Genomic DNA, 56,261 nt, shown 5'->3' on the forward strand with positions numbered 1-56,261 from the left:
GGGGTATTACTAGGTGATTCATTGCCAAATGTCTAGAGTGGTTGAGCATATGGGTATAATCGAGGAAACTGCACGCCGGACCATTCATGACGTGCATTCCGAACATAATTGACAACGCTATTGGTCTAGGACGGATCCCACCGTCACCCCTCAGGCCAGCCGGGCAGAAGAACTGGATGGGATGAACACTTACTCGGACACTGATCTCGACGCCGCCGAGGCGATCATCGGCGCACTGGATTCGCGCCTCCGCGTCCAGATCATCTGGCGATTGTCCATCCGGGATCACTTCGTCCACGAACTGGTGGACGGTCTGGGCAAGTCCCAGCCCCTCATCTCCCAGCACCTGCGCGTGCTCAAGCGCTCCGGCATCGTCGACTCCGAACGACGCGGGCGCGAGGTCATCTACCGCCTCGTCCTGCCCCAGGCTGCGGACATCATCACCTCCGCCGTGAAGCTGGGAATGCACGCGCGCGACCTGCAGCAGGCGGCCGTGGACACTGCGAACGGCAACGGGAACGTCGTCCAGATCGGCCACCACGGCACCCCGCGCGGCAGCGGCACGGCCGAGGATCCGGTGGGCCAGCTCGCCCACGCCCCGGCGGCCGCCGCCGGCACCACCCACGGTGCCGACACCATCCCGGACCCCTCCCCCACCCCGCCGGTGCCCACCACCTTCTCCTGAGAAACACCACAGGGAGACGTCCCCCCTGCTCGCGCTGCCTGAATCCTCGTCAGCGTACATAATGGGATGTGTACTCGATCCCGTTTCTCAGGAAGAGCCCGTCCATGACTCCCTCGTCCTCCGGCGTGCCGAAGCTCGGCGCCCGTAACACCCGACAGCGCACCGCGGTCATCAACGTCCTCTCCGAGATCGACACCTTCGCCTCCGCCAAGGAGATCCACCGGGAGCTGGAGGACCGCGCCCAGCAGGTCGGCCTGACCACGGTCTACCGCACACTGCAGTCCCTCGCCGAGATCCAGGCGGTCGACGTCCTCCACATGGCCACCGGAGAGACCCTCTACCGGCAGTGCGTGTCCCCCCACCATCACCATCACCTCGTGTGCACCGGCTGCGGACGCACCGAGGAGATCGACGGCGGGAGCGTTGAGACGTGGGCGCAGCAGGTCGCGCAGAAGCACGGCTTCCGGCTCACCGGCCATGACGCGGAGATCTACGGCCTGTGCCCCGAATGCGCCGCCCGGGCCGGGAGCGACTAGGAGATCACCGTGCCGAAGGCCACGCCCAGCAGATAGGTGATGCCGGCGGCGCCGAGGCCGATCGCCAGCTGACGCATCGCCCGCGACAGCGGCGGCTTCCCCGAGAGGACGCCGACGACGCCGCCGGTGAACATGAGCGCACACGAGACGAGCACCATAGCGATGACCGCGCCCATCACCGGGGAGGCCCCGAAGAGGTAGGGAAGGATCGGGATGAACGCGCCCCCGGCGAAGAAGAGGAAACTCGAGCCGGCGGCCGTCCACGGCGAACCGACGACCTCCCCCGGATCGGTCCACGTCTCCTGCTCCCCGGGGCTGTCCTCGCGGTCGAGGCCGATGGCCTGCTCCAGCGCCATGCGGGAGAACTCGGCGCGGGCCTTGGCCTGCGCCTCCTTGTCACTGAGGCCGCGCGCCCGGTAGACCAGCGCCAGCTCGTTCGCGTTGACGTCGAGCGAGGGCAGCAGGGTGTGCGCCTTGGGGTGCGGGGTGGAGGCCTCGAGCAGTTCCCGCTGGGAGGTCACCGACACGTACTCGCCGGCGGCCATGGACAGCGCCCCGGCGAGCAGGCCGGAGATGCCGGTGAGCAGGATCATGTTGGAGGAGACGCCGGAGCCCATGACGCCGACGACGAGCGCCAGGTTGGACACCAGGCCGTCGTTCGCCCCGAAGACGGCGGCACGGAATCCGCCCGACATCTTCTCTCGGCCGCGCGCGGCCAGACCCCGGACGACCTCGGCGTGGATGCGCTCGTCCGCGGCGATCTGCTCCGGCGCGTCCTCGTCCTTGATGTAGGGGCTGCGCGCCTCCGCCGACTGCATGAGCGCCAGGGTGAACACGGAGCCGAAACGCTTGGCCAAAAACCCCATGAAGCGGGTCCCCAGGTCGGGCTGCCGCGGGAAGCCGACGTACTCGCCGAGCTTGCCGCGCCAGAACTCCTCGTGGCGGGTCTCCGATTCCGCCAGCGCCAGGAGGATCTCGCGTTCCTCGCCGGACTTGCGGCGGGCGAGTTCCCGGTAGAGGGCGGCCTCGGCGCGCTCATTCGCCAGGTAGCGGCGCCACCTGGCGATCTGCGCCCGGGTCGGTTCCTCGTTGCTGACCACCACTGTTGTTCCCACTCCTTTGAAGCCTTACTTCGTCCCGCCGAAGCGACGATCACGAGAAGCGTACTCCACGACGGCGTCGAAGAGATCCTGCTGCGTGAAATCCGGGAAGAGCTTGTCCTGGTAGACCATCTCCGCATACGCCGAGTGCCACGGCAGGAAATTGGAGGTCCGCTTCTCGCCCGAGGGGCGGAGGAAGAGATCGACGTCGGGCATGTCCGGCTCGTCGAGGAAGCGCGGGAAGGTCTGCTCGGTGATCTCCTCCGGGCGCAGCTGCCCGGCGGCGGCGCGGCGGGCGATCTCCCGTGCGGCGTCGACAAGCTCGGCGCGGCCGCCGTAGTTGACGCACATCGCCAGCGTCATGCGGGTGTTGTCCTTGGTCAGCTCCTCGGCGGCCTCCAGCTCGCGGATGACCGCCCGCCACAGGCGCGGACGCCGCCCCACCCAGCGCACGCGCACGCCCTTCTCATTCAGCACGTCGCGCTGGCGGCGCAGGACGTCCCGGTTGAAGCCCATGAGGAAGCGGACCTCATCCGCCGAGCGGCGCCAGTTCTCCGTGGAGAAGGCGTAGGCGGAGAGATACGGCACGCCGAGGGCGAGGCAGGCGTCGACGACATCCATGAGGACGGCCTCGCCGCGCTTGTGGCCCTCCGTGCGCTTGAGCCCGCGCTGCTGCGCCCAACGCCCGTTACCGTCCATCACCAGGGCGATGTGGGCGGGCAGGAACTCGGCGGGAATATCAGGTGGCGTGATCACGCAGACCATCCTACGTCTGGTCCATGACACCCAGACTGGTGACCTTCTGTTCCAGATGCCACTGCAGGTGCGCCCGGGTCAGCCGGTGCGCGACGGCGCTCAGGTGGTGGCCGTCGTGCTTATCGACGACCTCCAGCGCCGCCGGCCAGTGCGCATGATGGAGCAACCACATGAGACGCAGCGACTCCTCCGGCACCTCCGCCGCCCCCGGAGGACGGCACTGCACGCACGCCGCGCCACCGACCGCCGGATGGAAGGCGTGGTGTGGGCCGGGCGTGCCGCACTGGGCGCAGTCGAAGAGGCTGGGGGCCCAGCCGGCGTGCGCCATCGCCTGCAGCAGGAAGGCGTCGAGCACCACGGTGGGATGCGCGGTGGTCTGCATCCGCGCGAGCGTCTCGGTGAGGTGGTCGAAGAGCCAGGGATCCTCGTCCTGGGCGAGGCGTTCCGCCGTCTCCAGGGCCACGCAGGCGGCGGTGTAGCGCTCGTAGTTGTCGATGATCCCCGCCCCGTAGAACGCCACCGTGTCGGCGCCCGTGATCGACTCCAGGTTGCGGCCCGGATAGAGCTGGACGTCGATATCGACGAAATGCTGCAGCCGCGACCCGAAACGCGACTTCGCCCGGCGCACCCCCTTGGCCACCCCGCGCCGGATCCCGTGGTGCCGCGTCAGCAGCACGATGACGCGGTCCGCCTCGCCGAAATCATGGGTCCGCACCACGAGCGCCCGATCGCGGTACGGCTGCGCGCGCATCCTAGAAGCCCAGGCGACCCAGGGACTTCGGGTCGGACTGCCAGTTCTTCAGCACCTTGAGGCGCAGATCGAGGAAGACGTTCCGGCCGAGCAGCTTGATGATCTCCTGGCGGGAATTGTGGATGATCCGCCCGAATCGACGCCCGTCCCGGCCCTGGATGATTGCCTTCTGCCCCTCACGCTCCAGGTAGAGGATCGCGTGGATGGTCAGCTTGCCGTTGTCGTTGAGGATCTCATCCACCTCGACGGCCACCGAGTGCGGCAGCTCGTCCTTGAGGCCCGACAGCGCTGCCTCGCGGATGAGCTCGGAGATGCGCTTCTCCGTGTCATCGTCGGTGATGTGATCGTCGGGGTAGAACTTGGGGCCCTCGGGGAGCAGGGACGCGAGGACGTCGATAAGCAACTCGACCTGCGTGCCGTCCTTGGCGGAGACGGGGATGACCTCGGCGTCGCCCCCGAGCATCTCGTGCAGGGCCAGCAGCTGCGCGCCGACCTGATCCTTGGAGGCCTTGTCCAGCTTGGTCACGATGCCCACGATCGGCGTGTCCGGCACCACCTTGCGCAGGTTCTCCAGGATCCACCGGTCGCCCGGGCCGATCTTCTCGTCCGCCGGGACCGTGAGACCGATGAGGTCGACATCCGCGTAGGTGTCCTTGACGATCTCATTGAGCCGCTCACCCAGCAGCGTCCGCGGCTTGTGCAGACCCGGCGTATCGACGACCACGATCTGCGCATTCTCCCGGTGCACCAGACCCCGGATCGGGTGGCGCGTCGTCTCCGGCTGGTTGGCGGTGATGGCGATCTTCTCCCCCACCAACGCATTGGTGAGGGTCGACTTGCCCGTGTTCGGACGGCCGACGAAGCTGACGAAACCGGAACGGAAACCGTCCGGGGTGTCGGTGAATGAGCTGATGGGGACTCCTAGTGTTGTGTGACTTTCCAGGTTACCGGACCTGCGTGACCTCGAACTGCATCCGCGGATTCGCGTAGGCGTCCTGGGACTCGATGAGCAGCAGCTCGCGGGAATCGGCGCGGTAGGTGTTCTCCACGAGGTCGAAGACGGAGGAGGCGGTCTTCGCGAGGGATCCGGCGGCGTCCTTCGTGGAGACATAGTGGCCGGTGAAGAGAGCGGCGGTGACATCGCCGGAGCCGTTGCGCTTGAACGGCAGGTACGGGGTCTGCACGATCCAGGCACCGGCGTCAGTGACCGCCAGCATCTCGATGGTGCCCTCCGGGCGATCCGGGCGCTCCACCGAGGTGACCAGCACGGTCGACGGACCCATCTCGCGGGCGGCGTCGGCGGCGGCGAGAGTGGACTCCAGGTCGGAGGCCTCACGCCCGGTGAGGAAACCCAGCTCGAACTGGTTCGGGGTGATGATGTCCGCGACCGGCACCACGCGGTCCCGCAGCAGCGGCGGGATGAGATCGGAGACGTGGCAGCCGGACTTGGCGTTGCCCATCACCGGGTCGCAGGCGTAGATCGCATCCGGGTTGGCGGCCTTGACCTTGGCCACCGCCTCGATGATGACGTCCGCGATGTCCGCCCCACCCTGGTAACCCGAAAGAACCGCGTCGACCTGGCCGAGCACGCCGCGCTCCTCGATGCCGGTGATGATGTCCGCGACATCAGCCGCCGGAATGAGCGGGCCCCGCCAAGCCCCGTAACCCGTGTGGTTGGAGAAGTTGACGGTGTAGACCGGCCACACCTCGTGCCCCAGGCGCTGGAGCGGGAAGACGGCGGCGGAGTTGCCCACGTGACCGTAGGAAACCGAGGATTGGATGGAGAGGATGTTCACGGTGGTTATTCTGCTCCTTCGCCAGGTGAAAACACAATCGCCGGCGGGGCGCTGGACCGAGGTGTTGGCACGTGAACTTCTGGGGGTTCGGGCGTTTCCCCAGGTCGATGTGTGGGGCTGGTGGTGTTCACGTGCCAACGCAAGGAGGGGGCCTCCGGGGTGTTGGACCGAGGTGTTGGCACGTGAACTTCTGGGGGTTCGGGCGTTTCCCCAGGTCGATGTGTGAGGCTGGTGGGGTTCACGTGCCAACGCAAGGGGGGAAAGGGAGGAAAATTATTCCTCCTCATCCCTCTCGAGGACCTCCACCACCACCGAGCGCACGCGCATGCGGCCCCGCCGGTCGCGCCCGCCCTCGGCGGTGAGGCGCAGCCCGCAAGTCTCCACCGTGGAGTTGGGGAGGGGGACGCGTCCGATCTCGTAGCCGATGAGGCCGCCGACGGATTCGACCTGGTCCTGGATCTCCTCGGAGAACTCGATGTCGATGTCGTAGTCGTCGTCGATCTGGTCGCGCAGGTCCTCGAGAGAGAGGCGGGAGACGGCGCGGTAGGTGCGGTCCCCGATGAGTTCGATGGGGGTGACCTCGGCGGTGTCGTATTCGTCGGCGATCTCACCGACGATCTCCTCGAGGATGTCCTCCATGGTGATGAGCCCGGCGATGCCGCCGTACTCGTCGACGAGCATGGCCATGTGGATCTTGTCGCGCTGCATCTCGTGGAGCAGCTCGTCGAGGTTCTTGGAGTCGGGGACGAAGGTGGGCGGGCGCATGACCTCGGTGACGGCGACGGAGGCCCCGCCGTCGGTGAGGTGGTAGGTGTGCCGGACCAGGTCCTTGATGTAGGCGACGCCGAGGATGTCGTCGATGTTCTCGCCGACGACCGGCACCCGGGAGTGTCCGGAGCGCACGCAGAGGGTGGTGGCCTGGCCGGCGTGCTTGGATTCCTCGATCCAGATCATCTCGGTGCGGGGCACCATGACCTGGCGCGCCGTGGTGGAGGCGAGGTCGAAGACCGACTGGATCATGCGGCGTTCCTCGACCTCGACGATGCCGTGTTCCTGGGCGATGTCGACCATTTCGCGCAGCTCGACTTCGGTGGCGTAGGGGCCGTGGCGGAATCCGCTGCCGGGGGCGATGAGGTTGCCTACCCAGATGAGCACCTTCGCCACCGGTCCGAGGACGAAGGCGATGCCCTGAAGCACCACCGCCGAGCGCAGGGAGATGGAGTAGGGGTTCTTGCGTCCCATGGTGCGGGCGAAGACCCCGACCACCGCGTAGGTGATGAGGGAGACCGCGACGATGGCCAGCAGGATCGCCCACACCTCGGAGGCGAAGACGTCGCGGGCCAGGGCGGCGGCGAAGACGGCCGCGGTGGCGTCGAGCACGGTCTTGAGCAGGATGAGCAGGTTGATGTTGTCCGCGCGGTGGTCGATGACCTTGAGCAGGGCACGCGCTCCGGCGACCTCGTCCTTGACCATGCCCTCCACGCGGGCGCGGGAGATCGAGCTGACGGCGGATTCGACGGTGCCCACCAGGCCGGAAAGCGCCAGGGCCAGGACCGTGACGGCACTCAGCCAGACGGTGTCAACTTCCATCACTTGTCACCGGCGGGTTCGCCGATGGCCGGGATGCCGCCCCCGGGGACGATCTCGTCGAGGGCCAGGCGGTCGGCGGCGGAGGGGAAGGCCTGGGCACCGGTGGGCTTGGGCTGGTATTCGATGCCGCGGCGGGCGACGTCGTCGTACCAGTCGGCGAGAAGTTCGTTCTGCAGGGCGAACATCTCGCGCTCGTCGGCGGGCGTGGCGTGGTCGTAGCCGAGCAGGTGCAGGCAGCCGTGGACGGTGAGCAGCGCCAGTTCGTGGTCGAGGCCGTGGCCGGCGGCGGCCGCCTGCTTGGCGGCGAATTCGGGGCACAGCACGATGTCGCCGAGCAGGGCCGGGCCGGGGCCCTTCGAATCCGGGCGGGCGCCGAGGGCGGTGCCGGAACCCGGGGTGAGTTCGTCCATGGGGAAGGTCATGACGTCGGTGGGGCCGTCGAGGTCGAGCCAGCGCACGTGGAGCTCGGTGATCGTCTTGAGGTCGACGATGTGGATGGACGCCTCGGCGTCGGGGTGGATGTCCATTTCGCCGAGGGCGAAGGAGGCGACGTCGATGAGCATCTCCTCGTTGACGCCGGCGTGTCCGGATTCGTTGAAGACCTCGATGCTCACTGTTTCTCCTCGAAGGCGTCGTAGGCGTCGACGATGCGGCCGACGAGCGAGTGGCGGACCACGTCCTGGCTGGTCAGTTCCGCGAAGTGGATGCCCTCCACACCGCGGAGGATCTGGCGGACCAGCCGCAGGCCCGACTTCTGCCCGGTGGGCAGGTCGACCTGGGTGATGTCGCCGGTGACGATCATCTTGGATCCGAAGCCCAGGCGGGTGAGGAACATCTTCATCTGCGCCGGGGTGGTGTTCTGGGCTTCGTCGAGAATGACGAAGGCGTCGTTGAGGGTGCGGCCGCGCATGTAGGCCAGCGGGGCGACCTCGATGACCCCGGCGTCCATGAGCTTGGGGATCATCTCCGGGTCGAGCATGTCCCGCAGCGCGTCGTAGAGGGGGCGCAGGTAGGGGTCGATCTTGTCGCTGAGCGTGCCGGGCAGAAAGCCCAGCTTCTCCCCGGCCTCGACGGCGGGGCGGGTGAGGATGATGCGGGTGACCTGCTTGGACTGCAGGGCCTGCACCGCCTTCGCCACCGCCAGGTAGGTTTTGCCGGAACCGGCGGGGCCGACGCCGAAGACGATGGTGTGCTCGTCGATCGCGTCGACGTACTCCTTCTGCCCCAGCGTCTTCGCGCGGATCGTCCGTCCGCGGCGGGAGACGATGTCGCTGGCCAGGACCTCGGCGACGGACTGCGGGGCCTCGACCGTGACGATCGAGACCGCGTGCTTGACCGCGTCCGGGGAGATGACGTGCCCGCGGCGCGCGATGGACTCGAGCTCCTCGAGCACCTTCACCGCGCGGGCGACCTCGTGGTCGGGGCCGGTGAGGGTGACCAGGTGTCCGCGGGCGTGGAAGTCCGCGTCGATCTGGTTGTCCAGGACCCGCAGGTTCTCGTCATTGATGCCGAGCACCGACTGCGCGTACGCCGAATCGAGCTCGACCTTCCTCGTGATCACTTGTGCTGCCAAGGGCCTGCTTTCCTCTCGAAATCTAGGGGAAACTCTACCAGCGCCCGGTGAGCACGCCGATGGCCGACAGCGCCACCATCGCCGCGCTCGCCGTCCGCAGCACCTCGGGGCCGAGCCTGACGGTCTGCGCGCCGAGCTGTGCGAGTTCCTCCCGGCCGATTCCGCCTTCGGGGCCGACCAGGACGACGATCTCGTCGACGTCGAGGTCGATCTCGCGCAGCGGGGTGGCCGCTTCCTCGTGCAGCACCAGGGCGGTTCTCCCGGCGATGAACTCCGCCACCTGGGCGGTGGTCATGGGCTGGTGGATCTCCGGGATGCGCGTGCGCCGGGACTGCTTCGCGGCCGCGGTGGCCGCCGCCTCCCACTTCGCCACGCCCTTGGCCGCCTTCGGACCGACCCACTTGGCCACGCAGCGCTCCGCCTGCCAGGGCACGATGGCGTCCGCCCCGGCCTGCGTCGCCAGGTCGACGGCCAGCTCCGAGCGCTCGGCCTTCGGCAGCGCCTGCACCACGGTCACCCGGGGGCGGGCGGGCTTATCGACGCCCCACTCCACCACCTCGCCCATCAGCGCGTCCTTCCCGCGCGTGGCGGTGACGGTGACGGTGGCGTGGGTGCCGCGGCCGTCGATAAGCATGATCTGCTCGCCGACGGCGATGCGCTTGACGGACACCGCGTGGCGGCCCTCCGGGCCGTCGAGCGTGACTGTGCCCGCGCCCGTGAACGGCCCCGGGTGGACGAAGACCGGCAGACTCATCGGTTGCGGAACCTGCCCTTGAGGCGGGAGAAGAAGCCGGAGCCTTCCTCGCCCTCCCGGGTGACGGTGGCGGTTTCGGCGCGGTGCTCGCGGAGCTGCTCGAGGAGTTCGCGGGTGCGCTCGTCGAGGGCGGTGGGCACGACGACCTCGACATGGGCGATGAGGTCGCCGCGGCCCTCGGTGCGCAGCCGCGGCATGCCCTGCCCGGGCAGGTGCAGCTGCTCCAGCGGCTGGGTGCCGGCGGGGATGGTGATGGTGAGGTCCTGCCCCGCGAGGTCCTCGACGGTGGCGGAGGTGCCCAGGGCGGCGTCGACCGCCGGGACCCGGACGGTGAGGTGCAGGTTGTCGCCCTCCCGCTCGAAGACGGCGTGGGGGCGGGTGGCGATCTCCACGTAGAGGTCACCCGCCGGGCCACCTCCGTGGCCGACCTCGCCCTGGCCCGCCATGCGGATGCGCATACCGCTGGAGATGCCGGCGGGCACGTTGACCACCAGGTCACGGCGCTTCTTCATGCGGCCCTGACCGGAGCAGCGGGTGCAGGGGTCCTCGATGATCTCGCCGAAACCGTCACACGCCGGGCACGGGCGCGAGGTCATGATGTTGCCCAGGAAGGAGCGCTGCACCTCCTGCACCTCGCCCTGGCCGTGGCACTGGCCGCAGGTGACCGGGCGGGACTGCGATTCCGAGCCGGAACCCGCGCAGTGGTCGCACACGACGGCGGTGTCCACGGTGATGTCCTTCTTCACCCCCGCGAAGGCCTCCTCCAGGGTGATGGAGGCGCGCAGGAGGGCGTCGTTGCCCGGCTGCACGCGCGAACGCGGGCCGCGGGCTCCGCCCCCGCCGCCGAAGAAGGCCTCGAAGATGTCGCCGAAGCCACCGCCGCCGCCGAAGCCGCCCGGCATGCCGCCGCCCTGCTCCATCGGGTCCCCACCCATGTCCACGATGCGCCGCTTCTCCGGGTCCGTGAGCACCTCATGCGCCACCGACACCTCGCGGAACTTCTCGGCCGCCTCCTCCGTGTCGTTGACGTCCGGGTGGTACTTGCGGGCCAAACGGCGGTAGGCCTTCTTGATCTCCGCATCGGACGCGGACTTGTCGACGCCCAGAATTCCGTAATAATCACGAGCCACGATGAATTGCTTTCCTTAATACTTCTTTGACGTACGTGGGGATAACCGAATGAATGCTACTCGCCGGCCAGGACCCGGCTGACATACCGTGCAACGGCGGAGACCTTCTGGATTGTTCCCGGATAGTCCATGAACGTGGGCCCGACCACACCCAGCCCGCCGAGCGCGTGCCCGTCCGAGCCGTAGGCGGTGGCCACCACCGCGGCCTCGCGGAGGTCCTCGTCCTCGTTCTCCTCGCCGATGAGCACGTGCACGTTGCCCAGGTCAGGCACATTCGCCAGCAGCTTGAGCACGGTGACCTGCTCCTCCAGGGCCTCGATGACCCCGGGCAGCCCCGCCGCGCGCGTGAGGTTCGAGGTGCCGGCGAGGATGAGGCGGTCCGTCGGCTGCTCCACGAGCGTCTCGACGAGCCGGGTCGCCGCCCGCGTGAGCGCGTGCGCGATCTGCGGCGGCGGACGCTGTGTGAGCTCCGCCAGCGAGACGGTGCCCTCCGCGAGCGTGCGGTCCACCAACGCCCCGTTGAGCAGGTCGCGCAGCAGGAGCACGCCTGCGGGGTCGAGGGGCTCCTCCAGTTCCACGTTGCGCTGGTCCACCCGGCCCGTGTCCGTGATGAGCACCAGCAGCAGCCGGTTCGGGGCCAGCGAGACGACCTCGATGTGCTTGACCCGGGCCAGCTTGAGGTTGGGCAGCTGGATCACCGCCGCCTGCCGGGTGAGCTGGGCGAGCAGCGTCACCGACCGCCGCAGCACGTCCTCCAGGTCGACGCCGTCCTCGAGGAAGCTGAGGATCGCGCGCCGCTCCGGCCCCGACAGCGGCTTGAGATCGTGGATGTGGTCGACGAACTGCCGGTAGCCCTTCTCCGTGGGGATACGCCCCGAGCTCGCGTGCTGCTGGGCGATGTAGCCCTCGGATTCGAGCACCGCCATGTCGTTGCGGATCGTCGCGCTGGAGACCTGCAGCTGGTGCCGCTCCAGCAGCGCCTTCGACCCGACGGGCTCCTGGGAGGCGATGTAGTCGGCCACGATCGCCCGCAGCACCTCCTGCCGACGCCTCTCCGTCGCACTCACCATCTGGCACTCACCTCCCTTGATTGCCAACAGTGTATCGCGTCAGCCCTCCTCGGCCACCAGGATGTCCGTGATGATGCCGTCCGCCAGTAGACGCCCCGCGTCCGTCAACGCGACGTTCTCCCCGACGCGGCGCAGCAGGCCGCCGGCGACATGCTTATCGACGACCGCGTGTCCCCCCTCCGCAATCCAGGCCAGGGGGATGCCCTCCCGCAGGCGCAGGCCGAGCATGACGCGCTCGGTGTGCCGGTCCGCCGCGCTGAGGATCTCCTCTCCGCCGATGGGCAGCTGTCCCTCGGCCAGCATGCGCGCGTAGCGGGCCGGGTGCTTGACGTTGTGGAAGCGCCGGTCGCCGATGTGCGAGTGTGCTCCGGGGCCCGCCCCCCACCAGTCGCCGTCGCGCCAGTAGATCTCGTTGTGGCGGCACTCGCCCCCGGGCAGGGCCCAGTTGGACACCTCGTACCAGTGGAAACCGGCGTCCTCGAGGCGCGCGGCGATCATCTCGTAGCGGCGCGCGTACACGTCCTCGTCCGGGGCCGGGAGGTCGCCGCGGCGGACCTTGCGGGCCATCGCGGTGCCCTCCTCGACGATGAGCGAGTAGGCGGAGACGTGGTCCACCCCGGCGGAGAGGACGGCGTCGAGGGTGTCGCGGACGTCCTGGTCCGTCTCGGTCGGGGTGCCGTAGATCATGTCGAGGTTGACGTGCTCGAAGCCCGCGGCCTTCGCCTCCCGCGCGGCCTCCACGGCGCGCCCCGGCGTGTGCGTGCGGTCGAGGACCCGGAGCACCGCCGGGCTGGCGGACTGCATGCCGAGGGAGATGCGGGTGAACCCGGCGTCGAGAAGCTCGCTGAAGAAGGCCGGGGAGGTCGACTCCGGATTGGATTCGGTGGTGATCTCCGCGCCGGGCGCCAGCCCGAAATTCTCCTCGACCAGCGTGAGGATGCGGCGCAGTCCCTCCGCCCCGAGCAGCGAGGGGGTGCCCCCGCCGATGAAGACGGTGTCCGCCGGCGGACCCTCGGCCAGGGAGAGCTCGCGGGCGAGGGAATCGAGGTAGGCGACGGGCGCCATATCGAGCTCGCCCGGGGTGTAGGTGTTGAAGTCGCAGTAGCCGCAGCGCGTGCTGCAGAAGGGGACGTGGAGGTAGACGCCGAACATTCCAGCCAGATTAGCTGGCGGCACCCCGGCGGGCACGTTTGGCGGCGACGCGGGCGACGATGGCGTCGATACGCGCGCGCTCCGCAAGGAAGGCCGGCGGGTGGTTGCCCCGCATGGAGCGGGCGTGCGCGGGGTAGGCCTGGGCGACGGTGCGCAGCCAGCCCTCCACGGCAGCCGTGACATGCGTGCCCACGCGGGCGTAGAGGTGCGGCAGACTCACCGCGTCGAGGTTGCCGGCCACGAGGTCGGTCTGGGCGAGCACCCACTCGACGATCTCCTCGAGGTGCTCGACGACGAGCGCCGTGCGGGAATCGATCTCGGCGAAGGTGAAGAGTTCCTCGAGCGAGGCGGCGTCGAGAAGCTCGGGTTCCACCAGCTGGGAGGCCCCGGACGCGGAAGCGGAGAGCACCCCCGAGCGCAGGCCCGAGGTGAGCGCCTGGCGCAGGCCGAGGAGCTCGCCGATGAGGTGGCGGGAATCGCGCCGCGCATCGGCGAGGATCTCCTCGAACTCCGCGAGGCAGTCGACGGTGAGTTCCCCGTCCCAGTCGCGGATGGCCTGGAGGAGATGCTCGATGTACTCGGCGACCTCGTCGCCGATGTTGTAGATCTCCTGGGTGAGCTCGCGATGGCGCAGCTCGGCGGCGATCTTCTGCATCGTGGGCCACCCCCTGTCCGTTTCCTGAATCGAGCCTGACTCTAGGCGACGTTCCCACACGGGACGGGAGGACTCGCCGCAGGCTATTCTTGTCATTCATGAGCACCCCTGTTCGGCGGGTGGCCGACGCCCTCCGCTCCGATCTGTTGACCAGGTCGAACCTGCAGATTCTCGCCGGTGTGGCGGTGGTCGGCGTGCTCGGCGCCTTCGGCGGATTCCAGCCGGCCGCCAGCGAGGTGCCCCGGGTGGCGCTCGCCGACACCCCCTCCCCCGTCTCGGCGGGCCCCGTGGACATCGTCGTCCACGGCACCGGGCCCATCCACGACTTCTTCGGCGGGGAGATCCTCACCCTCAACCTGACGGTGACCAACACCGGCTCCCGCCCCGTCGACGCCTTCGCCCTCTCCGACATTCTCCGCTGGGAGGGACAGGAGCAGTCCACCTACACCACGACCCTGCGCACCGACTCCAACTCGGTGGGCATCCTCAACCCCGGGGTGCCGGTGGACATCAGCGTGCAGCTGCCGGAGGATGACCCGGATCCGGTGCTCGTCCTCAATTCGATGACGTGGCGGGTGAGCCGACTTGACGGTTCCGAGGGCTTCTTCGACCCGGCCCCCGTCATGGAGGTGGTCCTGTGAGGCGCCCCGCCCCGCCGAGCCCGCCGACTCCGCAGCAGGCGGCGTTGTTCGTGTTCATCCTCGTGGCCATCTCCCTGGGCACGTGGATCAGCGGCCTGTTCCCCGCCCCGGCCTCCGTCCTCGACCGCCCCTACCTGCGCACCGGCGCGGCCGAGCGGATCGGCACGGTGCACGTGACGGACCTGGCCGTGCACGAGGTCTACCGCGATCAGCCCACCCACGGCATCTTCCTCGTGGTGGAACTGGAGGCCCCGGAGGTGCCCGAGCCCATGACCCTCGACGCCACGCTCATCGACGGCGCGGATCGTTCCGTGCAGCGGCACTTCCAGAGCCGGTGCGGCCTCCAGCAGCCGGGCCTGCCCCTGCCCTGCCACCTGGCCTTCGAGATGGACCCCGCGGAGCTGGCGGGCGCGACCCTGCACATCGCCCGCGACAATGTCCTCGCCGAGCGCGAGTTCCTCGTCGTTGATCTGGGCATCGACGACACCCGCGCCGCGCAGCTGCTCGCTGATCCGCAGCAATCCGACTACTACGGGGAGGCCCTGTGAGCCATCGCGCCCGCACCCGGCACTGGTACATCGCCGTCGTTCCCGCCGTACTCTTCGCGCTGGCGGCCTCCTCCTTCCGCTACGTCGACGTCTACCGGCCCAACGCCCCCACCGAGCGCATCGCCGGAGCCGTGGGCGAGAGCCTCCACATCGAACAGACCGCCACGGTGGAGGGCGCGGACAATCTCATCGCCGCGGACGTCACCCTCACCAGCGCACAGCTCGTCCGCCGGGAGGACGTGCCGGAGATGTCCACCGGCGCCGACATCGACATCATCGCGGTCAACTTCGACTGGGCCGCCTCCCCGGACATCCCGCTGCGCACCTGCGACCTGCGGTTGATCAGCGAGGCGGGGAAGCGCTACCTGCCCTCGCCGCGCCTCAGCTCCGCGCTGGTCAACCCGCCCGCCGTGCTGCACAGCGTCAGCCACTGCGTCCCGGAGGACGCCCCGGGCCCACTCATGGCCATGGGCATCGAACTGGGCACCAGCGAATACGACGGTCCCCCGCGCCCGGAGACCTGGTCGACGACCGTCTACTTCGTCGTGCCCGGCGGCACCCAGCCGTCCGCGGTGGAGATGATCTGGCAGACGCCGGTCTACCTCGAGTTCACCGGCGTCTCGCTCGACTCCGCGCCGGTGTCGCTGCCCGCGGACGCCCGCAGCAGCCTGTCCAGCGCCGGGGCGATGAACACCACCGCCGCCACGAAGTAGACCATCCGCGCGGTGACCAGGATGTACGGGTCCACCGCCGCCGCCTCCCACATGCCCAGCGGCCCGATGAGCGCCCGCGCGAGATAGAGCACCCCCAGCTCCGTGCTCTTGGCCAGGGTGAACAGCAGACAGAACATCACCATGGGGCCCAGGCCCGCGGCGGCGATCCGGCCGAGCGAGGACAGCGTCGACTTCACCGGGCCGAGCAGCGGCTGCGCCGCCTCGTCCAGGGCCTTGCGGGCCTCCACCCGGAGTCGGCTGCTTGTCTCTGTATTGGTGGCCGTGCTGGCGGCCGCCTGCGAGGCCAGCTGCGCGCCGTAGATCGTGGCACCCAGGGTCAGCCAGGCGACGGGGATGATGATGACGTCATCGGCCCGCGACACGAGGGTCACCAGCCAGGTGAAGAACGCCCCCACCGGCCCCGCGATGTCGAGCGACCAGGCCCGCAGCGATTCCCAGGCGTCGACGAAGGGCGCCGCCACCGCGCGGGTGGCCACCCAGTCGCGCAGCCAGGTGATGCCCCCGGTGAGCACCACCGAGAACGTCACCATCCACAGGACCTCCAGGTAGGCGGACACCCCGGCCCAACCCACCGAGCGCTCCCCCAACGCGAAGACGCCGATGATCTTGCGCAGCACCAGCGCCAGGATGATGAGCGCGACGAGCACCCAGGTGATCTCGTAGTTCGAGCGCCCGAAATCCGCGGTGAAGATGTTGCGGGAGGTCTCCGAGATCGTGGCGTCGTGGATATAGGCGCGGGTGTCCTCCTTCAACAATCCGTTGGAGGAGTACACCGTGAGGAAGGGGATGAGCAGGCCACCGATGGTGAGCAGGCGTACCCGGGTGGATTCCTGGGCAGGGGAGGTCACCGCGCGGGAAATGTAGGGCAACGAGGGGCGCAGCACCCACAGGGCGGTGATGAGCGAGGTCATCACGGCGATGGGGGCCAGCGGGATGAGGAACACCGCCGCCAGTGAGGACCACCCGGAGACGATGACCGCCGCCCAGATGACCAGGGCGCGCACGCCCAACCCGAGCGCGATGACGGTGAGCAGGGCCGCCCAGTGGCGGGCCAGCAGCCGCAGCGCGTCGAGGGGGATGGCGGCGGTCCGGCGGACCGCCGAGGTCACGTAGTCCACGGCGGGAGTATAGCGCGGCGTCAGCGCTTGTACAGGTGGCTGATGGCGTCGGCGTAGCGCTGCGCGACGACGTTGCGCTTGACCTTCATCGTCGGGGTGAGCTCGTTCTCCTCCTCGGTGAGATCGCGGTCGAGGATGTAGAACTTCCGGATCCCCTCCGCCTGGGAGACCGAGGAATTGACGGAGTTGACGGCGTCCTGGATCTCCGCGCGCAGAGAGGGCTCCATGGCGAGGTCCTTGAGCGGGGTGTCCTCGTCGATGTTGTGGTTGAGCTTCCAGCGCTTGAGGGCGTCCTCGTCGAGGGTGACCAGCAGGCCGATGAAGGGCTTGCCGTCGCCGACGACCATCGCCTGGGAGATGAGCGGGTGGGCGCGCAGGGAATCCTCCATCGGGCCCGGGGAGACGTTCTTGCCGCCGGCGGTGACGATGAGGTCCTTCTTCCGGCCGGTGATGACCAGGTGGCCGGTCTCCAGCAGTTCTCCGAGGTCACCGGTGTTGTACCACTCGCCCTCCATGGATTCGGCGGTGGCCTCCTCGTTGTTCCAGTAGCCCTGGAAGAGGATCGGGCCCTTGACCAGGACTTCACCCTCGTCGTTGATCCGGATGGTCACGCCGCCGAGGGGGCGGCCGACGGTGCCGATCTTCTGGTCCTCGTAGTCGACGGTCGCGGCGGCGGCGGTCTCCGTGAGGCCGTAACCCTCGTAGACCGGCACGCCGATGCCGCGGAAGAAGTGCAGCAGGTCATGGCTCATCGCGGAACCGCCCGTGATGCAGTAGCGCACCGAATCGCCGATGGCGGCGCGGATCTTGGAGTAGACGAGCTTGTCGAACACCTTGCGCTTGGCCAGCAGCGCCCGCGAGGGCCCCTCCGGCGTGTCCAGCGCGCGGGAGTACTCGATGGCCGTCTTCTCGGCGCCGGCGAAGATGCGCTCCTTGAGCGGTCCGCCGTCGGCGGCGTTGGCGGCCGCGGAGTTGCGGACCTTCTCGAAGACGCGCGGGACGCCGAGGATGAGGTTCGGGCGGGAGCGGGCGAACTCGACCGAGAGGGTGGAGAAATCCGACCAGTGATTCTGGGTGGCGCCGCCGATGACCACGGCCAGGGACACGGCGCGGGAGAGCACGTGCGCCAGGGGCAGGAAGGTGAGGACACGGGTGCCGGGCACGGCGATGCCGCCGACCGGGTGGCTGAGGATGCCGCGCACCTCGGAGAGCCAGTTGCGGTGGGTGAGGCTGCAGCCCTTCGGCTGGCCGGTGGTGCCGGAGGTGTAGACCAGCGAGGCCAGGTCCTCGGTGGAGGTGTGGGCGATGCGGGAGTCGATCTCCTCGGAGGGGATCTCGCGGCCTTCGAAGCGGAGGGTGGCGATCGCCGAGGAGTTGATCTCCAGCACGCGGCGCAGGCGGGAGGGCGAACCCTGCAGGCGCGGGGAGCCGTCCTCACCGAGGACGAGGTGCGAGATGAGCTCACTGTGGTCGCGGGTCTCGGTGACGGCCAGCACCGCCCCGGAGTCCTCGATGATCCACTGCATCTGTGAGAGCGAGGAGGAGGGGTAGACGGGCACGCTCACTGCTCCGGCCGCCCAGATGGCGAAGTCCATCAGCGACCACTCGTAGCGGGTGTCGGAGATGAGCGCCACGCGGTCCCCCGGCTGCACGCCGGAGGCCACGAGGCCCTTGGCCACCTCGTAGACCTCGGCGACGAACTCCGCGGACGTGACGTTGACCCACTCGAAGTTGGCGGGGCGGGTGAACATCACGCCGTGCGGATAGCGGCGGGCCGTGTCGAGCATGGCAGTCAGGCAGGTTTCGCCGGGGGCGATCTCGTACTCGGCCGGGGTGTGGTACTCCTGCACGGGGGTGTCCTCTCGCATCGGGATCATGACTTTTTCCCCACCACGCTACCCCTGCCCCGCCACGCGATGTGGGCCACACCCCGCCACTTACAGCGGAACCGGCAGCGAAGTGGCAGGATGTCGGGTGTGACTTACCAGGACGTGCTGAGAGAACTCGCGGGCGCCCACGGCGTCGCCACGCGCTACACCGCCAGCGACGGCGAGGAGATCATCGTCACCGATGACACGCTGCTGAAGACACTGCGTGCTCTCGGCGTCGCCCTGGGCGCCGCGCCCTCGGCGGAGGATCTGGCGGCGGCCCTGGAGGCCCACCGGGTGGCCGAGTCGATCCGCCCCCTGCCGGCCAGTGTCGTCGCCGTCGCCGGTGATGCCCGGACCTTCAACGTGCACGTCCACGACGGCGCCCCCGCGGACGTCCGCATCCTCCTCGAGGACGGTTCCGAGCGGGCCGTGCACCAGGAGGAGAACTGGAACCCGCCGGTGACCGTCGCCGGGCAGGCCTGGGGCGAGGCAACCTTCCGCATCCCCGGAGATCTGCCGCTCGGTTGGCACCGCATCGAGCTGGTGTCAGGGGACGTCCGGCACGAGTGTGCGCTCATCATCACCCCGGCGCGCCTGTCCACCACCGACCGCTACGTGGAGGAGCCGGTCACCGGCGTCATGGCGCAGATGTACTCGGTGCGCTCCGAGGATTCCTGGGGGCTGGGCGATTTCCATGACATGGGCCTGCTGGCGGAGGTGCTGGCCAAGGAGGCGGGGGCCGATTTCCTGCTGGTCAACCCGATGCACGCGGCGGAGCCGCTGCCGCCGGCGGAGGATTCTCCCTACCTGCCGACCACCCGTCGCTTCATCAACCCCATCTACCTGCGCATCGAGGACATCCCCGAGATGCAGCAGCTCGACGCGGAGACCCGCGCCGACATCCTGGAACTCGCCGCCGAGCTGCGGGAGATGAACCGCTCCGCCGACATCATCGAGCGCAACCCCGTCTACCAGGCCAAGCTCGACGTCCTGCACGAGATGCACCACCGCGGCCGGACCCCGGAGCGCGAGGAGGCCTTCCGCGCCTACGTCGCCCGCGAGGGGCAGGGGCTCGTCGACTTCGCCGCGTGGTGCGCCCAGCGCGAGTACGAGCAGATCCACGATCAGCGGGCCCACGGCATCGCCCCGGGCATGGACGAGGCCGTCAACTTCTACATGTGGCTCCAGTTCCTCTGCGATGAGCAGCTGGCCGCGGCCCAGGCGCGGGCGAAGGGCGCCGGCATGAAGATCGGCATCATGGCCGACCTGGCCGTCGGCGTGCACCCCGGTGGCGCGGACGCCCACAACCTGGCCCCCTGGCTGGCCCCGGACATCTCCGTCGGCGCCCCGCCGGACGGTTACAACCAGCAGGGGCAGGACTGGTCCCAGCCGCCGTGGCACCCGGTGCGGCTCGCCGAGTCCGGCTACCTGCCGTGGCGCAACCTGCTGTCGACGGTGCTGCGGCACTCCGGTGGCATCCGCGTCGACCACGTTCTCGGCCTCTTCCGCCTCTTCGTCATGCCGCGCATGCAGCCGCCGACCACCGGTACCTACGTGCACTTCGATCATGAGGCGCTCGTCGGCATCCTGGCCCTGGAGGCCGAGCGGGCCGGGGCGGTCGTCGTCGGCGAGGATCTGGGCACCTTCGAGGCCTGGGTGCAGGATGTGCTGGCCGCCAAGGGTGTCATGGGCACCTCGATCCTGTGGTTCGAGGGTTCCCCCACCGTCGAGGGGCCGCGTCTGCAGCACGAGTACCGTCAGCTGGCGCTGAGCTCCGTGACCACGCACGATCTGCCGCCGACGGCAGGTTACCTGGCCGGCGAGCACATCGAGCTGCGCGAGCGCCTGGGCCTGTTCACCCGCGACGCCGCCGACGAGGACGCCGAGGACCTGGAGTGGCAGGCCGAGGTCCTCGACCGCATCCGGGAGACCGGCTCCTTCGCGGGCACGGAGCTGGCCGAGACCGAGTTCGCGGGCCTGGAGCGCGGGCAGCGCGGCAGCATCCCGGAGCTCATGGAGGGCATCCACCGCTTCATCGCCGGCACCCCCTCGGCGCTCACGTGCATTTCGCTGGTGGACATGGTCGGTGATGTCCGCGCCCAGAACCAGCCCGGCACCACCAAGGACCAGTACCCCAACTGGTGCATCCCGCTCTGTGACGCCGCGGGCACCCCGGTCCTCATCGAGGATCTGGCCGGGGTGGGGCTCTTCCACCGCATCGCGAAGGCGAGCGAGCGCTGAGAACGGGAGGATCGCTCCGGAACACCTCCCGCTGAGCGCGGGTGCGCAGGGGTTCCGGAGTGATCCTCCCGTCGTGTCTACAGCAGGGAGATCAGCCAGGCGATGAGGACGATCGCCAGGAGCACCCACAGCGACTGCGTGACCCGCGACTGCGGGTACTTGCGCTTGGCCTTGGGCAGCTTCTGGTCCTGTTTGCGCAGTTCCTCCGGGTTGGCCATGGTTCTCCTTCGTAGATGGGTGTCAGTTGTCGCCGCGGTCGCCGACGGCGGCCCGCCAGGCGCGCTCCCCCGCCAGCGAGACGGTGTCGACGAGGCGCACCAGCGCGACCGCCCCGATCGTCGCCAGCGGAACAGCGATGGCCATCACCAGGGGGATCTGCAACCACAGAGGGGCGCTGAGCAGAAACTGGGTGATGGCGTCCATGGGGGATCAATCTACCCCAGAGACACTCCGGCCAGTCCACGACGCTGCAGGAGCGGGGTGACGTCCTTGTCGCGGCCGCGGAGGCGTCGGAAAGCATCCGCGTAATCCAGCGAGGCGCCGCGGGAGAGGATGTGCGCGCGGAACTGCTCGCCGGCGCTGCGCCGGTCCGCCGCCTGCGTGAACCAGTCGAAGCCGTCGGCGTCGAGGGCCTCGGCCCACAGGTAGGAGTAGTAGCCGGCGGAGTAGCCGCCGCCGAAGATGTGGTTGAAGTAGGTGGAACGGTAGCGCGGCGCCAGTTCCTCCACGACGAGGCCGGCCGCGGCCAGCGCCCCGTCCTCGAAGTCGCTTATCGACGCCACCCCCGCCGCCTCCTCCGGCGTCAGCGAATGCCACGCCAGGTCGATGATCGCGGCGGCGAGGTACTCGGAGGTGGCGAAACCCTGCCCGAACTGGCGGGCGGCGATGACGGCGTCGAGAAGCTCCTGGGGAATGACCTCCCCGGTCTCGACGTGGCGGGCGTAATGGCGGGCGACCTGCGGGTCGAAGGCCCAGTTCTCGTTGATCTGGGAGGGGAACTCCACCCAGTCGCGGGGGACGTTGGTGCCGGCCAGGCTGGGGTAGCGCACCTGGGAGAGCAGCCCGTGGAGGGCGTGTCCGAACTCGTGGAAGAGGGTGGTCACCTGGTCGATGGTGAGCAACGGCTCGGAGCCGTCGACGGGGTGGGTGATGGACATGACGTTGACCACCACGGGGCGGCGCTCTGCCAGCTCGGACTGGCCGACGAAGGAACTCATCCACGCGCCGCCGCGCTTGGAGGGACGCGCCCGGTAATCGGTGAGCAGCAGCCCGAGGCTCGTGCCGTCGGCGTCGTAGACCTCCCACACGTCGACGCCCTCGGCGTATCCCGGCAGGTCAGGGCGGGTCGTGACCGTGATGCCGTAGAGGAGCTCGGCGGCGTGGAAGACGCCGTCGACGAGCACCTGCCGCAGCGGGAAGTACTTCGACAGCTCCTCCTCGTCAAGGGAATAGTCACGCTCGCGGACCTGGGCCTGCCAGTAGGGCCAGTCGGCGGCGGCCAGCTCGGTGTCGGCGAGCTCGCCGGCCACCTTGCGTTCCGCGGCGGCGTTGGCGGCCGCCGCCGGGGCCAGGTCGAAGAGCAGCTGGCGGGCGGCGGCCGCCGTGCCGGCGGTCTCCTCCGCGATGACGTAATCGGCGTGCGTGTGGAAGCCGAGCAACCGGGCCCGCTCCGCCCGCAGACGGACCTGCTCGAGGAGGTTGTCCCGGTTGGACTCGAGCCCGCGGCGCTGGGAGGCCGCGTAGAGACGCGCGCGGGCCTCCGGGTGTTCGAGGACGAGCTGGTCCGCCTGGACGGTGGGCAGCTCGAGGGGGATGAGCCACCCCTCCTGGCCGCTGTCGGCGGCGGCGGCGCGGGCGGCGTCGATACGCGCCTGGCTGAGGCCGGCGAGGTGGGCGGGGTCGTCGAAGAGCACGGCCAGCTCGCGGGTGTCGGCCAGCAGCTGGCGGCCGAACGACTCCGACAGCGTGCTCAGGCGCTGGTTGATCGCGGCGAGGCGCTGCTGACCCGGCGCGTCGAGGTCGGCGCCGCGGCGGGTGAAGCGGCGCAGCAGAAGTTCGTGCAGCCGCTGCGATTCGGTGTCCTCCGGCACCGGGACCGCGCGCAGCCGCTGGTAGAGGGCCTCGTTCTGGTAGATGGCATCGGAGTGGGCGGACAGGCGCGGAACGATCTCCGAGATCGCGGCGTCCATCTCGTCGGTCGCGTCGGTGCCCTGCAGGTTGAACAGCCAGGCGGTCACCCGTTCGAGCGTCGCGCCGGACAGTTCCAGCGCCTCGACGGTGTTCTCCCAGGTCGGGGCGTCCGGGTGGGTGGCGATGGCGGCGATCTCCGCGGCGTGCTCCTCCAGCGCCGGATCGATCGCTGCCACGGCGTGCTCCAGGCGGATCCGGGTGAAGTCCGGCAGTTCATGGGGCAGGTCGGAGGGGGTGAGCAAGGGATTCGAGGTCATGTCCGACGAGCCTAGTAGCGTAAGGCGCATGAGCGATCACGTGCGTGTGACCGTCACCTGCCCGGCCGGGAAGATCACCGGTGTCAGCGATGGCGACGTCAACTGGTTCCACTCCGTCCCCTACTCCCATATACCGGGACCTTTCGCGGACGCGGAGCGCCTCACACACAGCCAGGTTGTCGACGCCACCGTCTACCGCCCCTCGACCATCGCGCTGTCGATCGCCGCCCCGGCCGACGCCCGCGCGCTCGCGGACCTGCCCGTGGTGGTTTATATTCACGGCGGCCGCTTCGAGCACGGCACCCACGGGGACCGCCGCGCCGAGGGCGGCCCCAACGCCCGCGAGGGCATCATCACCGTCCACATCGGCTACCGGACGAAGCTGGAGGGTTTCGCCCGCTTCCACGACGACGAGCCCGACCACTTCCGCGGCATCGACGACTGCCAGCTGGGCCTCGAGTGGGTACAGCGCAACATCGAGGCCTTCGGCGGCAACCCCACCAACGTCACCCTCGTGGGGCAGTCCGCCGGGGCCACCGTCGCCCTGTGGCTCATGCGCCGGGACCATTACCGGGGTGCTTTCCGACGCGCCATCGCCCTGTCCCCGTGCTTCCCCCGGGAGAGCTTCGAGCGTCGGAAAGGCTCTCTGCGCATGGTGCTCGGCCGCCCACTCACCCGCGCCGCCCTCACCCGCCTCGCCGGGGAGAAACCGGAGCTCCTGGCCCGCGCCTACTCCCGATTCCGCTCGATCCACGGCCTCGACATGGCGCTCGGCCCCACCGGTTTCGACGGGGCGGAGCTCTCCGACATGCCCCTGCTGCTCAGCAGCACCCGCGACGAGCACTACGACATGCCTGCCGGCCGCCGAATCGACGCCCGCGGGTGGGGGCCGGCCGCCGTGCGCCTGCTGGCCCGGCGGATGGGGGTCCGCGGCTCCGTCGCCGACTATCTGCGCGCCGCCCGCGCGATTGACCCGGCGCGCCCGATGGGCAGGCTCATCGGGGACGCCGCCAACCGCCGCTGGGTCTCCCAGGCCGGCGATGAGGTGCCCGGGCCCGTGTGGATGGTCGAGTTCACCGCCGCCGACGGCCCCGCCCTGCACTGCGCCGAGATATCCCCCCTCTTCGGCGTGGAAGCTGAGTCCCCCACCCCGGTGCGGGAGCTCTTGGTGGACTTCGCACACGGCCGCACCCCCGACTGGCCGGAGTATGAGCGACACACCGGGCGCCAGGCCCGGGAGATCTGTCTCACGTCCGGGCGCGTAGATTTGAGGCAGGACCCTCTGAGAATGGTGAGGGAAGCTTTTGATCCGGAAGGGCGGGCATGATGGGTGACATTCAGGGGGCGGCACGGTTCGGGGACACGATCCCCGCCCTCTCCGAACTCACCCCGCTCACCTCCGCCCCGGTGCCGGGCGGGCACCACCTCATCCTCAGCTCCGGCACCCCAGACGATGACTCCATCTACCAGCGACTCGTCGACCCGGAGGGCGCACCGCTGGAGTGCGGAGCCAAGGAGACCGGGAGGTTTCTCTTCGAGAACCTGCACAGCGGGGACCCCATCGGCGCCGGAGTGTTCCTGGGCAGCCTCCCCGCCGGCCTGTCCTACGTCCGCCACTCCCGTACCCCCTACCGGTTGGACATCCTGCTCGGCAGCGAGAAAGACCCTGACCCCGGACACCCGACCCACATCCTCACCCTCTACCGCCACGTGTGGCCCGGGGTGCCCGTCGAGGTCGAGGCCCTGAGCACCATCACCGGCCGCTTCTCCCTGGAGCTCGTCGCCCACATCGAGTACCAGCACGAGGGCCGCACGTATGTCCTCGGGACCGTCCGGCGATTGCCCCGCGGGATCAACGCCCTCGAGTACACCAAGCGGGGCATCGCGGCGCACGTCGTCGCGCACTCCCAGGGCATCGACCTGGGTCAGACGCTGCGCTACATCCACGATTCCTTCCTCATGGCCTTCCCCTACGAATGGGCTCCGGCCGAGCACTGCATGGAACACCTCGAGCAACGCCTGGACACCTTCACCGAGACCGCACCCCGCCTGGCCGAGTACGCCCCCTGGATCCGCGAGTGGTACCGCAGCATCCGCGGCGACATGCTCGTCCACCGCCTGCACGGCAACGTCAACCTCAAGCAGATGTGGCTGGACGAGGAGGAACGCTGGGTCATCGGCGGCTGGTCCGGGGATGTCCGCCTCCCCATGGAGGAACGGGCCCGCCTCGGATCCCCGCTCGAGGACCTCGCCTCCCTCCACCGGTCGGTGTTCCGCGCCTGCGAGGGCAACAGCTCCTGGTGCCACCTGGCCATGGAGTCGATCTTCGAGGGCTACGGCGAGCCACTCCCGTCCACCTTGTTCTGCGCCTTCATCCTCGACCGGGCCTGCGAGGAGTTCGCCGAGGAGAGCTCCCAGCCTGCGGGCCACCCCGGGTTGATCACCGAGTTCCTCGACGATTTCCGCGAGACCATTCTCCCGCAGCGCGACACCCTCCCGGCCTCGGCGTTCCTGCGCTCAGCCCAGTAGCGCGTCGCGGAGCCGCTGATCCCCCAACTCCTCCACCAGCCACGGGCTGAATGCGAAGGGCGCGGCGTCGACCGCCGCGATGATCTCCTCCGGCCGACCCCAAGCCAGTGAATCTATTTCCTCCGGCCGGGGATCCGGCTGCTCCCCCGGCTGCAGCCGGGCGACGAACACCGGGCAGAATTCATTCTCGACGATCCCGCTCGAATCCACCGCCCGGTAGCGGAAGTCCGGCAGTACCACGGTGATATCGGCGACTGCCCCCTCCGCGAAACCGAGCTCCTCGACGCTGCGGCGGGCGACCGCTGCCTCATTGGTCTCCCCGGGGCCGGGATGCCCGCAGAAGCTGTTGGTCCACACGCCCGGCCACGTCTTCTTCGACAACGCCCGGCGCGTCATGAGCAGCCGCCCCTCCGCGTCGAGCAGATAGCAGGAGAAGGCGAAATGCAGAGGCGTGTCCGCAGTGTGGATGGTGGCCTTCGGCGCGGTACCGGTGGCCTCACCGTGTTCGTCGGCCAGGACCACCAGTTCAACGTCGTCAATCATGCCCCCACCCTACCTAACGGGTATTTGGCCAGGTCAACCGCGTGCCCATGCCCCGATCACGCCGGGCACCACCGCGGGGCGCTCACCGAGTAGCGCGGCGACGTTCACCTCCTCCTCCACCGCCGAGGTCACCGACTTCACCTTCGCCTGCTTGCCCGGCGCCTGCCCGGCCATCGGAGCGCCCATCATCGGCATCATGCCGCGCGTACCCGAGGCACCGCCGCTTTTCGACGCCCCTCCCGCCGCCACCCCTGCCCCGGGAGCGGCGTTGGCCACCGGTCCCGGAGCGGCCGAGATGCCGGAGCCGGGCATGCCGGTGCCAGAGGTTATGCCCCCGAGGCGTCCCGCCCCGGGCCCTGTCGCGAGGCCCGCGATCGGTGCCCCAACCATGCCCGACAGGCTCGGGCTGCGCCCGTGACCTGCGGCGCCGGTCCCCGTTTGGCCGAGCCCACCCGGTACACCGGCGGCCAGCATGGGTGGCATGAGGCCCGTGCCGGGGGTCGCAGCCGTAGGCGAGGCGCCCATCGCTCCGATGCTCGGCGGCGCGGTGAGCATCCCGGTCGACGCCGCTGCCGTCCCGACATCCGCCCCCTGCATGAGAGGTTGAAGCGGGGCTCCGTTGACTGCGGCCAGCTCATTCACCCCGGCCTGGACGGTTCCGAAGTCTCCGGTACCCAGCGCACGCTGGAGCGATGCCAACGCCTCCAAAGGAGCCCCGGCGGGACGCAGCCCGGAGGCATTGTGTTTCGCACCGTTGCCCTCGACCGGCCCCATCCCCAGGGCGACTTCGCCGCCGCCATCAGCGGACGGGTCCATGACCATGAGATTGCGGATCGGCGGCACGCCTGTCGCCACCGCCGGTGTGTAGCTGACCGGGAACGACTGCAGGAACGCCTGCTCCGCGGCCGCCCGCGCGACCGGATCCGGGATCGCATTGATCGCCGGCATCGCCAGCGCCACCGTCAGCGCACCCTGCTGCTGCACGATGTTCACCGCCTCCACCGACTGCGCCATGACGCTGGAGTTCGACGCGAAGGTCTCCCCCGCCCGGGCCACCTCCGCCACCTTGCCGATAGCCGTCTCAATGACCTCACCGTGATTGCGCGACCCGAGATCAGCGGCCACCGCCTCCAAATCACCCGCGATGGAGGCGACGTCTCCCGACATCCGATGCCACATCTGCGAGGCCTGCACCAGCTCCCCGATCCGCGTCGCCGAGAAATCCATGTTCAACTGATTGAGGGAGGCCGCCGGCGCGACGACCGGCGGGGTGAAGGAGAAACTCTCGAAACGCGGCTGAGGTCGCGGCGGGAAGCTCACCCCGTCATCCCCCACCACTCCGCCTTCATCCGCGATATCCATGCCGCGCGCCACCAGGGCATTCTGCCCCGTGAGTGCCTGATAGCTGGCGGCCAAGGCTCCACTCAGCCACTCCACCTGTTCCGCGTACGACTGCATCACTGTGATCGCCGACCCCGGCCCGCCGTTGATCACCCCACCGTGGTTGCCGCCGAGCTGGTCGAGTCCCGAGACGCCGGAGAAGCTGGCGTTCAAAGAGTTCTGGAGCGCCTTGCGAGCAACCTCGCGGGCGTTCTTGCCAATTGCTTCGAGCTTGTTGACTCCATCAGAAATGGAATCATGGTCGATAGAAATCTCCATTGCTTTCCCCCATGAGATTGAGAATCGTGTCGAACTTTTCTGTCGCGATTTCACAGAGAGCCGTGCGCTCCTGCTTGGTCGAAATCTCCGTGTACTGGACGACGAACCTCCCCCGGTTCGTGTGAATGGCGGCGCTGCACTCGTCCGGGAAATCCGCTCCCATGTGGTGTAGGTAGGTGTCCGAGTAGGCAGAACCCGCGCTGTCGCTCAGCAGCAAACTTCGTTCCTTGATGCGGTCTTTGGGAACTCTGTCTCCGGTCAATGAAAAATACCCTCGGACACTGTCGTCCAGGGGCAGAAAGGAACAACTGGCCGACAGGCCTCTGTCATAGCTAGGCTCCCCCACCGCTTCCCCCAGCCCCGCCGCCTCCAGCACCTCCGCCGGGATCTCGGTGCACGGATTGAACACCTGGAACTCCCCCGCGGGATCGAAGTCGCCGAGTTCGAGGACGGGCGCCGCTGGTGGTTGGGTGGTGGACGACGGCGGGGCGTCGATAAGCGTGTCGGTGGTGGTGGAGCAGGCGGCGAGGAGTCCGGCCCCGAAGATGGCGGGCAGGAGTCGGCGGGCGGGCATGAAATCCCCCTCAGGTGGTGGTCGAGGATGCGGAAGGTTTCCGCACCCGACACACTTAGACTCCGCAAACCGCCGAAAGGTTCCCTCCGGGAGGAAAATACTTTCCGGGGGCGCTTAGAAGTTGAGGTTGCCCTGCCAGTAGACGTTGCCCACCTGCAGTTTTGCGTCCCACAGGTTGCCGGGGCTGACGGTGAAGGCGTAGCGCAGGTTGGTGGAGGCGCCGGGGCCCAGCGGGAGGTCGAGGCCAAGGGGGAGGATGGTGTCGTCGTTGGGGATGGCCTCGGCGTCGGTCATCGATCCGCTGCCGGCGTTGTAGGACAGGGTCGGCTGCGGGATGGACGCGGGGGACAGCGGCTCGTCGTTGAGGTTGGTCACGAGCATGGTGATGACGCTGCCGCCGTTCTGCCCGTAGCTGACGCCCTGGTAGGTCCACTTGACTCCCAGGCCGGGGTCCTCGGTGGCTCCGCGCAGTGTTTCCGCCTCGATGGGATCGGTGGTGGTCGCCTGCGCCTCGGGAGTGGAGGAGGTGGTCACAGCGATGCTCTCCTCGGTGGAAGACCCCTCGCCACCTCCGCAGGCGACGAGAACAGCGGAGGACGCGAGGATCACCACGGTGGTGCGGAGTCGTGCCACGATTGTCTGCCTTTCGGACCGGCCTAAGATGTCTTGGGTAGCTCTCACATTCTAGCGAGCGACGCCGCCGCCTGGTGGAGCAACCCGGGATGCCTGTCCCGGCAACACTACAGATTGGGAGCACGTTGAACTCTCTCGCCCGCATCATCCGGAGCGCGTCCGCGCTGTGGCCCTACTACCTCGGTGTGGTGCTCATTTCCACGGCCGCGGCCGCGCTGGCTCTGGTGTCCCCGTTCATCCTCCGCGAGGCCACGGACACGATCGTCTCGGCGGTGCACGGGGATGTCCGGCCGGCCGATGTCACCATGACGCTGCTGTGGCTCGCGGTGGCCTTGTTGGCGGCCGATGTCCTGGGCACGGTGATGACGAACATCGGCGGCTACATCGGTGACGTCATGGCCATGCGCATGCGTCAGATCCTGTCGACGCGCTACTACGCGAAGCTGCTGGCGCTGCCGCAGCGCTACTTCGACAATCAGGTCACCGGCACGGTCATCGCCCGGCTGGACCGTTCGATCACGTCGATCACGCAGTTCCTGCAGTCCTTCTCCAACAGCTTCTTCCCCATGCTCATCCAGGTGGTGGCGGTGCTGGCGATCACGGCGTGGTACTACTGGCCGCTCACCATTCTCCTGGCGCTGCTCTTCCCGGTGTACATGTGGCTGACCACGTTGACGTCGCGCCGCTGGCAGAAGCTCGAGGGCCAGAAGAACGAGCAGATCGACCTGGCCAACGGCCGTTTCGCGGAGGTCATCGGCCAGGTGAAGGTGGTGAAGTCCTTCGTCTCCGAGGTGCGCGAGCTCGCCGATTTCGGCTCCCGCTACGGCCGGACGGTGGAGATCACGCGCCCGCAGTCGCGCTGGTGGCATTCCATGGACACGGCGCGCGGGGCGGCGCTCAACCTCATCTTCTTCGGCATCTACCTGGTGCTCTTCTTCCGCACCCTCAACGGCCAGTTCTCGCTCGGTGACATGGTCATGCTCATCCAGCTGGTGAACATGGCGAAGCAGCCGGTGCACATGATGAGCTGGATCGTCGACGCCGCGCAGCGCGCGATCGCCGGGTCGAAGGACTACTTCAAGGTCATGGAGGAGGAGTTCGAGCCGACCGCCAACGCCGAACTCATCGCGGCGACGGAGGCCTCGGGTGTGCCCGTCCTCGATCTCACGCCGACGCAGCCGCTGGAATCCCGCGCCCCCGTCATCCGTTTCGACGACGTCACCTTCGCCTACACCGCGGGCGATCCCGTCATCCGGGACGTGTCCTTCGAGGCCCGGGAGGGCGAGAAGATCGCGCTCGTCGGCGAGTCCGGCGGCGGCAAGTCGACGCTGGTCAACCTGCTGCTCGGCCTCTACCAGGTCGAGGAGGGACGCCTGCAGGTGTGCGGGCGGGATGTCCGCGAGCTCACGGCGGCGGAGCTGCGCGCCAGTGTCGGCGTCGTGTTCCAGGAGGCCTCGCTATTCTCGGGCACGGTGCGGGAGAACATCGCCTACGGCCGTCCCGGCGCGACCGAGGAGGAGATCATCGCGGTCGCCCGCCGCGCCAACGCCCACGACTTCATCATGCGCTTCCCCGACGGCTACGACACCGTCATCGGCGAGCGCGGCCTCCGCCTCTCGGGCGGCCAGAAACAGCGCGTTGCCGTCGCCCGCGCCATGCTCAAGGACGCGCCGATCCTGCTTCTCGACGAAGCGACCTCCGCCCTCGACACCAAGGCCGAGCGCGCGGTCCAGGCGGGCCTGGATGAACTGATGAAGGACCGCACGACCCTCATCATCGCGCACCGGCTGTCGACGATCGCGAACGTGGACACCATCGTCACCCTCCGCGAGGGAGTGGTCGATGAAATAGGTTCACCGGACGAGCTGGCCTCCTCCGGCGGCATCTACGCCGAACTCCTGCAGCTCACGGCCTCGTCCTCGGCGGCGGACCGGGCCCGCCTGAAGAAGTACGGGCTCGTCGTCGACGGTGCCGAGGAGGAAGAGGACTAATCTGTCTGGCATGCAGTTTCCCACCCTCGACCAGCTCAAGGACCGTCGCACCCGGAAGTGGACGGTCTACGACGATGACGTCCTCCCCCTGTGGATCGCGGAGAGTGATTTCCTCACCTGCCCGCCCGTGAAGCAGGCCATCGCCGACGCCGTGGAGCGCGAGTCCTTCGGCTATTCCCCGGCGTCCTCCGACCTGCCGGAGGCGGTGGCGGACTTCTACGCCGCCCGCTACGGCTGGCGTCCGGACCCCGCGATGGTGGTCCCGGTGCCCGACGTGGTGCGCGGTCTGGCGCTGGCCATCGAGCATCTCACCCGCCCGGGCTCGGGCGTCATCGTGCCGGTGCCGGCCTACCCGCCCTTCCTCGAACTTCCGGAGGCCACGGGCCGGGCCATGCACCACATTGACGCTGTCGGGGGGATCGACCTCGGGGACGTCGAGAAGCAGTTTGCTGAGGGCGCGGGGTCCATCCTCCTGTGCGCCCCGAACAACCCGCTGGGTTACACCCTCGACGCCGATTTCCTGAGTGAATTGTGTGCGCTGGCGGAGCGCTACGAGGCCCGGGTGCTCGTCGACGAGATCCACGCCCCGCTCGTCCTCGACGGGTCGCATGTGTGCGCGGCCGCGCTGAACCCGCGCGTGTGCGTCACGGTGACGGCCACCTCCAAGGCGTGGAACATCGCGGGCCTCAAGTGCGCGCAGATCATCTTCTCCAACCCGGAGGACCTGCGGACGTGGCACTCGCTGACGGGCGTGGCCAAGGACGGCACCTCCACCCTGGGCATCTGGGCGGCCATCGCCTGCTACCGCGAGGGCGGGGACTTCCTCGACGAGCAGGTCGCCTACCTGCGGGAAACCCGCGACTGGCTGGTCGAGGAACTGCCCGCGCGCATTCCCGGTCTCAAGGTGAGCAACCCGGCGGCGACGTACCTCATGTGGCTGGATTTCTCCGGCACCGCCATCGGTGACCACGAGCGTCCCGCCATCTGGCTCCGGGAGCACGCCCGGGTGGCCTTCAACGACGGCCTCTACTTCGGGCCGGGCGGTCTGCATCACGCGCGTCTCAACTTCGCCACCTCACGGGAGATCCTCGAGGAGGCCGTCGAACGGCTCGCCTCTGCACTGAATCTGTGAATTCCCTAACCTGGACAGCATGACCGAAGAGCGATACGACGATCCCCCCGTTTCGACCACCGGCCCCCAGGGCCCCGGGCTGTCCATGGGCCCGCTGGGCGTCGGGCCGGAACCCGAGAAGAATCCCGAGCGTCCGAAGACCGACGCCGAGGGCTACCTCCTCGAGCCGGAGTCCGAGGAGTTCGAGACCCCCACCCCGGCCCCCGGCGACGCCCCCTGGGAACGCCCGGAACCGGAGTGGTACAAGGAGGCCGTCTTCTACGAGGTGCTCGTGCGCGCCTTCTACGACCCGGAGGGCACCGGGTCGGGCAGCCTGCGTGGCGTCACCGAGAAGCTCGACTACCTGCAGTGGCTCGGCGTGGACTGCCTGTGGCTGCCGCCCTTCTACGATTCCCCGCTGCGCGACGGCGGCTACGACATCGCCAACTTCCGTGAGGTACTGCCGGAGTTCGGCACCGTCGATGATTTCGTCGAGCTCATGGACGAGGCCCACAAGCGCGGCATCCGTGTCATCACCGACCTGGTGATGAACCACACCTCCGACCAGCACGCGTGGTTCCAGGAGTCCCGCCGCGACCCGGACGGCCCCTACGGGGATTTCTACGTGTGGCGCGACGACGACACCGAGTACGCGGACGCGCGCATCATCTTCATCGACACCGAGGAGTCCAACTGGACCTACGACCCGGTGCGCAAGCAGTACTTCTGGCACCGCTTCTTCTCCCACCAGCCGGACCTCAACTACGACCACCCGCCGGTACGCGCCGCCATGCTCGACGTCATGCGCTTCTGGCTGGACCTGGGCCTCGACGGATTCCGCCTCGACGCCGTCCCCTACCTCTACGAGCGGGAGGGCACGAACTGCGAGAACCTGGCGGAGACCCACGAATTCCTCAAGCAGGTTCGCGGGGTCATCGAGGACGAGTACCCGGGCCGCGTGCTGCTCGCCGAGGCCAACCAGCTGCCCGATGACGTGGTCGAGTACTTCGGCGAGCCGGAGGTCGGCGACGAGTGCCACATGGCCTTCCACTTCCCGGTCATGCCGCGCATCTTCATGGGCGTGCACAAGCAGTCGCGCACCCCGATCTCGGAGATCCTGGCGGACACCCCGCCGATCCCGTCGACCGCGCAGTGGGGCATCTTCCTGCGCAACCATGACGAGCTCACCCTCGAGATGGTCACCGACGAGGAACGCGCGTACATGTACAAGCACTTCGCGCGGGAGCCGCGGATGCGCGCCAACGTGGGCATCCGCCGCCGTCTCGCACCCCTGCTCGGCGGCGACCGCAACAAGCTGGAGCTCGTACACGGCCTGCTGCTCTCGCTGCCGGGGTCGCCGGTGCTCTACTACGGCGACGAGATCGGCATGGGCGACAACATCTGGCTCTACGATCGCGACGGCGTGCGCACCCCCATGCAGTGGTCGAACGACCGCAACGGTGGTTTCTCCAAGGCGGAGCCGGAGCGCCTCTACCTGCCGGCGATCCAGAACGACCAGTACGGCTACCAGACGGTCAACGTCGAGAACGCCATGAAGCGGGACAATTCCCTGCTGCACTGGGTCCGCAGCCAGATCAAGGTGCGCCAGCAGTACCGCGCCTTCGGCCTGGGCACCTACCGGGAGGTCGACTCGGAGAACGAGGCCGTGCTCACCTTCCTGCGCGAGCACAAGGACGAGGCGATCCTGTGCGTGAACAACCTCTCCGACCGCCCGCAGGCCGTGTCGCTCGACCTCTCGGAGTTCTCCGGGGTCATCCCCCGGGAGCTCTCCGGCGGCGAGTCCTTCCCGCCCATCCGGCAGTACCCGTGGGTGGTCACGCTCGCCCCGCACGCGTACTTCTGGTTCGACATCTCGAAGGAGTGACCATGGATCTGGCCCACATGCTTGCCGACGCCCGCTTCTACGGCGCCAAGTCAGAGCCCATCGACCGCGTGGACATCGTCTCCGAGACGCCGGCCGGTGAGGCCCGCCTGCTCATCCTCCGCGTCAACGGACGGCACCTCTACCAGGTGCTTGTCGACGCCGAGGGCCGCGACATCCTCTCCGAATCACCGGAGCTCTACCTGCAGGCCCACGGCCTGCCACAGGGCGAGACCCGGGCCATCGACGGGGAGCAGTCCAACACCTCGCTCATCGTCGACGGGCAGATGGTCAAGGTCTTCCGGCACCTGGAGCCGGGCCTCAACCCGGATGTCGAGCTGCTCTCGCAGATCGCGGACTGCCCCCACGTTGCGCCCGTGCGCCACTGGGTGACCGCCACCATCGACGACGCGGAACACACCTTGGCAATGGTGCAGGATTTCGTCCCCGACGCCGACGACGGCTGGCGCTACGCCCTTGGCTTCGCCTCGCTCGACGCCTCCTTCGGGGCGGAGGCCTCCCTGCTCGGGGAGGCGACGAGGGCTGTCCATGAGGCCCTGGCCGGGGCGTTCCCGGTGAGCGCGGATGCCCCGTCTTTCCGCCGCTCCCTCGACGAGCTCGTCGGGCGTGCCCAGGTGCTGGAGGAGTTCTCGGGCGCGGCGCGCGCGTTCTACGCGGATCTTGACGACGAGGTGGATGTCCAGCGCGTCCATGGTGATCTGCACCTGGGGCAGGTGCTGCGCACGGCGGACACCTACATCCTCATCGACTTCGAGGGGGAGCCGGCGCGGCCGCTCGCGGAGCGGCGGCGACCCGACTCGCCTCTGCGCGATGTCGCCGGCATCCTGCGCTCCCTCGACTACGCCGCGCACGTCGCGGGCGCCGACCCCGCGTGGGCGGACGCCGCGGGGGCGGCCTTCCTCGAGGGCTACGGCATCGAGCGGACCCCGCTTCTCGACGCCTACGTCCTCGACAAAGCCCTCTACGAGGTGGTCTACGAGTCGGACAACCGACCCGACTGGGTGGACATCCCCCTCCGGGCGGTCCGGCGCCTCCTGGAGTCGCCTCAGTAGGATGGGGCCGTGTCCCCTACTCTGTCCCTCATTGACTTCTGCCACATCTACCCGGGCGAGACGGCGCGGGACTCCATGCGCCGCTCCGTCGACATGGCGCAGCGCGCGGAGCGGCTCGGCTTCCACCGCATCTGGTACGCCGAGCACCACAACATGCCGCACATCGCGTCGTCCGCCCCGGCCGTGCTCATCGCCCACGTCGGCGCGCACACCGAGTCCATCCGGCTCGGTTCCGGCGGGGTGATGCTGCCCAACCACTCCCCCTACGTCATCGCCGAGCAGTACGGCACCCTCGCGGAGCTCTACCCCGACCGCATCGACCTCGGATTGGGACGCGCACCCGGCACGGACCAGAACACCCTGGGGCGGGCGCTGCGCCGCAGCCCCAATGCGGCGGAGCATTTCCCGCAGGACATCATGGAGCTCGAGGGCTACCTCGCGGGCCACTCGCGCATCCCCGGCGTGGACGCCATCCCGGGCCGGGGCACGAACGTCCCGCTCTACATCCTCGGATCCTCCCTCTACGGCGCCAGCCTCGCCGCCCAGCTGGGGCTGCCCTACGCCTTCGCCTCCCACTTCGCCCCGACACACCTGGAACAGGCGGTGGCAACCTACCGGGAGAACTTCCGCCCCTCGGAGAAACTGGCCGAACCCTATGTCATCGCGGCCGTCAACGTCGTCGCCTCCGACACCACCGCCGACGCGCTCCGGCAGCTCGAGGGTATCTACCGGCAGCGCGTACGGGCGATGGCCGGGCGCGGGCGCCCTCTCAGCGACGACCAGCTCGACCGGATCATCGAGTCACCGCAGGGGCGGCAGATCATCGACATGCTGCGCTACACGGCCGTGGGCAACGGCGAGCAGGTGCGCGACTACCTCGACGGATTCACCCGGAGCGCCGGGGCCGACGAGCTGATGATCTCGCTGCAGGGCACCTCCACCGCCGAGACGAACCGCAGCATGGAGATCCTCGCCGCAGCGTCACAGTGACCCCAGCTTATCGACGCCCACCCCACTCACCCTCCGCCCGACCAGGTCCAGGAGCTCATTGGGCAGGTAGTTCGCGCCGGCAGGGAAGGACACCGTGTACGGGTCGACGGCACGGGAGGGCACCCGCTCGATGACGTGCTCGGGCAGGAGCACCATCCGGGCCACTCCGCCGTGGGTGTAGAGCTGCACCCGGTTCAGCCGGGAAAGCGGGAAGCGGATGCCGGTGGCCGGGAGGGTGACGTGGTCGTCGATAAGCAGGACGGGACGCGAACGGCGCCACAGGCGGACGACCAGCATGAACACCGCTGCGGCGATACCGACGCCGGGGGCGGCGGTGGCGACAAGAAAGAGCTCCGGCCAGGCCGAATAGCGGCCGGCGACAAGGAGACCGGCGAGCAGGGGCCCCAGGAGAACCAGGAACACCCCGCACACCACCACCGCCCGGCTGGTGGCCAGGTGACGGGCGGAGGAACGCAGTCGGAGGGTGTCCATGATGGTGGCGATGCTACCCAAGCAGCAGTGTCACCACGACCAGGACAGGCAGCGACACGAGAGTCGAGACCACACCGACATCACGGGCGAGCACCTCATTGGTGCGGAACCGCAGGGCGTAGGTGAGGACATTCTGGGCCGTCGGCAACGCCCCGAGCACGACGAGCGCGAACAACGCCGCACCCGTCAAGCCGAACATCTGCGCGGCCACAAGGCCCGCGATCACCGGATGGACGAGGTTCTTCAAAGCCACCGCCAGCAGGACATCCCCACTGAGACGGACGCGGGTGCCCACCAGGGACATCCCGAACACGAGCAGCGCCACGGGCACCGCGGCACCCGCCAGCAGGGACACCGGTTGGCTGAGCAGCCCCGGCACCGGCAGGCGCAGGTACCCGACGAGCAGACCGGCCAGGGCCGCCAGCAGCATCGGATTGCGCAGTGCGCCCACGATGTTGCGCACCAGGTGTGCCTGCCGGGACCGGTGCAGCAGGTCCAGTGTGGTGAGTGTGACGGGCGCGTAGAAGGCGACCTGGAAGAGGATGACGGGGATGACGACGGCGGCGTCGTCAAGAATGTAGACAGCCAGCGGGATGCCGAGGTTGCCCGCGTTGGCATACGAGGACGCCAGCATGCCGACGAGACTGTCCGCGGCGTTTCTCCCCCGGAGCCGGAAGAGCAGGAAGCCGAGTAGACCGGTGAGCACCGCCGAGCCCGCGATGACGAGGAAATTCTCCGAGAACAACGTGCGCGGGTCCGTGCGCAGCAGAATGTCGAAGAGCAGGGCGGGCGTGGCCACCAGGTACACGAGGTTCGCCAACACGCGTCGGGCGCCCGGCCCCAGCGCCTCGGTGCGGCCGAGCAGCCAGCCGACGGCGATGACCGCCACCACGACACCGAATCCGGCCAGTACATCCATCACGAAGAATCACCCTATTGCACTCAGGTCATTGCAATATCGCTACAGTCGGCTAATGTCAGGGCATATTCCGCGTTAGTTGAAGCGGAAAGGTAACCAGCTCATCTCACCGACCCACAAGGATTACGACACTATGGCGTCGCAGCACTACCAGAAGATCGCGGCTCACATCCGTGAAGCGATCAACAACGGCCAGCTCAACACGGGCGACGAGCTCCCGTCCGAGGCGGAGCTGTGCGAGCAGTTCGGCTCCTCCCGCGGACCCGTCCGACAGGCCATGATGCTGCTACGCACCGAGGGCATGATCTCCACCGGCCGGGGACGCCGCTCCACGGTCCTGGCACGCTCCGAGAGCGGCTCCTTCGACTCCTCCGTCTCCATCACCGCCTGGCTCCGCGCCCACGGACAGCAGCCGGGACAGGAGACCCTCCTGCTCGCCCGCCAGCCGGCCGACGAGGTCACCGCCGGCCACCTCCGGCTCGAACCGGGAACGCATGTGATCACCCTGCGCCGCCTGCGTACGGCCGACGGAACCCCCCTCGCCCTGGAGACGATCTTTTTTCCCGTCGACATCGGACGTCATATCCTTGACCTCGACACCGACCGGGACTCGGTGTACACACACCTCGCGCAGCGGGACATCACCGTGGACAACCTCACCCGCTGCGTGAGCGCGACCATCGCCACCCCGGAGCAGGCGGAGATCCTGGGCAGCGCCGTCGGCGACCCGCTCCTGCGCGTGCGCAAGGCCGCCTCCGACCAGTACGGCCAGCTCATCTCCTACTCCGACGATTTCTTCGTCTCCGAGAACCTCACCCTCAGCCTCAACGCCGTGCGGGGCACGCCCTCCCCGGCGCGCTTCACGCCCCTGGAGTAACAGTAACGATGATCGGGGGCTGAAATCGACTAACGTCGCAGGCATGACAGTTCGTCGTGCTCTCGGCACGCTCGCCCTTGTGGCGGGATTCGCGGTCACGGCCTGCTCCGCGGGTTCCACCGCCACACAGGTCGGTCGCGTCGCCGGGGAGGAGTCCCTGGTGCTGGGCACCACCGGCGTGCCCGCTTCCCTCGACTTCACGACGACGGGCGGCGCCGCCATCCCGCAGGCCCTCATGGCCAACGTCTACGAGGGCCTCGTGCGTATCGACGCCTCGGGGACCATCGTCCCCCTCCTCGCCACCTCGTGGGACGTTTCGGAGGACGCCACCATTTACACCTTCCACCTGCGCGAAGGCGTCACGTTCTCGGACGGGACGCCCTTTGACGCCCGGACCGCCGAGTTCTCGATCAACTATGTGCGCGACTCCTGGACCAACGGTCTCAAGGCGCAGATGGACGTCGTCGCGGACGTGCAGGTCCTCGGCGACCACACCCTGCAGGTGACTCTCGAGCGCCCCTCCCACCACTGGCTGTGGTCGATGGGGACGTTGACGGGGGCGATGATGGCACCGGGGGGCGTCGATAAGCTCGCGACCCGGCCGCTGGGGACCGGCCCCTATCGCGTCGAAAGATTCGCCGTCGGCGAGTCCATCACCTTCGCCGCGCGTGCGGATTACTGGGGCGAGGCGGCGAAACAGAATGCGGCGATCCGCTACTTCTCCGACGCTACCTCCGCCGTTAATGCCCTGCGCTCCGGCGATATCGACCTCGTGTGGGCGATGCAGGCCCCCGAACTCCTGGACACGCTGCCGGAGGACTACACCGTCGAGGTGGGTACCACCAACGGTGAGGTGCTGGTCTCGATGAACAACCGTCGCGCCCCCTTCGACGACCCCACCATCCGGCAGGCCGTGCTCCACGCCGTGGACCGGGAGGCCGTCAACCAGGTCGTGTGGGAGGGGCTGGCCGCCGACACCGGCGGCGCGCCCGTACCGCCCACTGACCCGTGGTTCACCGGCACCGACTTCGCCCCCTTCGATCCGGACCGGGCCCGCGAGCTTCTCGACGGCCGCACCCCCGAGATCACCATCTCCCTGCCGTCCCTGCCATACGCGCAGAATATCTCGGAACTGCTGTATTCGCAGCTGCGTGACGTCGGGTTCCGGGTCCACCTGGAGACGGTGGAGTTCCCCGCCGTGTGGCTGGCAGAGGTGATGACGGCGAAGAACTACGACATGTCGATCATCGCCCACGTGGAGGCCCGCGACATACCGGCACTGTTCGGCAACCCAAACTACTACCTCGGCTACGACGATGAGCAGGTTCGCGCAGACCTCCTGGCCGCCGACACCGCGGTCACCGTCGAGGAACAGGTCGCACACATGGAGTCGGCCGTCGCGACGATCATGTCCGACGCCGGCGCGCTCACCGTGTTCAATTTGCCCAACATCGTCGTCACGGCCCCTGGGGTCACCGGAGTGTCCCCCACCGTGGTCACCGATGCCCTGGCCCTGGCCGGAATGGAGAAACAGTGATTGCGCGCGTGCTCCTCAGGTTCCTCGTGTCCCTGTTTCTCGCCTCGGTGGTGATCTTCCTCCTGCTGCGCCTCGTTCCCGGCGACCCGGCGCGCGTGGCACTGGGGGTGACCGCCACCGACGAGGCGGTGGCGGCTCTGGCCAAACAGCTGGGCACCGACCGCCCCCTCATCGTGCAGTACCTCGACTGGGTCGGCGGGTTGCTCACCGGTAACTTCGGCACCTCGCTGGCGTCGCGACAGGACATCACCCCGCTCATCATCGACCGGGCGCAGGTCTCCCTCCTCCTCTGCGGGATGGCGATGGTGCTCTCGCTGCTCATCGCCCTGCCCCTGGGTATGTGGGCCGCGCGGCGCGATGACCGCGTCGTCTCGGCCGCCGCCCAGGTCGGGGTGGCCATCCCTTCTTTCCTCACCGGCATCCTGCTCGTCACTGTCTTCGCTGTCCACCTGGGGTGGGTGCCGGCCAACGGCTGGATCCCGCCCGGCGTGGACTTCGGCGGATTTCTGCAGCGCGTCATCCTGCCGGTGGTGGCGTTGACGCTGGTGCAGGCGGCGATCCTCACCCGCTACGTGCGTTCCGCGGTCCTTGAGGTGCTGGACCGTGAGTTCATCCGCACGGCGCGGAGCACGGGCGCGTCGATGAGCGAGGCGTTGTGGCGCCACGGGCTCCGGAACGCTGCCCTGCCGGTGTTGACCGTGGCGGGGCTCCAACTGACCAGCCTCATCGTCGGCGCCGTGGTCATCGAACGCGTCTTCCTCATCCCGGGACTCGGGTCCATGCTGTTGGATTCGGTGGCCCGCCGGGACTTGACCGTGGTGCAGACGATCGTCATGCTGCTCGTCGTGTTTACGCTGACGGTCAACCTCATCGTGGACGTCACCTACCGGCTCATCGACCCGCGGATCAGGAGGAGCGCATGAAAAGGTTGCCTGTCTCCGGATGGATCGGGGCGGTCATCGTCACGATCACGGTGCTGCTCGCCCTCATCTCGCTGGTGTGGACCCCCTACGATCCGGTCCACGCCCTGCCCGCCGAACGCCTGCTGGGGTCCTCTACCGAACACCTCATGGGCACCGACCGTTACGGCCGCGACGTGTTCTCCCGCATCATGGCGGGCGCGCAGATCACCCTCTTCGTCGGCCTGGTCGCCGTGGGGATCTCCGCCTTGTGCGGCGTCCCCCTCGGCATTCTGGCGGGCATGCGCCGGGGCTGGGCGGAGACGTTCATCATGCGCGGCATGGACCTCATGCTCGCCTTCCCTGCCCTGCTGCTGGCCATCATCGCCGGGGCGGCCTTCGGAGCCGCGACACTCACCGCCATGATCGCGATCGGCATCGCCGGCATTCCGGGATTCGCCCGTGTGGCCCGCGCCGGGACCTTGCAGGTGATGACACAGGACTACATCGCCTCCGCACGCGTCTCCCGGGTCCCCGGCCTGGTCATTGCCCACCGGCACGTGCTGCCGAACATTGCCGGGGTGATCATCGTGCAGGCCTCCGTGGCCTTCGCACTGGCGATCCTCGCCGAGGCCGCGCTCAGTTTCCTCGGCCTGGGCACCTCCCCGCCCGACCCGTCCTGGGGGCGGATGCTGCAGTCCGCACAGGCCTCCCTGGGCTCTGCCCCACAGCTCGCACTGTGGCCGGGCCTCGCGATCGCGCTCACGGTGCTGGGATTCAACCTTCTCGGCGACGGCCTGCGCGACGTACTCGACCCTTCCAGGAGCCGACGATGACCATTCTCTCCGTGACCGGCCTCCACGTCGGCGAGGGTCTGCTCCGCGACATCACCTTCACCGTCGGACGAGGCGAACGCGTCGGGCTCATCGGCGAGTCCGGCTCCGGCAAATCACTCACCGCCCTGTCCATCATGGGCCTTTTGCCCCGCGGCCTGGACGCCTCCGGGTCGGTGGTACTCAACGGCCAGGAACTCATCGGGCTCAGCGACCGCCGGCTGCGCCCCCTGCGCGGCAAGGTGGTGTCCATGGTGTTCCAGGAACCCATGACCGCGCTGGATCCCCTCATGACGGTCGGACGGCAGGTCGCTGAGGCAGCCGGACGATCCGAGGTTACCGACCTCTTCGAACGGGTCTCACTCGATCCCGCGCGCATGAACGCCTACCCACACGAACTCTCCGGCGGACAGCGCCAGCGCGTGCTCATTGCGATGGCCATCGCGCAGGAGCCGGACCTGCTCATCTGCGACGAACCGACGACGGCCCTGGATGTCACCGTCCAGGATCAGGTACTTGACCTGCTGGATCATCTCGTCGACGAGCTCGGGATGTCCTTGTTGTTCATCACCCATGATCTTGGCGTGATCAACCGGATGTGCCGCCGCGTACTCGTCATGTCTGGTGGCGAAATCGTCGAGGAAGGCACCACCGAGCAGGTGCTGCGCGCCCCGGAACACCCGTACACACAGCGCCTTGTCGCGGCGTCCCTGCCTGGCGAACCTGCCGAAGTCCGGGAGGTCGGCGAGCCGGTGATCACCCTGGAGAACGTCACCCGCACGTTCGGCTCGACGCGGGCCCTCGATGACGTGTCGCTGGTGGTGCGCCGCGGAGAGCGTCTCGGTGTAGTCGGTGGTTCCGGCTCCGGCAAGACCACACTGCTGAGGCTGGTCGCGGGCCTTGATGTCCCCGACAGTGGCCGCGTGCTTGTCGACGCCGGCGTCCAGGTCATTTTCCAGGACCCCCGCAGCTCACTCAACCCGCGCCTGCGGATCGGCCGTTCCGTCGCCGAGGGCGGCGGCGACCACGCCCGCGTTCTCGAGGTCCTCACCGAGGTCGGGCTGCCTGTGGACGCCGCCGAGCGCTATCCCCATCAGTTCTCCGGCGGGCAACGTCAGCGCATCTCCATCGCCCGTGCAGTGGCCGGGAAACCCGAGATCCTGCTCGCCGACGAGCCCGTCTCCGCCCTCGATGTCTCCGTTCGCGCCCAGGTCCTCGAGCTTCTCGACGAACTGGTCGACGAGTACGGCCTCACCATGCTCTTCATTTCCCATGACCTCTCGGTCGTGCGGGAAGTGTGTTCGACAGTGGCAGTCATGTACCAGGGGCAGATTGTGGAGCACGGTCCCACCGAGGAGATCTGGACGAATCCCCAGCACGAATACACACAATCTCTCTTGGCAGCCATTCCGCAGATGTGATCGACCGGAACCCTTGCACAATTCGATCACTTGTTCTACGGTGAGGCGTGAAGGGGGAAATAACATGTTCACACTGACGATAGATCCTGCACTGGAAAAGGGGCGCAACTCCACCTCGGAGAGGGAGGGGCTCAACCTGCTCCGTCCGGCGGCCTACTTCTCCGTCTCCGACCGCCACGACAAAGCCGCCATCCGAGGCACTCGCGCCCGGCAGGAGGACCACGCCATGTGGCAGGAGGAGCTGCCCGACGATGACAAAGACGACCGACTTACTATCGCCCGCCTGCGCCGATCAACTGGCCGAGGTGACCGTTACGTCACGTCCGCCGTCTCCGCTCACCGGCGTCTGCGACAACTGCCGAAGTTGAAGCGGCTCCAGGAGCGCCACTATCACCTCGATCTCGCCCGCCTGAAGTTGATCGATTCCGTTCTGAACAAGATCGATGGCAGTAACGACGACCACATCGCGATCGTTGATGATGAGATCACGGCCTACCTCACACCCACCCGCGCCAACCAGGACCTGCCCACCCCGGGGCAACTCGACAAGAAGCTCAACGCCATCATCCAGCCCTTCGATACCTCGGAGCCCGAACAGTGTGATCCCCTCCCCGACCGGAAGGACCGCTTCACAGTCGGATACGACGGGGACCGCTCCCACGTCTCCCTGGAAACCGACGCGAAGACGGGCAAGGAGATCGAGGAACGGGTCCGCGCCTACGCAAGCTCCCACAACGTGAGCCAGACCGAGGCCCTCAGCGCTCTCCTCAGTGGGGAGGAAGAGTCGAAATCCACGACCGACTCCCCACACGCGTACGACACCCCAGACAGCCCGACCCCAGAGACGAGGAATAGCCACCGCACACCGTCGACCACCGATGACCTCAACTCCCCGTCCGCAACCATGCAAGACAGGGCCCGACGCCGCAGTCTTCGGTTGGGCAGGCATGCCGCCCCAGACAGATTTCGCCGGGGAGCCGTCTCGCTGAGTCGACGCCTGCTGCGAGGCAGAGTGTGACGCTTCAGCGAGGCAATCAGCTACGACACCGCATCATCCCCGCCGAAGGCCACCCGACCGAGCCCGCCGTTCTCAGCCCGCTAACCCAGCCGCACGCTTTCGAGGATCTCGTATCGGGGACCTCCCGACCGTCCCTCTCCAAGACGGGACTCCATGAGGACCAGCTCATCACACACAAACTCCGGCCCCTCATAGACCAGGAGCGCATGCACCAGGTCGCCGACAAGCCAGCGTTCCTGCGTCCGGGCGACCGTCAGGTGGGGTTTCTGCGTCTGCACCGGCTCCTCAATGACAGCGTCCGCCATGAGCGACTTGAGGGGGCGGACATCGCCTCCCACGCCCATCCACAGAGTCCGGTGCCCGAAGGAGCCGGCGCCGTGGAGCCGCAGAGACAGCGGCGCCGCAGAGTTGGCCGCAGTGGCGAGGTGCGCCAGCAAGTCGGAATGATCGTTGGGCATCTGACCGTAGAAGGCCAGTGTGATGTGCCAGTTGTCCGGGTCCGTCCACCGCATGTCGCGGGTCGTGGACTCCCGGATCGGGCGGAGCGCATGGACGAGGTGCTCGCGCGCCTCGCGGGAAATGAGCAGTGCGGAGAAAAGTCGTTTCATGGTTTCAGAGGATTCGGCGACACTTACGGGCCGGGCGACGTGGAGGGGAGGTCGGAAATCTCCAGGAGCCGGTCGACGAGCTCGGTGGCGTCATTGGGGTGATATTCAGCGGGTCGGTTACGGATGGGACGGCAGGTGTCAATGACCTCCCGCCAACGCTGCGGGATGCCATCGATCCCGTGGACACCACCGAGGAAGGCGCCGACGATGGCGGCATTGGTGTCGGTATCGCCACCTCTGCCGATGGTGCGGACCAGGGCCTCTTCGAAAGTGTCCCCTCGCTCCACCTCGTGGACGGTGAGAGAGAAGGCATGTCGGACCCACCCCTGCTGGGTGTACATGTCTCCGGGCACCTCGTCGTGGAGGTCGGTCCGGGAGAAGACGGGAGCGGAACCATCGTGGATGACCTTGGCCAACGCTCCGGTCCAGACGGCATTGACGTCGAGACAGTAGGAGTTCGGGTGCGTGAGTGCGGCGTCGGTGCGCGCCAGGGAGGCGGCACGGGCCGGGTCTGCGTGATAAGCGATCGCCACCGGGGAGATCCGCATGAGGGCGCCGTTGGCCTGCGAGTTCTCGTTGTACTGGCCGCGCAGTGCGCTGCTAATCGTGGCCCCGATATCGAAGGGATGGGACTGGTTCCATCGGTGGTAGGAGTCGAGCACGTCGGCGCGATCGTAGCCACCGTTGCGGACGAGGGAACGTGCGAGGGCGAGCGCCATCTCAGAATCGTCGGTGGGCTGCCCCGCAGCGATGCTGTGGGTGCCGCCGTCCGCCATGTCGCGGACCCCGTCGGGGTAGGCGGCTGCGATCTCGCCCGGGCGTTGGAATTCGACGAGGGCTCCGAGGTTGTCTCCGATGAGCTGGCCGTACCAGGCACCGAGGGCGCGGTCGCGAATGGTCATGCCAGGAAGTCTACGTGTGTGCCCACACAACAGAAATCATTCTGTGACCTGGGGCACTTGACGCACCTCGGGAGCGGGCATAGCCTGAGTGAAACGCCAGCTGCAATCGATTGCAATGATGGCAGGAAGGAGACGACGCCATGGCCCGACCCACGCTCAAAGATGTCGCGGCGGCCGCCGGTGTCTCCGTCTCCACCGCCTCCCGCGCCCTGGCCGACAACCCGGTCATCGCCGCCGGCACCCGGCAGCGGGTGCGCGCCCGCGCCCGGGAGCTCAACTACCTCCCCAACGCCCAGGCCCGCGCCCTGCGCAGCGCCAGGACCGGCATCCTCGGCCTCACTATCCCCAGCCTGGTCAACCCCTTCTTCGCCACCATGGCCCACGCCATCCAGCAGGCCTCGGCCCGCCGCGGATTCTCCACCATCATCTCCTCCACCTCCGAGGACCCGGCCCAGCTCACGCGCTCGCTGGACACCCTCGCCGCGCAACAGGTGGACGGCATCTTGGCCGTCCCCTACTCCGGCTCCGACGACACCTTCAGCCGTCTGACCATGCCCGTTGTCCTCGTCGACCGCGAGCTCCCTGATACCGGACTCCCCACCGTCGCCTCCGATCCGGCCCCGGGCATGGAGGCCGCCGTCGACCATCTTCTCGACCGTGGCCACCGCCACCTCGGCTACCTCTCCGGCCCGATGAGCACTTCCACCGGCGTGCGGCGACTCGCCGCCTTCGAGGCGGCGTGCGGGAGGTGGGGCGTCGAAAAGCAAGAGGTCTACCACGGCGGTTTCGACCGTTCCGACGGCCACCAGGGCACGCTTGACCTGCTCGATCGCGGGGTCGAGGCGATCATCGCCGGCGACACGATGATGTCGGTGGGCGCTCTCGAGGCCTGCCACGCCCGGCGCGTGAAGATCGGCCGCGAGCTGGCGCTCATCGGCTTCGACGACAACCCCACCATGCGACTGCAGGCCACCCCGGTCAGTGTCATCGACCAAAACGTCGAGGACCTGGGAACCAGGGCACTGAACCTGCTGCTCGACCTCGTCTCGGGGACGTCCCCGCCGACGTCGATCTCGACCCCCACCACACTCATCATCCGCCCATCCAGCAATTTCACCCGAAGGAGGTGACCCCGTGACCGATGCGCTGCTGACGCTGGAGAAGGTCTCCAAGTCTTTCGGCCCCATCAACGTCATCGACGAGGTGAGCGTTTCCGTGTACCCGGGCCGGGTAACGGCCCTGCTCGGGGAGAACGGCGCGGGCAAATCGACGCTCATCAAGATGATGTCGGGCGTGTACCAGCCGGACTCCGGCACGATCATCGTCGACGGTCAGCCCACGAGCCTGCCCACCACCAAGGCCGCGGAGGCCCTGGGCATCGCCACCATCCACCAGGAACTGAACCTGGTACCCACCATGTCCGTCGCCGAGAACGTCATGCTCGGACGCACCCCGGAGAAATTCGGCCTGGTCAACTACCCCGAACTGCGCCGTCGCGCACAGGCGGCGCTCGACATCATCGGTGTCAACGTCGACCTGGACACTCCGGTCGGCGAACTCGGTATCGCGCGGCAGCAGCTGGTCGAGATCGCCAAGGCGCTGTCCATGGACGCCCGTCTGCTCATCCTCGATGAGCCCACCGCCGCCCTCACCGGCCACGAGATCGACCAGCTGTTCACCGTGGTCGACGACCTCAAGTCGAAGGGCGTGGGCATGGTCTTCATCTCGCACCACCTCGACGAGATCGCGCGTATCGCCGATACCGTCTCTGTCCTGCGCGACGGCCAATTCGTCGCCGAGGTCCCCGCCGACACCCCGGAGGAGGAACTCGTCCGCCTCATGGTCGGCCGTGACATCGACGATCAGTTCCCGCGCGTCGTCCCGGAGCTGGGGGACGTGCTGCTCGAGGTCGACGGACTCACCGCCGCCGGCCGTTTCCAGGACGTCTCCTTCCAGGTCCGCGCCGGCGAGGTGGTCGGCGTCGCCGGCCTCGTCGGGGCGGGGCGCACGGAGGTCGTCCGCGCCATCGCCGGAGCCGATCCCGTCGACTCCGGCACCGTCCGCATCGCCGGTAAGGACCTGCGCCACCACGACATCGCCGAGGCCATCCGGCGCGGCGTCGGCCACGTGCCGGAGGACCGCAAGGCGCAGGGCCTGGTGCTCGGCGCCAACGTCGGCGACAATCTCGGCCTGGCCACGCTGCGTTCCACCGCGCGTTTCGGCATCGCCGACCGACGTGGCCAGCGCCGCCGCGCCGCCGAGGTCGCCGAGAAGCTGCGCATCCGCATGGCCGGACTCGACCAGGACATCCGCAACCTCTCCGGCGGCAACCAGCAGAAGGCCGTCTTCGGCCGCTGGGTCCTCGCCGGCTCGCAGGTGCTGCTGCTGGACGAACCCACCCGCGGCGTCGACGTCGGCGCCAAGGTGGAGATCTACAACATCATCAACGAGCTCACCGCCGCCGGCGGGGCCGTGCTCATGGTCTCCAGTGAACTGCCCGAGGTCCTGGGCATGTCGGACCGGGTGCTCGTCATGTCCGGCGGACGCCTCGCCGGTGAACTGCCCAACACCGCCACCCAGGACGAGGTGATGGCGCTCGCGGTCTCCCAGATCGACGATTCGCTCACGTCCGAGGCACTCGACCAACTCGACCACAAGGAGTCCCGATGACCACCGGCCGCAAGGTGCTCAACTGGGTGATGAACAACGGCGCCCTGGTGGGACTCGTCGTCCTGTGCATCGCCCTGTTCGCCGCCACCCCCCACTTCCTCACCGTCAACAACGTCCTCAACATCGGCATCCAGGCCGCGACCGTCGCCATCCTCGCGTTCGGCATGACCTTCGTCATCGTCACTGCGGGCATCGACCTCTCGGTCGGCGCAGTCGCCGCCCTCGGCGCCATGGTGTCCGCCTGGTTCTGGGTGGATGCGGGTCTGCCCGGCTGGCTCACCCTGCTGGCGGGCCTGCTCACCGGCCTGCTCGCCGGCGCGATCAGCGGCATCGCCACGGCCTACGGCAAGTTGCCCGCCTTCATCGCCACCCTGGCGATGATGTCCATCGCCCGCGGCGCCACCCTCGTCATCTCGCAGGGCTCGCCGATGGCCACCGCCCCGACCGTCAACTGGCTGGGACGCACTGTGGCGGGAGTCCCCATCCCCATCGTGATGATGGTCATCGCCGGGTTCGTCTGCTGGTTCATCCTCTCCCGCACCGTCCTGGGCCGCTCGATGTACGCCATCGGCGGCAACGTGGAGGCCGCCCGCCTCTCCGGCCTGCCGGTGAAGAAGATCCTGGTCACCGTCTACGCCCTGTCGGGCCTGTTCGCCGGACTGGCGGGCCTCGTCATGGCCGGCCGCCTGTCCTCGGCGCAGCCGCAGGCCGGTGTCGGCTACGAGCTCGACGCCATCGCGGCCGTCGTCATCGGAGGCGCCTCCCTTGCCGGTGGTACCGGCAAGGCGACCGGCACACTCATCGGCGCCATCCTGCTGGCCGTCATCCGTAACGGCCTCAACCTCCTCAACGTCTCCTCCTTCTGGCAGCAGATCGTCATCGGCCTGGTCATCGCCCTGGCCGTCGGCTTCGATGTGCTGCGCAAGAAGACCACCACCTAACAACCCCTCCCCCGAAAGGAACATCATGTCCATCGCACGCAAGTCCCTCGCCATCGTCACCTCCGTCACCCTCGCCCTCGGCCTGGCCGCCTGTAACCGCGATTCCGCCGGAGACGGCTCCGTCACCCTGGCGCTGTCGACCCAGACCAACCCCTTCTTCGTGCAGCTGCGCGACGGAGCGCAGGCCAAGGCCGATGAGCTGGGCATCACCCTCAACATCCAGGACGCTTCGGATGATGCGTCCACCCAGATCAACCAGCTCAACAACGCCGCCAGCTCCGGCGCGGACGTCGTCATCGTCAACCCGACGGATTCCGACGCCGTCGTGCCCGCCGTCGAGGCCCTCAACAAGGCGGACATCCCCGTCATCGCCGTCGACCGTTCCTCCAACGGCGGCGAGGTCGCGTCCTTCATCGCCTCCGACAACGTGGCCGGCGGCAAGCAGGCGGCGGACGCTCTGGCCGCCGCGATCGGCGAGGAGGGCGACGTCATCGTCCTGCAGGGTATCGCCGGTTCCTCCGCCTCCCGTGACCGCGGGAAGGGCTTCAGCGACGGCATCGCCGCCTACCCGAACATCAACGTGGTGGCCACGCAGACTGCCGGCTTCGACCGAACCAAGGGTCTCGACGTCGCCTCCAACCTGCTCCAGGCCCACCCGAACGTCAAGGCGATCTTCGCCGAGAACGACGAGATGGCCCTCGGCGCCCTCGAGGCCCTGGGCGCCCGCGCCGGCGACAGCGTCAAGGTCGTCGGTTTCGACGGCACCGCCGACGGTCTCAAGGCGGTCAAGGACGGCCGCATGGTCGCCACCATCGCCCAGCAGCCGGGCGAGCTCGGCGCCCAGGCCGTGGAGCAGGCGAAAAAGATCCTCGACGACCAGGCCCCGGAGAAGGAGGTCCCGGTCGAGGTCGTCACCGTCACCCGCGAGAATGTCGGTGACTTCGAGTGAGCGAGCCCGCTGAGGTCGTCGTCGTCGGCTCCCTCAACGCCGACCTGAGCGTCCGCGTGGCCCGCCACCCGCACCCCGGGGAGACCCTCCTGGGATCGGGCGGCGTGGTCACCGCGGGCGGCAAGGGCGCCAACCAGGCGGTCGCCGCCGCGCTGCAGGGCGCGCAGGTCGCGATGGTCGGAGCCGTCGGCGATGATCCCTACGCCGCTCCCGCCACGGCAGTGCTGCGGACCTCCGGGGTCGACCTCACGGCCGTGGCGACGGTGCCCGGTACCACCGGCCTGGCGGTCATCACCGTCGACGATGCGGGCGAGAACACCATCGTCGTCGTCCCCGGCGCCAACGCCACCGTCGACGCCGCCTACGTCCGTTCACACGCCGCTCTCATCGCTTCCGCGCAGGTCCTGCTCCTGCAGGGCGAGATCCCCGCCGATGGTTTCGCCGCCGCCGTGGACCTCGCCGGGGGCCGCGTCGTGGTGAATCTGGCTCCGGTGATCGAGGTGGACGTCGATAAGCTCCTCCGGGCCGATCCCCTGCTGGCCAACGAGCATGAGGCCGGGCTCGTCCTCGACATGCTCGGGGCCGGCATCGCGTCCGGGGATCCGGAGGACCTCGTGTCCGCGCTCATCGACGCCGGCTTCCCCTCCGTCGTCCTCACCCTCGGCGCCGCGGGCGCCCTGGTGGGCTACGGGGCGACACGCACGCCCATTCCGACGCCGCGGGTCACGCCCGTGGACACCGTCGGCGCGGGCGACGCTTTCGCGGGTGCCCTGGTCGCCCGGCTCGTCGCCGGGGACAACCTGGTCACCGCCGCCGAGCACGCCGCCCGGGTGGGAGCTTTCGCCACCCTCGGCGCGGGAGCCCAGACCTCCTACCCCGGCCCCACCGATGTGCTCCCGGAGGTCTCCGATGCGTAAGTCAGGAATCCTCCACGCCGAGCTGGCCGCCCGGATCAACCGGCTCGGGCACACCGACACCGTCGTCATCGCGGACTGCGGCCTGCCCGTCCCGGCGGGCGTCCCGGTGGTGGATCTGGCGCTGGTCTTCGGCATCCCCCGCTTCGCGGACGTACTTGCGGCCTACCTCTCCGAGGTCGTCGTCGAGGAAGTCACGCTCGCGGCGGAGACTCCGGAGCAGGTGCGATCGCTGCTGCCGGACGTCCCACAGACGGAGGTCAGCCACGAGGATCTCAAACGCCTCGTCGCCGACGCGTCATTCGTGGTGCGTACCGGTGAGACGACCCCTTATGCGAACGTCATCCTCCACAGTGGGGTGCCTTTCTAGCGGAAATGGTGGCACCAGACACAGCCTCCCGATAGAGTGATCTGCAACACAATTACTCTATAGGGAGGCTGTATGACGCCCACTGCCCGAGCCCAAGAATGGTTGCGGAAGCTGGAGGAAGCGACCGCGACCCCGTCCGCGGACATCCTGCGGGAAATCTTCGAGCCGGACTCATTCTGGCGTGACCTCACCGCGATTAGCTGGAACATCACCACGGCCGAGGGAATCGACGAAATCGTCAACATGGTGGAGGAAACTCACCCAGCTAGTCACTTGTCCAACTTTGTGGTGAGCGAGGAGCCCGCCGATGAGGGAAACGGAGTGAGTCGTGTGTCTTTCACGTTCGACTCCGCAAACTTCCACGGCAAGGGCATCGTCCGACTCCGCGACGGTCGCGCCTGGACCCTGCTCACTTCTGCGCAGGAACTGATCGAGTATCCGGAGCCGAAGGGTCGACGCCGCGCGATGGGAGCGGAACACGGCGAAAAGACTGATACCCGTAACTGGCTGGACAGGAGGTCCGACCGCCAGGCGACCCTCGGATCGACCGAACAACCGTATGTCCTCATTGTCGGCGGTGGCCAAGGGGGCATTGCCCTCGGTGCTCGTCTGAAGCGGCTCGGAGTCCCCACTCTCATCGTGGACAAGGCCGACCGTCCCGGGGATCAATGGCGCTCGCGATACTACTCCCTCTGCTTGCATGATCCAGTCTGGTACGACCACCTCCCCTATCTTCCGTTCCCTGACGACTGGCCGGTCTTCACTCCGAAGGACAAGATGGGTGACTGGCTCGAGCACTACGTCGGCATCATGGACCTCGACTACTGGACGAACTCTGAGTGTGTGCAGGCGTCCTACGACCAGAACTCGGCGACCTGGACAGTAGAAGTGAAGCGGGATGGAGAGGTAGTCACTTTGCAGCCGTCCCACCTGGTACTCGCCACAGGAATGTCGGGTGTTCCAAATCGACCTCACCTCCCAGGCGAAGAGAAATTCCGGGGAGAGATCCGCCACTCCTCCGAGCACCCCGGCGGAGAAGGTGACAAGGGAAAGAACGTCATCATCCTGGGCGCCAACAACTCAGCCCACGACATCGCGGCCGATCTCTACGAAAACGGCGCCTATCCTGTGATGATCCAACGCTCGTCCACTCACATTGTGAAGTCGGATTCCCTGATGCGAGAAGTTTTCGGCCCACTGTATTCCGAGGATGCAGTCGAAGCAGGCATCGATGTTGACACTGCCGACCTGCTCTTCGCATCGTGGCCGTACCGACTCCTGCCCGACGTTCAAAGGCCCGTGTTCGAGAAGATCCGCGAAGACGACCGTGAATTCTATGACAAATTGAGTAGCGCTGGATTCCTTCTCGATTTCGGCGACGATGACTCGGGCCTGTTCCTCAAGTATCTTCGTCGTGGTTCGGGTTACTACATCGACGTGGGTGCCTCGGAGCTCGTCGCCGATGGAAAGATACCGGTGCGATCAGGAGTCAGCATTGACCACGTCACCGACAACTCGGTGGTCCTCACCGACGGCACGGAACTGCCAGCCGATGTGATTGTCCTCGCCACCGGTTACGGTTCCATGAACGGTTGGGCTGCCCAGCTCATCAGCCCAGAGGTCGCAAATGAGGTCGGCCGCTGCTGGGGCTTGGGGTCTGACACCACCAAGGATCCGGGCCCATGGGAGGGAGAGCTGCGGAACATGTGGAAGCCAACACAGGTTGAGGGCCTGTGGTTCCACGGCGGGAACCTCCACCAATCTCGCCACTACTCTCGCTACCTCGCCCTGCAATTGAAGGCACGCTACGAGGGAATGGACACTCCCGTCTACGCCCTCGCTTCCGTTCACCACACGGGTTAAGAAATCAGCGAAGGACCGGGTGCACACCGCACCCGGTCCTTTTCTTGTGCCACTATCCCCCGTACACCTGGGTGAGGATACCCGGGTGGAGGACTCTTTCCTCGGAGACCTCGAAGACTCCGAGTTCCGTGGCGAGTCGATCGAATTCCGTGACTTCTGTCGTGGACAGACTCACATGCTCACGATTGCCCTGCATTCGCACCTCCGGTCGACGTGTTACGCCATACTGTAGCCCGTCTAGGAGACGGACACCTTATCTTCAACATCCGTGGCGGTTTTTTGTTCCTCATCCAGCGGGAAGCGACGGGCGATCGAGGCGTAGACGGCCCCGGTGATGTTGTGCAGGACGGCGGCGACGGCACCCGGCAGGGCCGCCTCGGGGCTGAAGAACTTCGCGGACATGCCCGATGCCAGGCCGGCGGACTGGGTGCCCACCTCCACCGCCATGGTGCGGTTGTTGGACTCGGGCAGGCGGAAGAGCTTGCCGGTGAGGTAGCCGAGCACGTAGCCGAAGATGTTGTGCAGCAGGACGGCGACGAAGACGATCATGCCGACGGCGGCGAGACGCTCGGTGTTGTTGGCCACCGTGGGGAAGACGACGCCGCCGATGCCGAGGATCGAGATCCACGGCAGAACCGGGGAGATCAGGCCGATCCACTTGTCCAGGAAGTAGCGCAGGACGAGGCCGCCGATGACGGGCAGGAGGACGGTCTGCACGAGGGTGAGCGCCATGCCGGCGCCGTCGACCTCGGTGCGCTGGTTGGCCAGCGCCAGCATGAGCATGGGGGTGACGATGGGCGAGAGCAGCGTCGATACGGAGGTCATCGCCACGGACAGGGCGACATCGCCCTTGGCCAGGAAAGTGATGACGTTGGAGGACGTGCCGCCCGGCACCGAGCCGAGCATGAGCAGGCCGACGGCCAGGGCCTCGTTGAGCCCGAGCATGCGGGCGACGATAATCGCCGCGGCCGGCATGATGACGAACTGGGCGACCACGCCCAGCAGGATGGCCCAGGGACGGCGGGCGATCTCCTGGAAGTCGGGGATCGTCAAGGTCAGGCCCATGCCGAACATGATGATCATGAGGAAGTACGTGATGTACTGCGACCACGGCTGGAACGGCGCCGGGAAGAGGAAGGCCAGCGCGGTGCCGAGGAGAATGAACAGGGGGAAGGCGGTCACCGCGATGGCGGCGGAACGGTCCTCGCGGGAGCGGAACACGGCAGACATGAGTCCTCCAGTGACAATCGTGACTTTGAGGTGAGGTCTCCCGTCAGCAGCTTGTGACCGATGCCAGAAGATATGTAGATATGTCGCGGCGGGTATGCGCTGAAGACACTATAAGAAACTCATGATCGCACCATGTCCATGAGGTGCCGGAGAATGCGGGCTCCGTCGACCCGCAGCCCGTTGTGCTGGTACTCGGCCGTCTCCCAGACGCGCAGGTCGCGGAAGTGGGCCGCGGTGTCGAGGGAGAGCTCGCGGGGGACGAAGATGTCGTCGCGGTAGACGGCCGCCGCGCACACGGCGCTCGCCTCCCCCAGCGCCGCCGCGTCGTACTGCTCCTCCCAGTCGTGCCCCGCCAGCTCCTCCGCAGCCGACCGGAAGGCATGGAGGGCGGGGTCCTCCTCGAAAAGCCACGGGTAGATGTGCTCACCGGTGAGGTAGAAGGGCTCAGCAGAGCGTGGATCGAGATGTTCGCCGAAGCCCTCGCTTTCTGCGCGGACGCGGTGCGCCGCCCACGCAGGCGCCCCGGGGTAGATCGTCTCGTGGATCGCGGCACAGAGAGGGGCCGACTCAAAGGAGAGCATCCCGGACAGGGAGGCCAATGTGTCGCCACGGAGGCGCTTCTCGCCGCGGAGGTGGTGGAAGGGGGCGTCGAGAAGCACGGCGAGTGTCTCGAAACCCGCGCCGCGACCCAACTCGATGCCGATGGTGCGGAAGCGCCGGGAGCTCAGGCGCTCACCCGTGGGCAGGCGCTCGTCGGAGTTGTCCAGGTGGTGGCAGATCTCGCGGATGCGGCTCTCGGCGAAGGGTACGACGTCGTAGAAGCGCTGGTGGCGGGCAGCGAGCTTGGCGTAGGTGGCGCGGTAGACCTCATCGGCAGCCCCGAATCCCGGCAGCCCGCCGGTGATGTAGGCGTAGCGGATGGCGTCCGGGTGCTGCGAGAGATAGGTGGTGATGCAGAAACCGCCGAAGGACTGCCCGAGCACGTCCCAGCGCTCGATGCCCAGCTGCACACGGAAGGCCTCGGCGTCGGCGACGATGTCGCTGGCGCGGAGGCGGGAGAGGTGGGCGGCGTCGAGAAGCGCGAGATCGCCGTGGCGATCGAGACGGGTGGAACGCCCGGTTCCGCGCTGGTCGAGGAGGAACACGCGGTAGTGACCCAACGCCTCCCGGAGCCAGCCATCGAGGGGCACATGTCCGGGATAGCCGGGGCCGCCCTGGAGGAAGAGCAGCGGGGGCAGCGTGTCGTCGGTGGAGAGTTCGCGGCAGAACACCTCGATGGTCTCGCCGGGCACCCAGGGGGCGCGGAGGGTGTGGTCGCGGACAGTGACGGAGCCGTACATTCCACCTACTTTAGAGGGTATGGATGATCTCCTCACCGCCGGCCGGCTGTGCATGAGCCCCGCCGGAGCCCACCTGACCAGCGCCGACACCGACCTGGGAGAGTTGTTCTACCTCTCGTCGACCACCGGGTTCCCCATCCGGGGCGGCATCCCGATCATCGCCCCGGCCTTCGCCGACCTCTTGCCGAACCAGCCCCGCCACGGCTTCGCGCGTACGTCCGACTGGCGGGTGACCACCGACGGCCGGGGTTTTTCCGCGACGCTCGTCAACGAAGGGCTGCACTTCGACCTCGCGGTACAGGAGCTCAGCGAAGGTGTGCGCCTCAGCCTCAGCCTCAGCGTGCG

55 protein-coding genes (1 of these 55 only partly in view) are annotated in these 56,261 nt (G+C 68.1%); 27 read left to right on the plus strand and 28 right to left on the minus strand.

Annotated elements, in window-relative coordinates; translation table 11 throughout:
* Positions 1-181 precede the first annotated feature (181 nt).
* On the plus strand, positions 182-685 hold the full coding sequence (locus ACFPUZ_RS02250) for an ArsR/SmtB family transcription factor (RefSeq protein ID WP_376999459.1): 504 nt from the start codon (positions 182-184) through the stop codon (positions 683-685).
* Between the two features lie 104 nt (positions 686-789).
* The gene (locus tag ACFPUZ_RS02255) at positions 790-1,221 is read left to right on the plus strand and encodes a Fur family transcriptional regulator (RefSeq protein ID WP_376999461.1); all 432 of its coding nucleotides are present in this window, start codon (positions 790-792) and stop codon (positions 1,219-1,221) included.
* On the opposite strand, the gene ACFPUZ_RS02260 is transcribed toward ACFPUZ_RS02255, so the two are convergent.
* The 13 genes from ACFPUZ_RS02260 to ACFPUZ_RS02320 form a co-directional block, all read right to left on the minus strand.
* On the minus strand, positions 1,218-2,336 hold the full coding sequence (locus tag ACFPUZ_RS02260) for a VIT1/CCC1 transporter family protein (protein WP_376999463.1): 1,119 nt from the start codon (positions 2,334-2,336) through the stop codon (positions 1,218-1,220). The genes ACFPUZ_RS02255 and ACFPUZ_RS02260 overlap by 4 nt on opposite strands.
* 12 nt (positions 2,337-2,348) lie before the next feature.
* On the minus strand, positions 2,349-3,077 hold the full coding sequence (locus ACFPUZ_RS02265) for an isoprenyl transferase (RefSeq protein WP_376999465.1): 729 nt from the start codon (positions 3,075-3,077) through the stop codon (positions 2,349-2,351).
* A gap of 10 nt (positions 3,078-3,087) precedes the next feature.
* On the minus strand, positions 3,088-3,828 hold the full coding sequence (recO, locus tag ACFPUZ_RS02270; RefSeq protein WP_376999467.1) for a DNA repair protein RecO: 741 nt from the start codon (positions 3,826-3,828) through the stop codon (positions 3,088-3,090).
* Position 3,829: 1 nt separating this feature from the next.
* Complete coding sequence (era, locus tag ACFPUZ_RS02275; RefSeq protein ID WP_376999957.1) at positions 3,830-4,741, minus strand: GTPase Era; 912 nt, start codon at positions 4,739-4,741, stop codon at positions 3,830-3,832.
* Between the two features lie 31 nt (positions 4,742-4,772).
* Entirely contained in the window at positions 4,773-5,624 is an 852-nt protein-coding gene (gene pdxY / locus ACFPUZ_RS02280) for a pyridoxal kinase PdxY (RefSeq protein WP_376999469.1), read from the minus strand.
* 273 nt (positions 5,625-5,897) lie between these two features.
* The gene (locus ACFPUZ_RS02285; protein WP_376999471.1) at positions 5,898-7,214 is read right to left on the minus strand and encodes a hemolysin family protein; all 1,317 of its coding nucleotides are present in this window, start codon (positions 7,212-7,214) and stop codon (positions 5,898-5,900) included.
* Positions 7,214-7,828, minus strand: a complete 615-nt coding sequence (ybeY, locus tag ACFPUZ_RS02290; RefSeq protein ID WP_376999473.1) for an rRNA maturation RNase YbeY — start codon at positions 7,826-7,828, stop codon at positions 7,214-7,216. Before ybeY ends, ACFPUZ_RS02285 begins: the two co-directional genes overlap by 1 nt.
* On the minus strand, positions 7,825-8,787 hold the full coding sequence (locus ACFPUZ_RS02295) for a PhoH family protein (protein WP_376999475.1): 963 nt from the start codon (positions 8,785-8,787) through the stop codon (positions 7,825-7,827). The genes ybeY and ACFPUZ_RS02295 overlap by 4 nt, the downstream gene beginning before the upstream one ends.
* A gap of 34 nt (positions 8,788-8,821) precedes the next feature.
* Positions 8,822-9,541 carry a 16S rRNA (uracil(1498)-N(3))-methyltransferase gene (locus tag ACFPUZ_RS02300; protein WP_376999477.1) on the minus strand — a complete coding sequence of 240 codons (720 nt, stop codon included), beginning with the start codon at positions 9,539-9,541 and terminating at the stop codon, positions 8,822-8,824.
* Complete coding sequence (gene dnaJ, locus ACFPUZ_RS02305; RefSeq protein WP_376999479.1) at positions 9,538-10,671, minus strand: molecular chaperone DnaJ; 1,134 nt, start codon at positions 10,669-10,671, stop codon at positions 9,538-9,540. The genes ACFPUZ_RS02300 and dnaJ overlap by 4 nt, the downstream gene beginning before the upstream one ends.
* A 56-nt stretch (positions 10,672-10,727) precedes the next feature.
* Positions 10,728-11,741, minus strand: a complete 1,014-nt coding sequence (gene hrcA, locus ACFPUZ_RS02310; RefSeq protein WP_376999481.1) for a heat-inducible transcriptional repressor HrcA — start codon at positions 11,739-11,741, stop codon at positions 10,728-10,730.
* Positions 11,742-11,780: 39 nt separating this feature from the next.
* Positions 11,781-12,893, minus strand: coding sequence for a radical SAM family heme chaperone HemW (gene hemW, locus ACFPUZ_RS02315; protein ID WP_376999483.1), 1,113 nt, complete (start codon positions 12,891-12,893; stop codon positions 11,781-11,783).
* A gap of 10 nt (positions 12,894-12,903) precedes the next feature.
* Positions 12,904-13,548 carry a hypothetical protein gene (locus ACFPUZ_RS02320; RefSeq protein ID WP_376999485.1) on the minus strand — a complete coding sequence of 215 codons (645 nt, stop codon included), beginning with the start codon at positions 13,546-13,548 and terminating at the stop codon, positions 12,904-12,906.
* A gap of 98 nt (positions 13,549-13,646) precedes the next feature.
* Between ACFPUZ_RS02320 and ACFPUZ_RS02325 the strand changes: the two genes are divergently transcribed.
* Genes ACFPUZ_RS02325 through ACFPUZ_RS02335 form a run of 3 tightly spaced genes read left to right on the plus strand, consistent with a single transcriptional unit; the run spans position 13,647 to position 15,450 of the window.
* Positions 13,647-14,189: a DUF4352 domain-containing protein gene (locus tag ACFPUZ_RS02325; protein ID WP_376999487.1), complete on the plus strand. Its 543-nt coding sequence runs from the start codon at positions 13,647-13,649 to the stop codon at positions 14,187-14,189.
* Positions 14,186-14,737: a hypothetical protein gene (locus ACFPUZ_RS02330; protein ID WP_376999489.1), complete on the plus strand. Its 552-nt coding sequence runs from the start codon at positions 14,186-14,188 to the stop codon at positions 14,735-14,737. Before ACFPUZ_RS02325 ends, ACFPUZ_RS02330 begins: the two co-directional genes overlap by 4 nt.
* Positions 14,734-15,450 carry a hypothetical protein gene (locus tag ACFPUZ_RS02335; protein ID WP_376999491.1) on the plus strand — a complete coding sequence of 239 codons (717 nt, stop codon included), beginning with the start codon at positions 14,734-14,736 and terminating at the stop codon, positions 15,448-15,450. The genes ACFPUZ_RS02330 and ACFPUZ_RS02335 overlap by 4 nt, the downstream gene beginning before the upstream one ends.
* Here the strand turns inward: ACFPUZ_RS02335 and ACFPUZ_RS02340 are convergent.
* Together ACFPUZ_RS02340 and ACFPUZ_RS02345 are read right to left on the minus strand one after the other, a co-directional pair.
* The gene (locus tag ACFPUZ_RS02340; RefSeq protein ID WP_376999493.1) at positions 15,336-16,589 is read right to left on the minus strand and encodes a hypothetical protein; all 1,254 of its coding nucleotides are present in this window, start codon (positions 16,587-16,589) and stop codon (positions 15,336-15,338) included. The genes ACFPUZ_RS02335 and ACFPUZ_RS02340 overlap by 115 nt on opposite strands.
* Positions 16,590-16,609: 20 nt before the next feature.
* A complete protein-coding gene (locus tag ACFPUZ_RS02345; protein ID WP_376999958.1) occupies positions 16,610-18,457 on the minus strand; it encodes an AMP-dependent synthetase/ligase in 1,848 nt (615 codons plus the stop codon).
* Positions 18,458-18,565: 108 nt separating this feature from the next.
* Between ACFPUZ_RS02345 and malQ the strand changes: the two genes are divergently transcribed.
* Complete coding sequence (malQ, locus tag ACFPUZ_RS02350; RefSeq protein ID WP_376999494.1) at positions 18,566-20,701, plus strand: 4-alpha-glucanotransferase; 2,136 nt, start codon at positions 18,566-18,568, stop codon at positions 20,699-20,701.
* 77 nt (positions 20,702-20,778) lie between these two features.
* On the opposite strand, the gene ACFPUZ_RS02355 is transcribed toward malQ, so the two are convergent.
* The 3 genes from ACFPUZ_RS02355 to ACFPUZ_RS02365 are packed head-to-tail and all read right to left on the minus strand — an operon-like array spanning position 20,779 to position 23,148.
* Entirely contained in the window at positions 20,779-20,919 is a 141-nt protein-coding gene (locus ACFPUZ_RS02355) for a hypothetical protein (RefSeq protein WP_376999496.1), read from the minus strand.
* A gap of 22 nt (positions 20,920-20,941) precedes the next feature.
* The gene (locus ACFPUZ_RS02360) at positions 20,942-21,124 is read right to left on the minus strand and encodes a hypothetical protein (protein WP_376999498.1); all 183 of its coding nucleotides are present in this window, start codon (positions 21,122-21,124) and stop codon (positions 20,942-20,944) included.
* Between the two features lie 11 nt (positions 21,125-21,135).
* Positions 21,136-23,148, minus strand: coding sequence for a M3 family metallopeptidase (locus tag ACFPUZ_RS02365; protein WP_376999500.1), 2,013 nt, complete (start codon positions 23,146-23,148; stop codon positions 21,136-21,138).
* 28 nt (positions 23,149-23,176) lie between these two features.
* On the opposite strand from ACFPUZ_RS02365, the gene ACFPUZ_RS02370 reads away from it, so the two are divergent.
* Entirely contained in the window at positions 23,177-24,475 is a 1,299-nt protein-coding gene (locus tag ACFPUZ_RS02370) for a carboxylesterase family protein (protein WP_376999502.1), read from the plus strand.
* A complete protein-coding gene (locus ACFPUZ_RS02375) occupies positions 24,472-25,677 on the plus strand; it encodes a hypothetical protein (RefSeq protein WP_376999504.1) in 1,206 nt (401 codons plus the stop codon). The genes ACFPUZ_RS02370 and ACFPUZ_RS02375 overlap by 4 nt, the downstream gene beginning before the upstream one ends.
* On the opposite strand, the gene idi is transcribed toward ACFPUZ_RS02375, so the two are convergent.
* From idi to ACFPUZ_RS02395, 4 genes are all read right to left on the minus strand, one after another.
* The gene (idi, locus tag ACFPUZ_RS02380; RefSeq protein WP_376999506.1) at positions 25,666-26,220 is read right to left on the minus strand and encodes an isopentenyl-diphosphate Delta-isomerase; all 555 of its coding nucleotides are present in this window, start codon (positions 26,218-26,220) and stop codon (positions 25,666-25,668) included. The two genes, ACFPUZ_RS02375 and idi, sit on opposite strands and share 12 nt — an antisense overlap.
* Before the next feature lie 33 nt (positions 26,221-26,253).
* Positions 26,254-27,879, minus strand: coding sequence for a hypothetical protein (locus tag ACFPUZ_RS02385; RefSeq protein WP_376999508.1), 1,626 nt, complete (start codon positions 27,877-27,879; stop codon positions 26,254-26,256).
* Positions 27,857-28,453, minus strand: coding sequence for a DUF3558 domain-containing protein (locus ACFPUZ_RS02390; RefSeq protein WP_376999510.1), 597 nt, complete (start codon positions 28,451-28,453; stop codon positions 27,857-27,859). The genes ACFPUZ_RS02385 and ACFPUZ_RS02390 overlap by 23 nt, the downstream gene beginning before the upstream one ends.
* A 114-nt stretch (positions 28,454-28,567) precedes the next feature.
* Positions 28,568-29,086 carry a hypothetical protein gene (locus ACFPUZ_RS02395; protein ID WP_376999512.1) on the minus strand — a complete coding sequence of 173 codons (519 nt, stop codon included), beginning with the start codon at positions 29,084-29,086 and terminating at the stop codon, positions 28,568-28,570.
* Positions 29,087-29,211: 125 nt separating this feature from the next.
* Here ACFPUZ_RS02395 and ACFPUZ_RS02400 point away from each other — a divergent pair, with 125 nt between their 5' ends.
* The 5 genes from ACFPUZ_RS02400 (at position 29,212) to ACFPUZ_RS02420 (ending at position 36,133) form a co-directional block, all read left to right on the plus strand.
* Positions 29,212-31,077: an ABC transporter ATP-binding protein gene (locus ACFPUZ_RS02400; RefSeq protein WP_376999514.1), complete on the plus strand. Its 1,866-nt coding sequence runs from the start codon at positions 29,212-29,214 to the stop codon at positions 31,075-31,077.
* A 10-nt stretch (positions 31,078-31,087) separates the two neighbouring features.
* On the plus strand, positions 31,088-32,209 hold the full coding sequence (locus tag ACFPUZ_RS02405; RefSeq protein ID WP_376999516.1) for a MalY/PatB family protein: 1,122 nt from the start codon (positions 31,088-31,090) through the stop codon (positions 32,207-32,209).
* Positions 32,210-32,294: 85 nt separating this feature from the next.
* On the plus strand, positions 32,295-34,073 hold the full coding sequence (treS, locus tag ACFPUZ_RS02410; protein WP_376999960.1) for a maltose alpha-D-glucosyltransferase: 1,779 nt from the start codon (positions 32,295-32,297) through the stop codon (positions 34,071-34,073).
* Positions 34,074-34,075: 2 nt separating this feature from the next.
* Positions 34,076-35,143, plus strand: a complete 1,068-nt coding sequence (locus ACFPUZ_RS02415; RefSeq protein WP_376999517.1) for a hypothetical protein — start codon at positions 34,076-34,078, stop codon at positions 35,141-35,143.
* Positions 35,144-35,152: 9 nt separating this feature from the next.
* A complete protein-coding gene (locus tag ACFPUZ_RS02420) occupies positions 35,153-36,133 on the plus strand; it encodes an LLM class flavin-dependent oxidoreductase (RefSeq protein WP_376999519.1) in 981 nt (326 codons plus the stop codon).
* Here ACFPUZ_RS02420 and ACFPUZ_RS02425 read toward each other — a convergent pair.
* Positions 36,125-36,625 (minus strand): hypothetical protein, encoded by a 501-nt coding sequence (locus ACFPUZ_RS02425; protein ID WP_376999521.1) that lies wholly within the window; start codon positions 36,623-36,625, stop codon positions 36,125-36,127. The genes ACFPUZ_RS02420 and ACFPUZ_RS02425 overlap by 9 nt on opposite strands.
* 13 nt (positions 36,626-36,638) lie before the next feature.
* Positions 36,639-37,547, minus strand: coding sequence for an AEC family transporter (locus ACFPUZ_RS02430; RefSeq protein ID WP_376999523.1), 909 nt, complete (start codon positions 37,545-37,547; stop codon positions 36,639-36,641).
* A 130-nt stretch (positions 37,548-37,677) separates the two neighbouring features.
* Between ACFPUZ_RS02430 and ACFPUZ_RS02435 the strand changes: the two genes are divergently transcribed.
* The 6 genes from ACFPUZ_RS02435 (at position 37,678) to ACFPUZ_RS02460 (ending at position 44,129) form a co-directional block, all read left to right on the plus strand.
* The gene (locus ACFPUZ_RS02435; RefSeq protein WP_376999525.1) at positions 37,678-38,421 is read left to right on the plus strand and encodes a GntR family transcriptional regulator; all 744 of its coding nucleotides are present in this window, start codon (positions 37,678-37,680) and stop codon (positions 38,419-38,421) included.
* Positions 38,422-38,464: 43 nt separating this feature from the next.
* The gene (locus ACFPUZ_RS02440; protein WP_376999526.1) at positions 38,465-39,958 is read left to right on the plus strand and encodes an ABC transporter substrate-binding protein; all 1,494 of its coding nucleotides are present in this window, start codon (positions 38,465-38,467) and stop codon (positions 39,956-39,958) included.
* The gene (locus ACFPUZ_RS02445; protein ID WP_376999962.1) at positions 39,958-40,881 is read left to right on the plus strand and encodes an ABC transporter permease; all 924 of its coding nucleotides are present in this window, start codon (positions 39,958-39,960) and stop codon (positions 40,879-40,881) included. The genes ACFPUZ_RS02440 and ACFPUZ_RS02445 overlap by 1 nt, the downstream gene beginning before the upstream one ends.
* Positions 40,878-41,693 carry an ABC transporter permease gene (locus ACFPUZ_RS02450; RefSeq protein ID WP_376999528.1) on the plus strand — a complete coding sequence of 272 codons (816 nt, stop codon included), beginning with the start codon at positions 40,878-40,880 and terminating at the stop codon, positions 41,691-41,693. The genes ACFPUZ_RS02445 and ACFPUZ_RS02450 overlap by 4 nt, the downstream gene beginning before the upstream one ends.
* Complete coding sequence (locus ACFPUZ_RS02455) at positions 41,690-43,111, plus strand: ATP-binding cassette domain-containing protein (protein ID WP_376999530.1); 1,422 nt, start codon at positions 41,690-41,692, stop codon at positions 43,109-43,111. The genes ACFPUZ_RS02450 and ACFPUZ_RS02455 overlap by 4 nt, the downstream gene beginning before the upstream one ends.
* A 64-nt stretch (positions 43,112-43,175) precedes the next feature.
* Positions 43,176-44,129, plus strand: a complete 954-nt coding sequence (locus ACFPUZ_RS02460) for a hypothetical protein (RefSeq protein WP_376999532.1) — start codon at positions 43,176-43,178, stop codon at positions 44,127-44,129.
* A gap of 80 nt (positions 44,130-44,209) precedes the next feature.
* On the opposite strand, the gene thpR is transcribed toward ACFPUZ_RS02460, so the two are convergent.
* Both thpR and ACFPUZ_RS02470 read right to left on the minus strand, forming a co-directional pair.
* Entirely contained in the window at positions 44,210-44,737 is a 528-nt protein-coding gene (gene thpR / locus ACFPUZ_RS02465) for an RNA 2',3'-cyclic phosphodiesterase (protein WP_376999534.1), read from the minus strand.
* A 23-nt stretch (positions 44,738-44,760) separates the two neighbouring features.
* Positions 44,761-45,639, minus strand: coding sequence for an ADP-ribosylglycohydrolase family protein (locus ACFPUZ_RS02470; protein WP_376999536.1), 879 nt, complete (start codon positions 45,637-45,639; stop codon positions 44,761-44,763).
* A gap of 140 nt (positions 45,640-45,779) precedes the next feature.
* On the opposite strand from ACFPUZ_RS02470, the gene ACFPUZ_RS02475 reads away from it, so the two are divergent.
* The 7 genes from ACFPUZ_RS02475 (at position 45,780) to ACFPUZ_RS02505 (ending at position 53,346) form a co-directional block, all read left to right on the plus strand.
* Complete coding sequence (locus tag ACFPUZ_RS02475; RefSeq protein ID WP_376999538.1) at positions 45,780-46,769, plus strand: LacI family DNA-binding transcriptional regulator; 990 nt, start codon at positions 45,780-45,782, stop codon at positions 46,767-46,769.
* Between the two features lie 4 nt (positions 46,770-46,773).
* Positions 46,774-48,309, plus strand: a complete 1,536-nt coding sequence (locus ACFPUZ_RS02480) for a sugar ABC transporter ATP-binding protein (protein ID WP_376999540.1) — start codon at positions 46,774-46,776, stop codon at positions 48,307-48,309.
* A complete protein-coding gene (locus tag ACFPUZ_RS02485) occupies positions 48,306-49,250 on the plus strand; it encodes an ABC transporter permease (protein ID WP_376999542.1) in 945 nt (314 codons plus the stop codon). The genes ACFPUZ_RS02480 and ACFPUZ_RS02485 overlap by 4 nt, the downstream gene beginning before the upstream one ends.
* 25 nt (positions 49,251-49,275) lie before the next feature.
* Positions 49,276-50,199: a D-ribose ABC transporter substrate-binding protein gene (locus ACFPUZ_RS02490; RefSeq protein WP_376999544.1), complete on the plus strand. Its 924-nt coding sequence runs from the start codon at positions 49,276-49,278 to the stop codon at positions 50,197-50,199.
* A complete protein-coding gene (locus ACFPUZ_RS02495) occupies positions 50,196-51,116 on the plus strand; it encodes a ribokinase (protein WP_376999546.1) in 921 nt (306 codons plus the stop codon). The genes ACFPUZ_RS02490 and ACFPUZ_RS02495 overlap by 4 nt, the downstream gene beginning before the upstream one ends.
* Entirely contained in the window at positions 51,109-51,483 is a 375-nt protein-coding gene (rbsD, locus tag ACFPUZ_RS02500) for a D-ribose pyranase (RefSeq protein ID WP_376999548.1), read from the plus strand. Before ACFPUZ_RS02495 ends, rbsD begins: the two co-directional genes overlap by 8 nt.
* Before the next feature lie 72 nt (positions 51,484-51,555).
* Positions 51,556-53,346: a flavin-containing monooxygenase gene (locus ACFPUZ_RS02505; protein ID WP_376999550.1), complete on the plus strand. Its 1,791-nt coding sequence runs from the start codon at positions 51,556-51,558 to the stop codon at positions 53,344-53,346.
* Positions 53,347-53,583: 237 nt separating this feature from the next.
* Here the strand turns inward: ACFPUZ_RS02505 and ACFPUZ_RS02510 are convergent, their stop codons facing one another.
* Positions 53,584-54,576, minus strand: a complete 993-nt coding sequence (locus ACFPUZ_RS02510) for a bile acid:sodium symporter family protein (protein WP_376999552.1) — start codon at positions 54,574-54,576, stop codon at positions 53,584-53,586.
* A 119-nt stretch (positions 54,577-54,695) separates the two neighbouring features.
* On the minus strand, positions 54,696-55,916 hold the full coding sequence (locus ACFPUZ_RS02515; protein WP_376999554.1) for an alpha/beta fold hydrolase: 1,221 nt from the start codon (positions 55,914-55,916) through the stop codon (positions 54,696-54,698).
* Positions 55,917-55,935: 19 nt separating this feature from the next.
* Here ACFPUZ_RS02515 and ACFPUZ_RS02520 point away from each other — a divergent pair, with 19 nt between their 5' ends.
* Positions 55,936-56,261, plus strand: partial view of an aldose epimerase family protein gene (locus ACFPUZ_RS02520; RefSeq protein WP_376999556.1) — the start only. 439 nt of this gene lie beyond the right edge of the window; 326 of the gene's 765 nt are visible here — the first part of the coding sequence; its start codon is at positions 55,936-55,938; its stop codon lies off the right edge, out of view.

Origin of the sequence: Corynebacterium nasicanis, from assembly GCF_042658165.1 — a bacterium.
Classification (GTDB): domain Bacteria; phylum Actinomycetota; class Actinomycetes; order Mycobacteriales; family Mycobacteriaceae; genus Corynebacterium; species Corynebacterium nasicanis.

Coding starts and splice junctions, on each gene's coding strand:
- ACFPUZ_RS02250 (WP_376999459.1), top strand. CDS start 182: ATGAACACTTACTCGGACACTGATCTCGACGCCGCCGAGGCGATCATC.
- ACFPUZ_RS02255 (WP_376999461.1), top strand. CDS start 790: ATGACTCCCTCGTCCTCCGGCGTGCCGAAGCTCGGCGCCCGTAACACC.
- recO (WP_376999467.1), bottom strand. CDS start 3,828: ATGCGCGCGCAGCCGTACCGCGATCGGGCGCTCGTGGTGCGGACCCAT.
- ACFPUZ_RS02285 (WP_376999471.1), bottom strand. CDS start 7,214: ATGGAAGTTGACACCGTCTGGCTGAGTGCCGTCACGGTCCTGGCCCTG.
- ACFPUZ_RS02300 (WP_376999477.1), bottom strand. CDS start 9,541: ATGAGTCTGCCGGTCTTCGTCCACCCGGGGCCGTTCACGGGCGCGGGC.
- hrcA (WP_376999481.1), bottom strand. CDS start 11,741: ATGGTGAGTGCGACGGAGAGGCGTCGGCAGGAGGTGCTGCGGGCGATC.
- hemW (WP_376999483.1), bottom strand. CDS start 12,893: ATGTTCGGCGTCTACCTCCACGTCCCCTTCTGCAGCACGCGCTGCGGC.
- ACFPUZ_RS02320 (WP_376999485.1), bottom strand. CDS start 13,548: ATGCAGAAGATCGCCGCCGAGCTGCGCCATCGCGAGCTCACCCAGGAG.
- ACFPUZ_RS02325 (WP_376999487.1), top strand. CDS start 13,647: ATGAGCACCCCTGTTCGGCGGGTGGCCGACGCCCTCCGCTCCGATCTG.
- ACFPUZ_RS02345 (WP_376999958.1), bottom strand. CDS start 18,457: ATGCGAGAGGACACCCCCGTGCAGGAGTACCACACCCCGGCCGAGTAC.
- ACFPUZ_RS02355 (WP_376999496.1), bottom strand. CDS start 20,919: ATGGCCAACCCGGAGGAACTGCGCAAACAGGACCAGAAGCTGCCCAAG.
- ACFPUZ_RS02360 (WP_376999498.1), bottom strand. CDS start 21,124: ATGGACGCCATCACCCAGTTTCTGCTCAGCGCCCCTCTGTGGTTGCAG.
- ACFPUZ_RS02365 (WP_376999500.1), bottom strand. CDS start 23,148: ATGACCTCGAATCCCTTGCTCACCCCCTCCGACCTGCCCCATGAACTG.
- ACFPUZ_RS02370 (WP_376999502.1), top strand. CDS start 23,177: ATGAGCGATCACGTGCGTGTGACCGTCACCTGCCCGGCCGGGAAGATC.
- ACFPUZ_RS02375 (WP_376999504.1), top strand. CDS start 24,472: ATGATGGGTGACATTCAGGGGGCGGCACGGTTCGGGGACACGATCCCC.
- idi (WP_376999506.1), bottom strand. CDS start 26,220: ATGATTGACGACGTTGAACTGGTGGTCCTGGCCGACGAACACGGTGAG.
- ACFPUZ_RS02385 (WP_376999508.1), bottom strand. CDS start 27,879: ATGGAGATTTCTATCGACCATGATTCCATTTCTGATGGAGTCAACAAG.
- ACFPUZ_RS02390 (WP_376999510.1), bottom strand. CDS start 28,453: ATGCCCGCCCGCCGACTCCTGCCCGCCATCTTCGGGGCCGGACTCCTC.
- ACFPUZ_RS02405 (WP_376999516.1), top strand. CDS start 31,088: ATGCAGTTTCCCACCCTCGACCAGCTCAAGGACCGTCGCACCCGGAAG.
- treS (WP_376999960.1), top strand. CDS start 32,295: ATGGGCCCGCTGGGCGTCGGGCCGGAACCCGAGAAGAATCCCGAGCGT.
- ACFPUZ_RS02415 (WP_376999517.1), top strand. CDS start 34,076: ATGGATCTGGCCCACATGCTTGCCGACGCCCGCTTCTACGGCGCCAAG.
- ACFPUZ_RS02425 (WP_376999521.1), bottom strand. CDS start 36,625: ATGGACACCCTCCGACTGCGTTCCTCCGCCCGTCACCTGGCCACCAGC.
- ACFPUZ_RS02435 (WP_376999525.1), top strand. CDS start 37,678: ATGGCGTCGCAGCACTACCAGAAGATCGCGGCTCACATCCGTGAAGCG.
- ACFPUZ_RS02440 (WP_376999526.1), top strand. CDS start 38,465: ATGACAGTTCGTCGTGCTCTCGGCACGCTCGCCCTTGTGGCGGGATTC.
- ACFPUZ_RS02450 (WP_376999528.1), top strand. CDS start 40,878: ATGAAAAGGTTGCCTGTCTCCGGATGGATCGGGGCGGTCATCGTCACG.
- ACFPUZ_RS02455 (WP_376999530.1), top strand. CDS start 41,690: ATGACCATTCTCTCCGTGACCGGCCTCCACGTCGGCGAGGGTCTGCTC.
- ACFPUZ_RS02460 (WP_376999532.1), top strand. CDS start 43,176: ATGTTCACACTGACGATAGATCCTGCACTGGAAAAGGGGCGCAACTCC.
- thpR (WP_376999534.1), bottom strand. CDS start 44,737: ATGAAACGACTTTTCTCCGCACTGCTCATTTCCCGCGAGGCGCGCGAG.
- ACFPUZ_RS02470 (WP_376999536.1), bottom strand. CDS start 45,639: ATGACCATTCGCGACCGCGCCCTCGGTGCCTGGTACGGCCAGCTCATC.
- ACFPUZ_RS02475 (WP_376999538.1), top strand. CDS start 45,780: ATGGCCCGACCCACGCTCAAAGATGTCGCGGCGGCCGCCGGTGTCTCC.
- ACFPUZ_RS02485 (WP_376999542.1), top strand. CDS start 48,306: ATGACCACCGGCCGCAAGGTGCTCAACTGGGTGATGAACAACGGCGCC.
- ACFPUZ_RS02490 (WP_376999544.1), top strand. CDS start 49,276: ATGTCCATCGCACGCAAGTCCCTCGCCATCGTCACCTCCGTCACCCTC.
- rbsD (WP_376999548.1), top strand. CDS start 51,109: ATGCGTAAGTCAGGAATCCTCCACGCCGAGCTGGCCGCCCGGATCAAC.
- ACFPUZ_RS02505 (WP_376999550.1), top strand. CDS start 51,556: ATGACGCCCACTGCCCGAGCCCAAGAATGGTTGCGGAAGCTGGAGGAA.
- ACFPUZ_RS02510 (WP_376999552.1), bottom strand. CDS start 54,576: ATGTCTGCCGTGTTCCGCTCCCGCGAGGACCGTTCCGCCGCCATCGCG.
- ACFPUZ_RS02515 (WP_376999554.1), bottom strand. CDS start 55,916: ATGTACGGCTCCGTCACTGTCCGCGACCACACCCTCCGCGCCCCCTGG.